This is a genomic window from Nocardia anaemiae NBRC 100462 (assembly GCF_001612725.1).
Taxonomy (GTDB): domain Bacteria; phylum Actinomycetota; class Actinomycetes; order Mycobacteriales; family Mycobacteriaceae; genus Nocardia; species Nocardia anaemiae.
Window position 1 is genome coordinate 170,841 of the sequence record NZ_BDAZ01000024.1, and the last position, 56,453, is coordinate 227,293.

57 protein-coding genes, 1 tRNA gene and 1 pseudogene (2 of these 59 cut by a window edge) are annotated in these 56,453 nt (G+C 66.1%); 25 read left to right on the forward strand and 34 right to left on the reverse strand.

Annotation, left to right across the window (positions count from 1 at the left end):
- Positions 1-377, reverse strand: the 5' portion of a protein-coding gene (locus NA5_RS15940) for a DUF8176 domain-containing protein (protein ID WP_245672252.1). The gene continues 79 nt to the left of window position 1, outside the view; 377 of the gene's 456 nt are visible here — the first part of the coding sequence; it begins with the start codon at positions 375-377; its stop codon lies beyond the left edge, outside the window.
- Between the two features lie 617 nt (positions 378-994).
- Between NA5_RS15940 and NA5_RS15945 the strand changes: the two genes are divergently transcribed.
- Positions 995-2,245, forward strand: a complete 1,251-nt coding sequence (locus tag NA5_RS15945; protein ID WP_062986638.1) for a KasA/KasB family beta-ketoacyl-ACP synthase — start codon at positions 995-997, stop codon at positions 2,243-2,245.
- Here NA5_RS15945 and NA5_RS15950 read toward each other — a convergent pair.
- On the reverse strand, positions 2,242-3,069 hold the full coding sequence (locus tag NA5_RS15950; RefSeq protein WP_371856428.1) for a GNAT family N-acetyltransferase: 828 nt from the start codon (positions 3,067-3,069) through the stop codon (positions 2,242-2,244). The two genes, NA5_RS15945 and NA5_RS15950, sit on opposite strands and share 4 nt — an antisense overlap.
- A 181-nt stretch (positions 3,070-3,250) precedes the next feature.
- On the opposite strand from NA5_RS15950, the gene NA5_RS15955 reads away from it, so the two are divergent.
- Positions 3,251-4,147 carry an alpha/beta fold hydrolase gene (locus NA5_RS15955; protein WP_062986643.1) on the forward strand — a complete coding sequence of 299 codons (897 nt, stop codon included), beginning with the start codon at positions 3,251-3,253 and terminating at the stop codon, positions 4,145-4,147.
- A gap of 29 nt (positions 4,148-4,176) precedes the next feature.
- Here the strand turns inward: NA5_RS15955 and NA5_RS15960 are convergent, their stop codons facing one another.
- The gene (locus NA5_RS15960; protein WP_062986492.1) at positions 4,177-4,494 is read right to left on the reverse strand and encodes a hypothetical protein; all 318 of its coding nucleotides are present in this window, start codon (positions 4,492-4,494) and stop codon (positions 4,177-4,179) included.
- A 245-nt stretch (positions 4,495-4,739) separates the two neighbouring features.
- On the opposite strand from NA5_RS15960, the gene NA5_RS15965 reads away from it, so the two are divergent.
- The 3 genes from NA5_RS15965 to NA5_RS15970 all read left to right on the forward strand — a co-directional run bounded on the left by NA5_RS15965 (position 4,740) and on the right by NA5_RS15970 (position 5,914).
- Positions 4,740-5,363, forward strand: coding sequence for an antibiotic biosynthesis monooxygenase (locus NA5_RS15965; RefSeq protein WP_062986494.1), 624 nt, complete (start codon positions 4,740-4,742; stop codon positions 5,361-5,363).
- 177 nt (positions 5,364-5,540) lie between these two features.
- Positions 5,541-5,678, forward strand: coding sequence for a hypothetical protein (locus NA5_RS40400; RefSeq protein ID WP_157110443.1), 138 nt, complete (start codon positions 5,541-5,543; stop codon positions 5,676-5,678).
- Positions 5,675-5,914 (forward strand): DUF8020 domain-containing protein, encoded by a 240-nt coding sequence (locus NA5_RS15970; RefSeq protein WP_062986496.1) that lies wholly within the window; start codon positions 5,675-5,677, stop codon positions 5,912-5,914. Before NA5_RS40400 ends, NA5_RS15970 begins: the two co-directional genes overlap by 4 nt.
- A gap of 10 nt (positions 5,915-5,924) precedes the next feature.
- Here NA5_RS15970 and NA5_RS15975 read toward each other — a convergent pair.
- From NA5_RS15975 to NA5_RS15995, 5 genes are all read right to left on the reverse strand, one after another.
- Positions 5,925-6,000: transfer RNA gene (locus NA5_RS15975), tRNA-Ala, on the reverse strand.
- Positions 6,001-6,085: 85 nt separating this feature from the next.
- Complete coding sequence (gene sepX, locus NA5_RS15980; protein ID WP_062986498.1) at positions 6,086-7,159, reverse strand: divisome protein SepX/GlpR; 1,074 nt, start codon at positions 7,157-7,159, stop codon at positions 6,086-6,088.
- A 326-nt stretch (positions 7,160-7,485) separates the two neighbouring features.
- Positions 7,486-8,136 (reverse strand): GNAT family N-acetyltransferase, encoded by a 651-nt coding sequence (locus NA5_RS15985; RefSeq protein ID WP_157110444.1) that lies wholly within the window; start codon positions 8,134-8,136, stop codon positions 7,486-7,488.
- Positions 8,137-8,148: 12 nt separating this feature from the next.
- The gene (gene glp / locus NA5_RS15990; protein ID WP_062986500.1) at positions 8,149-9,408 is read right to left on the reverse strand and encodes a molybdotransferase-like divisome protein Glp; all 1,260 of its coding nucleotides are present in this window, start codon (positions 9,406-9,408) and stop codon (positions 8,149-8,151) included.
- Positions 9,409-9,611: 203 nt separating this feature from the next.
- Positions 9,612-10,568, reverse strand: coding sequence for a UTP--glucose-1-phosphate uridylyltransferase (locus tag NA5_RS15995; RefSeq protein ID WP_062986502.1), 957 nt, complete (start codon positions 10,566-10,568; stop codon positions 9,612-9,614).
- 86 nt (positions 10,569-10,654) lie between these two features.
- Here NA5_RS15995 and NA5_RS16000 point away from each other — a divergent pair, with 86 nt between their 5' ends.
- The 4 genes from NA5_RS16000 to mscL all read left to right on the forward strand — a co-directional run bounded on the left by NA5_RS16000 (position 10,655) and on the right by mscL (position 12,934).
- Positions 10,655-11,242: a 5-formyltetrahydrofolate cyclo-ligase gene (locus NA5_RS16000; RefSeq protein WP_062986646.1), complete on the forward strand. Its 588-nt coding sequence runs from the start codon at positions 10,655-10,657 to the stop codon at positions 11,240-11,242.
- Positions 11,243-11,311: 69 nt separating this feature from the next.
- Entirely contained in the window at positions 11,312-11,608 is a 297-nt protein-coding gene (locus NA5_RS39290) for an FmdB family zinc ribbon protein (protein ID WP_084484170.1), read from the forward strand.
- Between the two features lie 110 nt (positions 11,609-11,718).
- Entirely contained in the window at positions 11,719-12,417 is a 699-nt protein-coding gene (locus NA5_RS16005; protein WP_062986504.1) for an SAF domain-containing protein, read from the forward strand.
- A 109-nt stretch (positions 12,418-12,526) separates the two neighbouring features.
- Positions 12,527-12,934, forward strand: a complete 408-nt coding sequence (gene mscL / locus NA5_RS16010; RefSeq protein WP_062986506.1) for a large conductance mechanosensitive channel protein MscL — start codon at positions 12,527-12,529, stop codon at positions 12,932-12,934.
- 132 nt (positions 12,935-13,066) lie between these two features.
- Here the strand turns inward: mscL and NA5_RS16015 are convergent, their stop codons facing one another.
- The 9 genes from NA5_RS16015 to NA5_RS16050 form a co-directional block, all read right to left on the reverse strand.
- A complete protein-coding gene (locus tag NA5_RS16015) occupies positions 13,067-13,738 on the reverse strand; it encodes an MspA family porin (RefSeq protein ID WP_062986508.1) in 672 nt (223 codons plus the stop codon).
- Positions 13,739-13,813: 75 nt separating this feature from the next.
- Complete coding sequence (locus tag NA5_RS16020) at positions 13,814-14,488, reverse strand: MspA family porin (RefSeq protein ID WP_062986510.1); 675 nt, start codon at positions 14,486-14,488, stop codon at positions 13,814-13,816.
- A 311-nt stretch (positions 14,489-14,799) separates the two neighbouring features.
- A complete protein-coding gene (locus NA5_RS16025) occupies positions 14,800-15,468 on the reverse strand; it encodes an MspA family porin (RefSeq protein WP_062986512.1) in 669 nt (222 codons plus the stop codon).
- Positions 15,469-15,530: 62 nt separating this feature from the next.
- Positions 15,531-16,205, reverse strand: coding sequence for an MspA family porin (locus NA5_RS16030; protein ID WP_062986514.1), 675 nt, complete (start codon positions 16,203-16,205; stop codon positions 15,531-15,533).
- 505 nt (positions 16,206-16,710) lie between these two features.
- Positions 16,711-16,896, reverse strand: coding sequence for a hypothetical protein (locus tag NA5_RS42215; protein WP_084484180.1), 186 nt, complete (start codon positions 16,894-16,896; stop codon positions 16,711-16,713).
- Positions 16,897-17,391, reverse strand: a complete 495-nt coding sequence (locus NA5_RS16035) for a MogA/MoaB family molybdenum cofactor biosynthesis protein (protein WP_157187336.1) — start codon at positions 17,389-17,391, stop codon at positions 16,897-16,899. It lies immediately after the preceding gene.
- An 80-nt stretch (positions 17,392-17,471) separates the two neighbouring features.
- Positions 17,472-18,935: a S1C family serine protease gene (locus NA5_RS16040; RefSeq protein WP_084484171.1), complete on the reverse strand. Its 1,464-nt coding sequence runs from the start codon at positions 18,933-18,935 to the stop codon at positions 17,472-17,474.
- Positions 18,936-19,051: 116 nt separating this feature from the next.
- Positions 19,052-20,455 carry a HAMP domain-containing sensor histidine kinase gene (locus NA5_RS16045; protein WP_245672257.1) on the reverse strand — a complete coding sequence of 468 codons (1,404 nt, stop codon included), beginning with the start codon at positions 20,453-20,455 and terminating at the stop codon, positions 19,052-19,054.
- An 84-nt stretch (positions 20,456-20,539) separates the two neighbouring features.
- Complete coding sequence (locus NA5_RS16050) at positions 20,540-21,226, reverse strand: response regulator transcription factor (protein WP_062986518.1); 687 nt, start codon at positions 21,224-21,226, stop codon at positions 20,540-20,542.
- A 358-nt stretch (positions 21,227-21,584) separates the two neighbouring features.
- Here NA5_RS16050 and NA5_RS16055 point away from each other — a divergent pair, with 358 nt between their 5' ends.
- The 5 genes from NA5_RS16055 to NA5_RS16075 all read left to right on the forward strand — a co-directional run bounded on the left by NA5_RS16055 (position 21,585) and on the right by NA5_RS16075 (position 26,530).
- Positions 21,585-24,269, forward strand: coding sequence for a sensor histidine kinase (locus NA5_RS16055; RefSeq protein ID WP_062986520.1), 2,685 nt, complete (start codon positions 21,585-21,587; stop codon positions 24,267-24,269).
- Positions 24,266-24,673 (forward strand): roadblock/LC7 domain-containing protein, encoded by a 408-nt coding sequence (locus NA5_RS16060; RefSeq protein ID WP_062986522.1) that lies wholly within the window; start codon positions 24,266-24,268, stop codon positions 24,671-24,673. Before NA5_RS16055 ends, NA5_RS16060 begins: the two co-directional genes overlap by 4 nt.
- A 7-nt stretch (positions 24,674-24,680) precedes the next feature.
- The gene (locus tag NA5_RS16065) at positions 24,681-25,055 is read left to right on the forward strand and encodes a DUF742 domain-containing protein (protein WP_040695427.1); all 375 of its coding nucleotides are present in this window, start codon (positions 24,681-24,683) and stop codon (positions 25,053-25,055) included.
- 88 nt (positions 25,056-25,143) lie between these two features.
- A complete protein-coding gene (locus NA5_RS16070; protein WP_062986652.1) occupies positions 25,144-25,701 on the forward strand; it encodes a GTP-binding protein in 558 nt (185 codons plus the stop codon).
- A complete protein-coding gene (locus tag NA5_RS16075; RefSeq protein ID WP_063813418.1) occupies positions 25,694-26,530 on the forward strand; it encodes an MHYT domain-containing protein in 837 nt (278 codons plus the stop codon). The genes NA5_RS16070 and NA5_RS16075 overlap by 8 nt, the downstream gene beginning before the upstream one ends.
- Before the next feature lie 19 nt (positions 26,531-26,549).
- Here the strand turns inward: NA5_RS16075 and NA5_RS16080 are convergent, their stop codons facing one another.
- Entirely contained in the window at positions 26,550-27,362 is an 813-nt protein-coding gene (locus NA5_RS16080; protein WP_062986524.1) for a VOC family protein, read from the reverse strand.
- 125 nt (positions 27,363-27,487) lie between these two features.
- Here NA5_RS16080 and NA5_RS16085 point away from each other — a divergent pair, with 125 nt between their 5' ends.
- Entirely contained in the window at positions 27,488-28,492 is a 1,005-nt protein-coding gene (locus NA5_RS16085; RefSeq protein ID WP_062986526.1) for a glycoside hydrolase domain-containing protein, read from the forward strand.
- Positions 28,493-28,937: 445 nt separating this feature from the next.
- Here the strand turns inward: NA5_RS16085 and rpmF are convergent, their stop codons facing one another.
- The 3 genes from rpmF to mrf are packed head-to-tail and all read right to left on the reverse strand — an operon-like array spanning position 28,938 to position 30,713.
- On the reverse strand, positions 28,938-29,111 hold the full coding sequence (rpmF, locus tag NA5_RS16090; protein WP_040695431.1) for a 50S ribosomal protein L32: 174 nt from the start codon (positions 29,109-29,111) through the stop codon (positions 28,938-28,940).
- A 1-nt stretch (position 29,112) separates the two neighbouring features.
- A complete protein-coding gene (locus tag NA5_RS16095; RefSeq protein ID WP_062986528.1) occupies positions 29,113-29,388 on the reverse strand; it encodes a type B 50S ribosomal protein L31 in 276 nt (91 codons plus the stop codon).
- Positions 29,385-30,713 carry a ribosome hibernation factor-recruiting GTPase MRF gene (gene mrf, locus NA5_RS16100; protein ID WP_062986531.1) on the reverse strand — a complete coding sequence of 443 codons (1,329 nt, stop codon included), beginning with the start codon at positions 30,711-30,713 and terminating at the stop codon, positions 29,385-29,387. The genes NA5_RS16095 and mrf overlap by 4 nt, the downstream gene beginning before the upstream one ends.
- A 177-nt stretch (positions 30,714-30,890) precedes the next feature.
- Here mrf and rpmB point away from each other — a divergent pair, with 177 nt between their 5' ends.
- The 4 genes from rpmB to rpsR are packed head-to-tail and all read left to right on the forward strand — an operon-like array spanning position 30,891 to position 31,899.
- Positions 30,891-31,127, forward strand: a complete 237-nt coding sequence (rpmB, locus tag NA5_RS16105; protein WP_062986533.1) for a 50S ribosomal protein L28 — start codon at positions 30,891-30,893, stop codon at positions 31,125-31,127.
- Between the two features lie 10 nt (positions 31,128-31,137).
- A complete protein-coding gene (gene rpmG / locus NA5_RS16110; RefSeq protein WP_062986535.1) occupies positions 31,138-31,308 on the forward strand; it encodes a 50S ribosomal protein L33 in 171 nt (56 codons plus the stop codon).
- Entirely contained in the window at positions 31,308-31,613 is a 306-nt protein-coding gene (gene rpsN / locus NA5_RS16115) for a 30S ribosomal protein S14 (protein WP_062986537.1), read from the forward strand. Before rpmG ends, rpsN begins: the two co-directional genes overlap by 1 nt.
- A 31-nt stretch (positions 31,614-31,644) precedes the next feature.
- The gene (gene rpsR, locus NA5_RS16120; RefSeq protein ID WP_040695439.1) at positions 31,645-31,899 is read left to right on the forward strand and encodes a 30S ribosomal protein S18; all 255 of its coding nucleotides are present in this window, start codon (positions 31,645-31,647) and stop codon (positions 31,897-31,899) included.
- 72 nt (positions 31,900-31,971) lie between these two features.
- On the opposite strand, the gene NA5_RS16125 is transcribed toward rpsR, so the two are convergent.
- On the reverse strand, positions 31,972-32,550 hold the full coding sequence (locus NA5_RS16125; protein WP_062986539.1) for a LysM peptidoglycan-binding domain-containing protein: 579 nt from the start codon (positions 32,548-32,550) through the stop codon (positions 31,972-31,974).
- 246 nt (positions 32,551-32,796) lie between these two features.
- On the opposite strand from NA5_RS16125, the gene NA5_RS16130 reads away from it, so the two are divergent.
- On the forward strand, positions 32,797-33,249 hold the full coding sequence (locus NA5_RS16130; RefSeq protein ID WP_307188884.1) for a hypothetical protein: 453 nt from the start codon (positions 32,797-32,799) through the stop codon (positions 33,247-33,249).
- Here NA5_RS16130 and NA5_RS42855 read toward each other — a convergent pair.
- The 7 genes from NA5_RS42855 to NA5_RS16160 form a co-directional block, all read right to left on the reverse strand.
- Positions 33,236-33,358, reverse strand: a complete 123-nt coding sequence (locus NA5_RS42855) for a hypothetical protein (RefSeq protein ID WP_281201717.1) — start codon at positions 33,356-33,358, stop codon at positions 33,236-33,238. The two genes, NA5_RS16130 and NA5_RS42855, sit on opposite strands and share 14 nt — an antisense overlap.
- Before the next feature lie 53 nt (positions 33,359-33,411).
- Positions 33,412-34,986: a bifunctional phosphoribosylaminoimidazolecarboxamide formyltransferase/IMP cyclohydrolase gene (purH, locus tag NA5_RS16135; RefSeq protein WP_062986542.1), complete on the reverse strand. Its 1,575-nt coding sequence runs from the start codon at positions 34,984-34,986 to the stop codon at positions 33,412-33,414.
- The gene (gene purN / locus NA5_RS16140) at positions 34,983-35,615 is read right to left on the reverse strand and encodes a phosphoribosylglycinamide formyltransferase (protein ID WP_062986544.1); all 633 of its coding nucleotides are present in this window, start codon (positions 35,613-35,615) and stop codon (positions 34,983-34,985) included. Before purN ends, purH begins: the two co-directional genes overlap by 4 nt.
- A gap of 83 nt (positions 35,616-35,698) precedes the next feature.
- A complete protein-coding gene (locus NA5_RS40405; protein WP_062986546.1) occupies positions 35,699-37,285 on the reverse strand; it encodes a cell division protein PerM in 1,587 nt (528 codons plus the stop codon).
- Positions 37,286-37,368: 83 nt separating this feature from the next.
- Entirely contained in the window at positions 37,369-38,460 is a 1,092-nt protein-coding gene (locus NA5_RS16150) for a DUF5336 domain-containing protein (RefSeq protein ID WP_062986548.1), read from the reverse strand.
- 250 nt (positions 38,461-38,710) lie between these two features.
- Positions 38,711-38,968, reverse strand: a complete 258-nt coding sequence (locus tag NA5_RS16155; RefSeq protein ID WP_062986550.1) for a hypothetical protein — start codon at positions 38,966-38,968, stop codon at positions 38,711-38,713.
- An 82-nt stretch (positions 38,969-39,050) separates the two neighbouring features.
- Positions 39,051-42,068, reverse strand: coding sequence for an AfsR/SARP family transcriptional regulator (locus NA5_RS16160; protein ID WP_062986552.1), 3,018 nt, complete (start codon positions 42,066-42,068; stop codon positions 39,051-39,053).
- Between the two features lie 224 nt (positions 42,069-42,292).
- Here NA5_RS16160 and NA5_RS16165 point away from each other — a divergent pair, with 224 nt between their 5' ends.
- Positions 42,293-43,234 carry an undecaprenyl-diphosphate phosphatase gene (locus NA5_RS16165; RefSeq protein WP_062986555.1) on the forward strand — a complete coding sequence of 314 codons (942 nt, stop codon included), beginning with the start codon at positions 42,293-42,295 and terminating at the stop codon, positions 43,232-43,234.
- Positions 43,235-43,288: 54 nt separating this feature from the next.
- Here the strand turns inward: NA5_RS16165 and sucD are convergent, their stop codons facing one another.
- Both sucD and sucC read right to left on the reverse strand, forming a co-directional pair.
- On the reverse strand, positions 43,289-44,203 hold the full coding sequence (gene sucD, locus NA5_RS16170) for a succinate--CoA ligase subunit alpha (RefSeq protein ID WP_062986557.1): 915 nt from the start codon (positions 44,201-44,203) through the stop codon (positions 43,289-43,291).
- Between the two features lie 11 nt (positions 44,204-44,214).
- Complete coding sequence (sucC, locus tag NA5_RS16175) at positions 44,215-45,381, reverse strand: ADP-forming succinate--CoA ligase subunit beta (protein WP_062986558.1); 1,167 nt, start codon at positions 45,379-45,381, stop codon at positions 44,215-44,217.
- A gap of 711 nt (positions 45,382-46,092) precedes the next feature.
- On the opposite strand from sucC, the gene NA5_RS43475 reads away from it, so the two are divergent.
- The gene (locus tag NA5_RS43475) at positions 46,093-47,199 is read left to right on the forward strand and encodes a M23 family metallopeptidase (protein WP_443093739.1); all 1,107 of its coding nucleotides are present in this window, start codon (positions 46,093-46,095) and stop codon (positions 47,197-47,199) included.
- Between the two features lie 1,265 nt (positions 47,200-48,464).
- Positions 48,465-49,247: pseudogene (locus NA5_RS43480) on the forward strand (M23 family metallopeptidase); the annotation flags it as partial.
- Positions 49,248-49,439: 192 nt separating this feature from the next.
- Here NA5_RS43480 and NA5_RS16190 read toward each other — a convergent pair.
- Together NA5_RS16190 and pcrA are read right to left on the reverse strand one after the other, a co-directional pair.
- The gene (locus tag NA5_RS16190) at positions 49,440-49,865 is read right to left on the reverse strand and encodes a hypothetical protein (protein WP_062986560.1); all 426 of its coding nucleotides are present in this window, start codon (positions 49,863-49,865) and stop codon (positions 49,440-49,442) included.
- Between the two features lie 44 nt (positions 49,866-49,909).
- Entirely contained in the window at positions 49,910-52,531 is a 2,622-nt protein-coding gene (gene pcrA, locus NA5_RS16195) for a DNA helicase PcrA (protein WP_062986561.1), read from the reverse strand.
- A gap of 379 nt (positions 52,532-52,910) precedes the next feature.
- On the opposite strand from pcrA, the gene NA5_RS16200 reads away from it, so the two are divergent.
- Complete coding sequence (locus NA5_RS16200) at positions 52,911-53,204, forward strand: chorismate mutase (protein WP_040695556.1); 294 nt, start codon at positions 52,911-52,913, stop codon at positions 53,202-53,204.
- Between the two features lie 118 nt (positions 53,205-53,322).
- On the opposite strand, the gene NA5_RS16205 is transcribed toward NA5_RS16200, so the two are convergent.
- The gene (locus tag NA5_RS16205) at positions 53,323-54,777 is read right to left on the reverse strand and encodes an NAD-dependent succinate-semialdehyde dehydrogenase (protein WP_062986562.1); all 1,455 of its coding nucleotides are present in this window, start codon (positions 54,775-54,777) and stop codon (positions 53,323-53,325) included.
- A 194-nt stretch (positions 54,778-54,971) separates the two neighbouring features.
- Between NA5_RS16205 and pgi the strand changes: the two genes are divergently transcribed.
- Positions 54,972-56,453 carry the 5' portion of a glucose-6-phosphate isomerase gene (gene pgi, locus NA5_RS16210; protein WP_062986564.1) on the forward strand. Its footprint extends 156 nt past the window's final position, so only the first 1,482 of its 1,638 coding nucleotides appear in the window; it begins with the start codon at positions 54,972-54,974; its stop codon lies beyond the right edge, outside the window.

Here is a 56,453-nt window from a genome sequence, read left to right on the forward strand (position 1 = left end):
ACCGTCGCATCCGATCGGAATTCGGTGATAACGACGTCGAAGCGACCGTCGAGCATCGGCGTGATCATGACGCAGTGCTGGGTGCCGGGCGGAATCGACTTGATGCCCGCATCGATCAACGCGACCGAGGACACCGCCGCATCCGCTGTGGTCAATGCGCGTGCGTCCCTGCCCGAGCGGGTCACGTAATAGGCGTATTGGAAGGCCAGGATCACATCGGGACCGGACGCGGTCGACCCGGTTCCGTTGCCGCGCACCAACTGTTCGGTGCGTATCGGCTCGCAGTTCGGTCCGCCGCCGAGCACCGGATCGGTGATCGTGGCCGTCGACTGCCGGGTATTGCTCGCCTCGGCCGTGTACACGAGCACCAATGCCACCGCCGCCAGCGTCCCGAAGATTGCGGCACTGCCGACCAGCCAGGGCCGACGCGGTGGACGCCGCTTCCGGCGATGTGGGCGCGTCGGGGGGAGGACACGTGGTGCGGGCCCGGACGGGAGCATGCCCGGCCACAGCGGATCGGCCGAGCCACTCCCGCGCACCATGATCTCGCCACACCCCTTCACCGAGCCGCTGGGGCGACCCTTTCAATGCCGTTGTGCAATAACAAGATTGCATAGATGCGTCGGCAAGGCGACCGAATGGGCCGGACAGAACCGGTCAATGGACCAGCACACTGCGCCCGAACCGCCCGCGGATGAGCGCGGTTCCTGCGAGTTTGGAGGTTTCCCACAACCGCCGGGCCGAAGGTTCGTAATGACGGGCATACCGTGATCAATCCGCGCCGGTATGCTCTTCCGGAAACGATGTCCAGCGGAAATACCAGCTCAGCAATGCATTTCGGTGCATTCGGCGGCATAGTAGAACGCCTGCGACGATGCCGCACGACAACGATGTCCGGCCGCCGTAGTCCGTCGAACGCCTGTCCAATTCGGATAAGGCTCTCGCCAGGACACCGAAAACTGCGTTATCGGAAGACAAACCAGGAGTGACTCTCGTGCGAAACCCCTTTGCCGCCGACGGGCGATTCCCGAATATCGTCGTGACGAGTCTCGCGGCGACCACATCGATCGCGGGTGATGTCGACGCGACGTGGAAGGGACTGCTCAACGGCGAGAGCGGAATCGACGTGCTGGAGGATCCCTTCGTCGAGGAGTACGACCTCCCGGTCCGCATCGGCGGTCACCTGAAGGTTCGCCCCGAGACCCTGCTGACCCGGGTCGAACAGCGTCGGATGGCCTATGTCGAACAGCTCGCGACGGTCCTCGGACGCGAGGTGTGGCGCAATGCGGGCAGTCCGGAGGTGGATCCCGAGCGGCTCGGTGTGGCGATCGGCACCGGGCTCGGCGGCGCCGATGCGATCACCGATGCGAACAACAAGCTGAAAAACGGTGGCTACCGCAAGATTTCGCCGCTGGCCGTGCAGATGATCATGCCGAATGGCCCGTCGGCGGTCGTCGGTCTGGAATTGAAGGCGAAGGCGGGCGTGATCACGCCGGTCTCGGCGTGCTCGTCCGGGTCCGAGGCGATTGTCAACGCGTGGCGGATGATTGCGATGGGCGACGCCGATATGGTCGTCACCGGCGGCGTCGAGGGATATATCGATGCCCTCCCGATCGCGTCCTTCACCATGATGCGCGCGATGAGCACCCGCAACGACGATCCGAAGGGCGCCTCGCGTCCATTCGACAAGGATCGCGACGGTTTCGTCTTCGGCGAGGCCGGTGCGCTGATGGTCCTGGAGACCGAGGAGCATGCCAAGGCTCGTGGCGCGACCATCCACGCGCGCCTGCTCGGTGCCGGAATCACCTCCGACGGTTACCATTTGGTCGCTCCCGCCCCCGATGGCGACGGCGCGGCCCGCGCGATGACCCGGGCTATGCAGATCGCAGGCCTGACCTCCAAGGACATCACCCACGTCAACGCGCACGCGACCGCGACCCCGATCGGCGACACCGCCGAGGCGAACGCGATCAACAAGGCCGTCGGTAACCACGCCTCGGTGTACGCGCCGAAATCCGCACTCGGGCATTCGATCGGCGCGGTGGGCGCACTGGAATCGATTCTGACCGTGCTCAGCATCCGCGACGGCATCGTGCCGCCCACCCTCAACCTGGACAACCAGGATCCGGAGATCGATCTGGATGTGGTGCACGGCGAGGCGCGCAACCAGGAGATCGAGTACGCGATCAACAACTCGTTCGGATTCGGCGGGCACAATGTCGCGCTGGCCTTCGGCCGGTACTAGCGGACGAGGATGGCCCGCGGGTAGAGCAGCTGGAAGCCGAGCTTCTGGACGTTCTGCTGGGACTTCGAACCCGGCAGCGTCGTAACCACCGCGAGGTCGCAGCCCGCGGCCGCCGCGGCGGCGAGGCGCATCGACAGCATTGCGCCCTGCACGCCACGGCGGCGGAATTCGGGAAGGGTTGCCGCACCGCATAATTGGGCTATACCGTCGCTGAGGCGCAGGCTGGCGCCGCCAGCGGGCTTGCCGTCGATCACGGCGAGCGAGCCGACGAAACCGCTCGTCGCGGTGAGGTCGCGCTCGGCGGTCTCGATGGCCTCGCGCGGGAATTCCTCGTGCGAGGCGACGCCCTGGGTGTCCGGGGTGGCGAAGCCGTCGACGACGACATTCACCCAGGTCTCGAATTCGTCGTGCCCCACATCGCGGATCTCGATGCCATCGGCCAGCTGAGCCCGCCGCCCCGACTCGAGCCGCAAGCCCAGCACATTCTCGAAGCCGAACAGCACATAACCGCGACGCGTGAGTCGTTCGACCACGGCCGGATCGGCCAGCGTGGAGACTTCGATCTGGACCGGCGCTTCCCGCTCGGCGAAGGCTTGTTCGACCGCGTCCAACTCGGCGTCATCGAAGGCAGCGCCGTTCATCCCGACGCCGACCACCTTGTCCAGCGGTGAACCCGGGCCCGCCCACACCGCGAGACCGCCGCCGATGGGGCGCACCAGCACTCGCTGCCGCGGGTCCCGGCGCGCGGCCGCCCGCGCGCCCTCCTCGATCAGCGTGCGTTCGGCGTGCTCGACCCGCGCGGCGAGGTCCTGTCCGGCGAACAAACCCGGAGCGAATTCAGTCGGCATGAGAAATTCCTACCTTGTCGGTAGCGACGGATTCACTTGGTTTTCAGCGCCGTGCGGATTCGGCATGTCGGCAGCGCGCTATCCGACCACGGGCGGTGGTGCGAATCCGACCGCGGAAGGTCGTTCGGCAGACGCCCGGCGAACTATCGTGGGTGCTATGCCTGTTACCGACGGTACCGCTGTCGCCGAACCACCAGTCATCCCCGGGGTGCGCCGGTCGTTCGTGACAGCTCGCGATGTCCGGTTCCACGTCACCGAGTCCGGGCCGCAGGACGGTCGCCCGGTGGTGCTGCTGCACGGCTGGCCACAGCATCACTACGCCTATCGGGATCTACTCGCGGAGCCGCCCGAAGGACTCCGGATCATCGCCCCGGACCTGCCCGGCTATGGCTGGTCGGGACCGGCGCCACACCGGTGGTCGAAGGAGGACGTCGCCTCCGATGTGTTCGCCCTCCTCGATGCCCTCGGCCTGGAACGGGTGCTACTCGTCGGCCACGACTGGGGCGGTTATATCGGCTATCGCATGGTGCTGCGCGAACCCGAGCGCTTCGACGGGTACCTCGTGCTGAATATGGCCCATCCGTGGGTACCGCCGACGACGGTCATGCGACAGATCTGGCGCTTTCTCGCCTACCAGCCCTTGGTCGCCACGGTGGGGGTATCGCTGCAGCAGCGCACCCCATTCCTCGAATGGCTCATCAGCGGGGCGATCACCGACCACAGCAGGGTCGGTCCCGAGGTGATCCGCATATTCGCCGACCGCTTCCGCGATCCGGTCTGCGCCCGCGCCGCCACCGACACCTACCGCACCTTCTGGCTGCGCGAAATCCCGGAGGCCGCACGTCATCCGGAACGCCGCCGCGCCACCATCCCGATCCGCGCCCTGTTCGGCGTAGACGACCCCGCCGTCCACCGCTCCCTGGCCGCGGCCGAAACCGCCCGCGCGGACGACTACACCTTCGAACCGGTAACCGGCTGTGGGCATTTCGTCGCCGACGAACGCCCCGAACTCGTCCGCGCCCGCCTGATCGAACTGGCGGCGGAGACGCAGTAGCCCTTGTCACTCGATCAACGCCGCGCCGGTCATCTGTGCCGTGATGTGCCCGGCTCTACCCTCGGTAGCGTCGAAGTCACCGCGATCACGGCCAGACCGGCATCGCGGATGATGCGGTCGAGGTCGTCGATGATGTCGCTTATCGCATCCCGCGTCCGATCCGCCCGCGCGGATGCGGCCGGCTCCCTGTCGAATTCGATACCGATCTTGTTGAGCTGCAGTCCGGTATCGAGCAGATTTCGCACCAAGTTGTCCGCGATCTCGGCGAAAGCAACTGTACTGGTGTCCCATTCACTGCTATCGATCTGCCGACGCGTGGCGCTGTGATCGAACCGATTGTCCCACATAATAATTCCTCTTCCCGGACTGGTCCGCCGACCGCCCGGCCACCGATGGCCCCGAATTCGTTCAGCGCCGGAAGTACCCCACATCAGCTGCCGCAAACTTCGGCGGCCGCGGCGGCAGTCTCCGCTCCCGAACATAAGTTGCGCGAAGTGTGCTGAGCCTATTGCCATGAGCGCCGCGGGGGGGGCAGTGTGAATATGTCGGTGGCGCCACCGGGGCGCTGCCCTGAACACCGAGGGAGTCGCTCGTGTACGCACGTTCTACGACTATTCAGGCGCAACCCTCCGCGATCGATGCCGGGATTGCGCACGTACGCAACGAGGTAATGCCAGCTGTAGAAGACATACCCGGCTGTGTCGGACTATCGTTGCTGGTCGATCGCCAGTCCGGCAGGTGCATCGTCACTACCTCATGGGAAACCGAGGAGGCGATGAACGACAGCGCCGACCGGGTTCGCCCCATTCGAGATCGTGCGGCGGCGGCGTTCGGCGACGGCGGCACCCAGATCGAGCAATGGGAAATCGCCGTCCTGCATCGTGATCACAGCGCACAGCAGGGCGCCTGCGCCCGCGTTGTCTGGATGAAGACCAACCCGGATCGGCAAGACGCGGCGATCGAGGCCTACAAATCCCAGGGCCTACCCGGCATGGAATCCCTGGAGGGATTCTGCAGCGCGAGCCTCTTGGTCGAGCGCGCATCCGGCCGCGGTGTCTCCTGCGTCACCTTCGACACCGCCGACGCCATGGAACGCAACCGCGAGGACGCGACCGCACTGCGCGAGCGAATCACCCGGCAAGCCGGTATGCAGGTCACCGACATGTGCGAGTGCGAGCTGGCCATCGCGCACCTCCGCGTCCCCGAATTGGTGTAAATCGCACGAATGCGGCTCCCGACCGGTTGATCGGTCGGGAGCCGTGAGCTGAATACCCACGAATCAAGCTCTAGGGCGCACAGAGGGAATTCAACATTATCCGATGATTGGACTCCCAATGATTATCAAGAAATTAGTGGAGACCGCTTTTTGGCCATCGCGTCAACGGGCATAGCCATGGCTACAGCGCACGGTGAGGGCATCCTGGCAAACCTCACCATGACCGGGGTGGACGGGCCGATCCCGTACACGACAACACTCGCGGCGGATCACAGCAGCGCTACTGGCGATCTGGCCTCGCGAAGTTCGAAGTGACACCCGATGCCGTCAACGTGATCGCCGACAACGGTGCGATCGTCGGCACGATCCCGACGACATTGCGTATGGAGACCGGCCAGAACTTCTCCCTCACGCCGTCACTCGGTGACACGGAGCGGACGCTGACGCTGAGATTGCAGAAATTTCAAGGTAAGGAGATGAGCGGGCGGCGGCAATCAGTTGGAGGTTCGGCCGCCACGAAGTGGGACCGGAAAGCAGAAAGCCCGGCCTGAGCCGGGCTTGTGGTGGAGCTAAGGGGAATCGAACCCCTGACCTTCTCGATGCGAACGAGACGCGCTACCAACTGCGCTATAGCCCCGTGCGGCTCCGGGGAACCGCGCTGTGACACTGTATCAGGCGATGTGGACAGACTCCGAATCGTGGCGTTGACCTGGATGGATGTGTCAGGCTCCGGCGGCGCGGCGGATGTCGCCGGTACCGCGGCGCAGGGCGCGGGCGGTGGCGGCGTCGAAGGTTTCCAGGTGTTCGAACATCGGATCTTCGTCGTCCACCTCGATAAGGGCGGAGCGGCGGCGCAGGGCACGGGCGGTGTCGCGGTCCATGACGCGCTGCGCGGCGCGCTGCTCGGCCTCACGTTCGGCCTCGATGTGCTCGCCGCGACTGCGGGCCAGGCGGGCGAGGCGACGGCGGCGGATTTCCTCCTCCATCCGGACTTGCTTGCGTAAGTACGCCAGGTAGGTCACCAGGACGAGCGCGGAGCCGCCGCAACCCCACCAGAACATGGGACTCAGCGCCACCGAAAGCCCGCCGCAGGCGAGGGCGGCCAGGACCAGGCCGAGTACCGCGCGCTGACGGAAGGTGTAGCGGGCCGCGCGCGCGATGGCATCGGCTTCCGGGTCGAAGCCGCCGCGGCCGCGCCGGGTCGGCACGAAATCCAAGTCGTCGGAGTCGGATTCGTCGAATCGAGCGGGCGCCGCCGTACGGGCCGGGGGGATTCGGGCACCGTTCGATTCGGTGTGCTCTAAAGCCACCCGGTCATCATCGGCGCTCGCCCGTTGCTTCGCAGCCGTTCGGGCCGTTGCGATTTCGGCATTATCGGAATGGACGGCGTCGAGTTCTTCGGCATCGTCGTCGAATTCACCAGCCGCGCCGTCGAATTCGGCATCGGTGGCGTCGATTTCGGCATCGAATTCCGCCGACCCGGCTTCGGGCGAGTTGTCCGCGGGATTATCTTCCTCGGTGACCTGCTCGTCGGCCGGTGGGGTCATCCGGTCCTCCGCATCATCGCTGTGGGAAAGCTTTCTCTGCACTCGGGTCGGTCGGTAATCCGGATCACTGTCGTGTCCGGCCGCCGGACCACTCTTGGTGCGCCGCTTGGAACCTCCGCGGTGCAATACGCGGGTCGCCAACGCCGCGTCGGTCGTCTGCCTGATCCTGGGGTGCCGGTCGGCGAGGATCGGGAACAGCACGAAGACCCAGAGCACGACCAAACCAATCCACAGGATCGAATTCGGCATCTCGCCTCTGCACCTCCGTCCCCGCCGCATCGTCCGCTCGGCCCTTCGACCGGGTCGCACCGCGCCCCGTCGCGGTGCGTTCGCTCGCCGCAAAACGCCTCGGACGGACGGACGTCCGGCCGCCGTGAGGTGTATTCGGCACTGCCTCACAGGCTGGTTGCCGGTGGCACGGGACGCACCACCGACGTCCGTAGGTTAATTCCGTGTCGCACCAAGTTCGGTCAGGCGCGCCGTGCACATACGCCACACCTGTCACAGTTCCACCATCTTCGCCGCGCGGCGAAGACGGCCGGGCGCGCCGAAAACAGTACGGACGTACAGATATTTCAGGGCAGCGTGGCCCGCCCATCGCGCACCAGTCGATCGACGACGGTCCCCGCCACCTCCTCGACGGTGATGCCGACCAGCAGGTGATCACGCCAGGCCCCATCCACATCGAGGTAGCGTTTCAGCAGACCCTCCTCGCGGAACCCCACGTTGCGCAGAACCGCTTGACTCGCCAGGTTTTCCGGCCGCACGGTCGCCTCGACCCGATGTAATCCGGCGGGCCCGAAGCAGTGGTCGAGCCCGAGCGCCAACGCGGCCGTAGCCACGCCCTTACCGCCCAAATCCTTGGCCACCCAATAACCGATCCACGCCGAACGCAGCGCGCCGCGCACGATATTGCCGATGGTCAGCTGCCCGCTGAACGCACCGTCGACCTCGATCACGAGCGGGATCATGGCACCGCGCCTGGCCTCGGCCTTCAGACTCGACCACAGCGACGGCCAGTTCGACACGTGGTTGCGCGCCTCCCAGGCACCGCGCCCGGTCGGTTCCCACGGCTCCAGATGCGCCCTGTCGCGCAACCGGATCCGGCTCCATGCCGCCGCATCGCGCAACCGCACCGGACGCAATGTCACCTCCCCGGCCGCGACCCGCACCGGTCCAAGATGCGCGGGCCAACCGGGATGCTGCGTGACCCGGAACACATTCATCGTCTCCACGCCTCAGCCACGCTGTGCGAGAAATGCGACACGGACCTCGTCACCGGTCCTGATCTCGGTGTCGTCCGGGTCGATCACGATCAGACTGTTCGCCTCGGCCAACGTGGCGAGCAGATGCGACGAACCGCCCGTGCCGCCGCCGAGCGGCTGCACCAGATAGTCGCCGGTGGCTTCGTCGCGCATGAGTTGCGCGCGCAGGTAACCCTTGCGTCCGGCCATCGAACTGATCGGCGTGATCGTTCTGGCGCGGATGATCCGACGCATAGGATGTCTGCGGCCCAAAGCGATTCGGATCAGCGGTCGTACCATGACTTCGAAAACAACAAGTGCGCCAACGGGATTCGACGGCAGCAGAAATGTCGGCACCTCATCGCGCCCGAGCCGCCCGAAACCCTGGACCGAACCGGGATGCATGGCGACCCTGGTGATTTCGAGTTCGCCGAGACCCTCGAGCGCCTCGCGTACCTGCTCCGAAGCCCAGCCGCCGATGGCCCCCGCGATCACCACGACCTCGGAGCGAACCAGCTGCCCCTCCACCACATCGCGCAGCCGCCGCGGATCCGAACTCACTATGCCGACTCGGTTCACATCCGCGCCCGCATCGCGCGCGGCCGCGGCCAGGGCATAGGAATTCACGTCGTAGACCTGTCCCGGCCCGGGCGTGCGATCGATATCGATCAACTCGCCGCCAACCGAAATCACCGACAGCCGCGGGCGCGGATGCACGAGCACCTTGTCCTGTCCGACCGCGGCGAGCAGACCGACCTGCGGCGCACCGATGATGGTGCCGGCACGCACCGCGACATCGCCGGGCTGCACATCGTCACCGATGCGCCGGACATAGTCACCGGATCGCACCGGCTCGTACACCTTGATCCTGGCCCGGCCGCCATCGGTGAAATCCAAGGGCAGCACGGCATCGGCCAGCGTCGGCAGTGGCGCCCCGGTATCGACCCGCACGGTCTGGCGCGGCTGCAATCGGATCGGCTGCTTGGAACCGGCGACCACCTCGCCGACCACCGGCAGCGTGAGATCGACCAATTCGCCGTCCTCGTCGCGGATGTCGGTGCCCGCGGCGGACACGTCGACGCTGCGCACCGCGTAACCGTCGATGGCGGCCTGATCGAATCCGGGCAGCGGCCTTTCGGTGACGACATCCTCGGCACACAGCAGGCCTTGCGCCTCGGAGATCGCGACCCGGACCGGCCGGGGCGCGACCGCCGCGGCCGTCACCTTGATCTGCTGATCCTCAACCGAGCGCATCCAGCCCTTCCCTGATCTCTGTCGCACCGACCCGATTCCGCCGCCGCGCAACCGAACCCGCACGACTCTGCCGATCCGCGGCGTTCCCGGGGCTCTGCGTGGTTACGCAAGCTGCCGCCTCCGAGCCCGTCGCTCACACCGCAGATGAACCATCATTCGTACCCGACGGTCCACTATCGGCGAAACCCCGACGCCCGCGCCTATCAGTCGTAGGTCGTCAGCTGTGGGTCCCAGTCCGCACTGAGCCGATGCTGCAGCCACTCCCGCAGGGCGGGGCCGTATTCCTCTCGTTCCAAAGCGAAATCGACCGCAGCACGAAGATAACCGCCCGGGTTGCCCAAATCGTGGCGCGACCCACGGTGGACCACCACATGGACCGGATGGCCTTCCTCGATGAGCAGAGCGATCGCGTCGGTGAGTTGTAGCTCGCCGCCGGTGCCCGGTTCGATCCGGCGCAGCGCGTCGAAGATGGCGCGGTCCAACAGGTATCGGCCCGCGGCCGCGTAGGTCGACGGCGCGTCCTCGAGCGCGGGCTTTTCCACCATTCCATTGACCCGCAATACATTCGGGTTCACCGCATCGGGCACCGGCGCGACGTCGAAGACGCCGTAGGCGCTGACCTGATCCTTGGGAACGTCGATGGCGCACAACACAGTTCCGCCGCGCTTGCGCCGGACCCGGCTCATCACGTCGAGCACTCCGCACGGCAGCACCAGGTCGTCGGGCAGCAGTACGGCGATGGCGTCCTCGTCGTCATCGAGGGCGCCCTCGGCCTGGGCGACGGCGTGGCCGAGGCCGAGCGGCTCGTCCTGGACCACCGAGGTGACATCCAGCAGCGCGGGCGCCTTGCGCACCTTCTCCAGCAGTTGGAACTTGCCGCGCTCGGCGAGCGTGCCCTCCAGCACCAAGTCCTCTACGAAGTGTGCGACCACGCCGTCTTTACCCGGCGAGGTCACGATGACCAGCCGCTCCGCACCGGAATCGGCGGCTTCCGTCGCGACCAGTTCGATGCCGGGAGTGTCCACCACCGGCAGCAACTCCTTGGGCACGGTCTTGGTCGCGGGCAGGAACCGCGTCCCGAGTCCGGCCGCGGGCACGACGGCCGTGCGGAAACACGACACGACCGTGCCATTCGCGGATTGTCCGGCCTTTGCTGTCATACGCCTACCCTATCCATCCGTCACCGGCCCGAAGCGGCCATCACGCCGACTCGGGTCCCGGTGAGCTTAAGGTGATCACTGTGGAGATGCCCGGCGAGCGCGACAAACATGCCTGGCGGGCCGAAATAACTGCTCGACGGGCCGCGATGACCAGGGCGGACCAGGAAACCGAGGCACGTGAGCTGTCCCACAGTGTCGCCGGACTCAATGTCCCCGAATGGGTGTGCGCGTATGTGCCGATGCACGACGAGCCCGGATCGACGGCGATGCTGACCGCACTGCGCGGGGCGGGTGCGCGGGTGTTGCTGCCGGTCACCGGACCGCCGGGACCACTGCGCTGGGCCGAGTTCACCAGCCCCGACAACCTGCGGCGGGCCAGATTCGGACTGCTGGAACCCGCGGGAGCGGTGCTCACCGATGCGATCACACTGGCGGAGCTGATCCTGGTCCCGGCGCTGGCGGTGGATCGTCGCGGCGTCCGACTCGGCCGGGGTGCCGGGTACTACGACTGGACGCTGCCCGCGGCTCGACCGACGGCGCGGCTGATCGCGGTGGTCCGCGACGACGAACTGCTCGACCGGCTCCCCGAGGAACCACACGATCGGCGCATGGGCTGGGCCCTCACCCCGCATGGCGGACTGCATCGATTGAGTGGCGGTGCGGCTGCGGAATGAAATGCCGATTGGCGGTGTTGGCACTGTCGCCTGTAGAGTGCCAGATTGACGAACCCTGCGGAGGATCCAGTGCCAACTTATTCATATGCGTGCACCCAGTGTGACAACCGCTTCGACATCGTTCAGTCCTTCACCGATGAGGCGCTGAGCGTCTGCTCGGAGTGCTCTGGCAAGCTGCGCAAGCTCTTCAACTCGGTCGGCATCGTGTTCAAGGGCAGCGGTTTCTACCGCACCGACAGCCGCGGCGGCTCTTCGACCGCCAGCGAGCCCGCGAAGACGGACAGCGGCGCGAGCAGCTCCGCGTCGAGTTCGGACTCCGGTTCGTCGAGCAGCGCCGCCGCCACCAGCACGGCCATCGCCAGCTGAGTTCCGCCTGGTAGAAGCAGCCGCGCGGGAGTTGTCCCCAGGGCTGTCGTTATCCACAGGGCATGCTCTTCTCGGGCGAGTCGCGGTGCTGGTGACCATAGGCTCCCGGCATGGCTTCCCTTGGCATCATTCCGTCGGGCAAGACCCGGTCCTTCGGCGATCTCGGCCGCGGTGACGCGCTGCGCTCGGCTCTCTGGAATAGGCCGCCATGGGCCGATGCGCTGCTCGCTCGACGGCTGCTCGCAGCGGCACTTGCCGCACTCGCGATCATTCTGTTCCTGCGCGGTGATCCCAGCAGTGCCCGCGCGCAGGTCGTGGTCGCCGGACGCGATCTACCGCCGGGCCATTTGCTCGAGGCAACGGATCTGCGCTCGACACATCTGGAATCCGCCGCACTGCCCGCGGGCGCGGTCGACGATACCGCCGTCCTGGTAGGCGCGACGCTGACGGGCGCTATGCGCACCGGGGAAGTATTCACCGATCTACGCATCGTCGGACCACGCCTGGCGGCGGTCGCCACGGGAGCGGACAATGCCCGGATCGTGCCCATTCGGCTGGCCGATACCGCGGTCGCGGAGATCCTGCGGGCTGGCGACCGAGTGGATGTCATCGGGGCCGAGGAACAGAGCGGTCCCGGCACCCGACCAGCCCGGCTGCTCGCGATCAATGCGGCGGTCGTGCTGGTATCCGGCCCCGGTGACCGGCGCGGCGCGCCGGAGCGGGTGGTACTGGTCGCGATGGACGCAGAACATGCCACCGCGGTGGCCGCGGCCTCGCTGCGCACCGCCCTGACCGTGGTTTTTCATTGAGTGAAGTTGCCAAGCATTTGCCATCAAGGTCAACTAGCATCGGTCGATACGGCAGCCCGAACCGCCGAGCACAACGAGTCAGCTCCCACCCGTAGAGGAGATATCGGCAATGCTCAAGGGTTTCAAGGATTTCCTACTCCGCGGAAACGTCGTCGACCTGGCAGTGGCCGTGGTGATCGGTACCGCGTTCGTCGCGATCGTCACCGCGTTCACCAATGGCATCATCAACCCGATTCTCGCCATGTTCGGCGAGCAGGACGACATCACCCTCGGTTTCCGGTTGGTTGCCGATAAACCGGCGACCTTTGTGCAGGTGGGTCCGCTCATCACCGCGGCCATCAACTTCCTTATCATCGCGGCGGTGCTGTACTTCGTGCTGGTGCTTCCCGCACTGCACGCGAAGAAGCGGTTCGGCACCACTCCGGATACCAAACTCAGCGATTCAGAGGTGCTGATCGAGATCCGCGACCTGCTCGCCGACAGTCAGCGCAGCGCTGGCGGACGTCACGAATTCTGAGCCGAATTTCCTGCCGACAACGTCGACCGGAATTCGACTACGCCACAACAACATACGGTAATTTCCTGCGCTATAACGCAAACGGGCCCGTCGCACATGCGACGGGCCCGTTCACCTATTCGAGCGGAATACTCAGCCGAGGCTGAAGGGCTGACCCCACAATGTCGTCCAGGTGATGACATTGTCGGTCTCCACCTCGACGCTGACAAAGGAGCGCGCCTGCGCGTAGCCGCCACAGCCGCTGAGACCGATGGTTTCATCGGCCCAGGTGACCGAGCCGCTGCCGTTCTTGAACTTATTGCGCTTCTTGTGCGCCTCATTGCCGAAGTCGTCGGCCTGCTCGAGGTCGAGCACGTAGAACGACTGCGCCTGGCCGGGACCGAGACTCAGGTTGGCGCCGCTGCTTGCGCTCACCTTCGGCTTGACGTTCTGGCTGTCGCTCCAGTCCAGACCGCCGGTGACGCCGCCCTCGGCACCGCCGCCGTCGATATTCACTTGGCAGGCAACGACATACCCCGGGAAGATCGCGCCGTTCCAGCCGTCGGTCACCTCGACTTGCGCGCTACCGGACACCCACGCATTGCGATGCACCGGTGTTGCGCCCATGGACGGATTGATATTGGCCGATTCGCCGACCAGCCGGATGGTGAGAACCGTTCCGTCGGAAAGCGTTTTGACGATTTGGCCGCCCGGTAGCGGAACGAAGGTGTCGGCATTCGCCGCACCGGTGGACAACAGTCCCAGTGCCAACGCGGCGGCGCCGCCGAGCCCGGCCACGCGCGCCACAAACTTACGATCGATCATGATTGGTACTACCCCTAGCGATTGAGTTCGATGAATTCGATTCGGCAAGTGGAGATTCGACAGATCCCACCACGGTCAGCCGATACTGAACGGCGCTCCGTACAGCGTGACCTTGGAGTAGTTGTCGCCGATGATCTCGACAACGGTGTAGGCACGCGCCTGGGCGTAGCCCGCGCAGCCCTGGATCTGGATCTCCGCATCCTGATATTCGACCGAGTAGCGACCCGGCTTCAGAATGTCCTTGTAATCGATCTGAACGAACTTGACATCGCCCGGGCCGAGGTTGAGGCCGATCGACCCACCGAGCGAACCGCCCGAGAGGTTGATGCCGCCGGAAACCCCGGCCGAGATCGCGTTATCGGCGATGCTGACCTGGCAGCCGACGATGTAGCCGGTGCTCAGCTGCGATGCGCCGTGCGTCGAGGAGTTATTGGTACCCGGCGCCCCGGAGGCGCCGTTGTTCGGGCCGATGGTGCCCTCGGGAGTGACGGACACATCGGCAATGGCGTTACCCGAGACCCACACGACTCGGCCCGCGCCATTGGCGGCCAAAGATGGTGAAATCAAGGCGTGTTCAGCCGTGCGGCTGACGGTCACGCCCGGGCCCAGTTTCTGGCCGTCCGGCAACGGCACAAAAACATCGGCGTTGGCAGCGCCGGTCGAAAGCAGGCCCATCCCAGCAGCGGAGGCGACAACGGCACCCGCGATGCGGACACCTCGACGCGGACCGCTGGTGCGGTTCTTGCTCATACTTCCCCTCATCGGATTCTAGCGGTCGCCCTCGGGGTACCGAGGCCGAAAACCCCTTTCATGCCGACACCGCTCGCTGGAAAGACATTGGCCATCAAGCGGTTTGCCGACAATCTCGTCGGTGGACGATCTTGGGTGCGGCCAATTTTAGTGGTTTGCGCCGAATTCCTGTGAGATTTCGCACATGTTACCGCTCGATCTGCTACGGTTCACGAATTCGCCTGGACGCAAAGGGATTTCACAACGAAAAACGGGCCCGCCGCGAATGCGACGAGCCCGCTTGGGTTTTCAGAGGGCGATGCCCCTGCCGATCAGCCGAGGCTGAACGGCTGACCCCACAGGGTGGTCCAGGTGATGACGTTGTCGGTCTCCACCTCGACGCTGACGAAGGCACGAGCCTGGGCGTAACCGGCGCAGCCGGTCAGACCGATGGTCTCATCGGCCCAGGTGACCGAGCCGCTGCCGTTCTTGAACTTATTGCGCTTCTTGTGCGCCTCATTGCCGAAGTCGTCGGCCTGCTCGAGGTCGAGCACGTAGAACGACTGCGACTGGCCGGGGCCAAGGGTGAGGTTGGCGCCACTGGTCGCGCCGACACCACCGGTAACGGTGTCGCCACTCCAGTCCGCGGTGCCCTCGACACCACCGGTGGCGCCGCCACCGGAGATGTTCACCTGGCAGCCGACGGTGTAGCCCGGGAAGATCGAGCCGCCGCCGTCACCGGATACGGAGACCTGAGCACTACCCGAAACCCACGCGTTGCGGTGCAGCGGGGTCGAGCCCATGGACGGGTTGATGTTGGCGGATTCGCCGGTCAGGCTGATGGTGACCACGGTGCCGTCGGACAGCGTCTTGGTGATCGAGCCACCCGGCAGCGGCACGAAGGTATCGGCGTTTGCGGCGCCGGTGGAGAACAGGCCAAGAGCGACAGTGGCAGCGGCGCCGACACCGGCCACCCGTGCCACGTTCTTACGGTTGATCATGCTAGTAATCCCTCGAGGGTTGATTCGCTTGAGCGAGAAGAATATTCGTGGTTTGACCGACGTCAGCCAATGCTGAACGGCTGCCCGTAGAGGGTGGTCTTCGAGTAGTGGTCACCGATGATCTCGACGACGGTGTAGGCACGCGCCTGGGCGTAGCCCGCGCAGCCCTGGATCTCGATCTCCGCATCCTGGTACTCGACCGAGTAGCGACCCGGCTTCAGGATGTCCTTGTAGTCGATCTGCACGAACTTGACTTCACCCGGACCGAGGTTGAGGCCGATCGAACCGCCGAGCGAACCGCCCGAAAGGTTGATACCGCCGGACAGACCGGCCGAGATGGCATCGCTGGCGATGCTGACCTGGCAGCCGACGATGTAGCCGGTGCTCAGCTGCGATGCGCCGTGCGTCGAGGAGTTGTTGGTACCCGGGGCGCCGGAGGCGCCGTTGTTCGGGCCGACCGTGCCTTCCGGCGTGACGTTCACATCGGCGATGGCGTTGCCCGAAACCCAGACCACACGGCCGGCACCGTTGGCCGCCAACGAAGGCGAAATCAGGGCGCGCTCACCAGTACGGGTGAGTGTCACATCGGGTCCGCTCTTCTGGCCGTCCGGCAACGGCACGAAGGTATCGGCATTGGCAGCACCGGTCGAAAGCAGGCCCATGGCCACGGCCGCGGCAGCGCCGACGCCCGCGATCCGGGCACCGCGGCGCAGACCGTTGGTGCGGTTCTCGCTCATACTTCCCCTCATCAGGTTCTAACAGTCAACCTCGACCATCGAGGCTGGACGTTGGTCCTCTCAGGCCCAGCTCAGTTTGTGCCCCGATTGTTGCCGACATGTAACCGGCTGTTATTTCGGCGCAACGGTCAGCGCTGGCATCGGAACCGAGCCGAGTTCCGCCGAGTCGACAAACGTACGTGCCGCACCCGGGCCCGCGAGGTCCAGCAGCGTGGGTGGCTCGTGGCGAGATTAAACCGACCAGTAACGGTCTGGCAACGTAAGTTTTCGTTAAGATCAATGTGATCTAGATCACACCACCTCAAATGCTCATATTGCTTGACGTGCATAAACAGGAAAGAAGCGCCACCCGAGGGACGCGCATAGGCGCCCACCGGCACAACGACGCCGTCGGTAACTACGGGTCAGCACCGTACTTCATGCTTCAGCAAACTTCCCCGTGAGGAGTTCGCGGTGCATGAAGGCACAGCGCCCAACGGTGATACGTGGCTAGACCGTAGATGGGTCAGGAGCCGTGATGTGGCGGGACCTGCGAGCGGAACCAGTCGTCCGATAACGATTCGGAATCGGCGCCGCGCTCGTCACTGGTCGTCTCCGGGAGGACGTCACCGAAAATTTTTGCCAGACGCGCCGCGTCCCTCGCCCGGCGTGTCGCCGGACGAGGGTCGTCGGAGGAGTCCGCGGCGGTAATTTATTCCGCCAATCCGGACAGCTCGCCGATCACTCGGCTGGCGAGCGGACCGAGGGTTGCCATGCCGTCGCGGACCGCGGCCCGGCTGCCCGGCAGGTTTACCACCAATGTGCTGCCGGAGATACCGGCCAGCCCGCGCGAGAGACCGGCGTCGAGCGAACCGGCGACGCGACCCGAGGAGCGCAGCGCCTCGCTGATTCCGGGCAGTTCCCGGTCGAGCACCTGCGAGGTGGCCTCCGGGGTGACATCGCGCGGGGACATGCCGGTGCCGCCGACGGAGATCACCAGATCGACACCGCCGATCACCGCGGTGTTGAGCGCATTGCGGATCTCCACCTCATCGGCCTGCACCGATACCGAAGCGTCCACCAGGAAACCCGCCTCGGTGAGCAGCTCGGTGACCAGCGGCCCGAGCGAGTCCACACCTCCATGCGCCGTTCGATCGTCGACGACCACCACCAGAGCACGCCCCGCGACAGGAGCATCGATTTCCATGGTGGTAACCGTAGCGTCCAGATCGACGAGGTGGGCGTCGGCTCCCGGTCGTGCCGACAATCCGCCGGGCAGCACCCGCATCATCGGCCGCCGTCCGCGGCCGCACCGGAGAGCGTCACATCGACGGTCTTGGGGTTGTTGCCTTGTTCATCGGTGTAGGTGATCTTCACCTTGTCTCCTGGCTGATGGGAACGAATCGCGGCGATCAGTGCGTCGCCCGAGTCGATGGTCCGGCTGTCCACCTTGGTGATGACGGCACCGGCCGGAATGCCCGCCTTGGCGGCGGGACCGTCCGGGGTCGCCTCGAGTACCCGCGCGGCGGTGTCCTGCGGGCGCAGTTTGATGCCGATCTGGGCGTAGGTGGCGTGACCGGTCTTGATGAGTTCGTCGGCGACCCGGCGGGCCTGATCGACCGGGATGGCGAAGCCGAGGCCGATGGAACCGCTCTGCTGACCGCTCGCCTCGCTGCCGCCGAGGCTGGCGATGGCGGTATTGATGCCGATGAGCTTGCCGCTGGCATCGACCAGCGCGCCACCGGAGTTGCCCGGGTTGATCGCGGCATCGGTCTGGATCGCGTCGATGACTGGCTGCACCTGGCTCGGGGTGCCCTCGCCGTTGGTGGAGACCGGACGGTTTAGTGCCGAGACGATGCCGGTGGTCACCGTGCCCGCCAGCCCGAGCGGCGAGCCGATGGCGATGACCGGCTGGCCGACCGCGAGATTCGAGGAGGTACCGAGTTCGATCGGGGTCAGCCCGTCCTTGCCCTGCACCTTGATGACGGCCAGATCGGAGACCGGATCGGCGCCGACCAGCGTGGCCGGTGCGGTGCTGCCATCGGCGAAGGCGACCTCCATCTTGGCGTTGGCGCCACCGCCGGAGGCGACATGGTTATTGGTGAGGATCAGACCGTCGGAGGACAGCACCACACCGGAGCCCTCGCCCTGGGCGCGATTGCTGGCGACCTTGATCATCACCACGCTCGGCAGCACCTTCTGCGCCACCGCCTGGGTGGAGCCGGCCGGTGCGTTGGCGACATTGCTGACATTGGGCTTGGGCGCGTCCAGGGCATTGGTCACCGTGGCGTGTCCGTTGTCGGAGCGGGTGACCAGCGAGCCGACCGCGCCACCGACACCACCGCTGACGAGAGCGAGCGCGACCGCGCCGACGACGAGGCCGGTGCGCACCGGGCGGCGTGCGGGTTCGGGCTGCGGCTCGGCACTGAACATCGCGCCGGGATACGGCCCGCCGGGCGGGGTGGGCGGGGCGTAGGACGACCGCGCGTTTTCCGGGCCCGCCTCGGGACCCGGGAATTGCTGAGCGTATTCCGGACCCGCTTCGGGACCGGGGAATTGCTGAGTCGGGTTGGGCGGCACGCGTTGCTGCCAGATCGTTGGACGCTTTGTCGGTTCCTGATGCCCGTATCCGGCTTGCGCGTAGGGCTGGCCCGGTGGTGCGACCGGGATCTCCTGGGTCGGATGCGGACCGGGCGCGCTGTCGGCGTTATCCGGCTGTGGCGTCACGCCTTCCTTGGAATCCTCGGTCATTTTTCTCCTTACGTCTTCGACCAGCTTGGCGACGACGACTGAGAGCGAACTGAGACCCTGCTTTCAGTTTTCCGAGATATCACGGAGCCCCGCCATCACCTTAGTCTCGAACGGCGTCAATCGGTTACGGAGTCGGCCGCACCGTCGAGCATGGTCGCCGCACCCGGCAGCACGATCCGGATCAAGGCGCCGCCACGCTCGGAAGTCTCGATGGTGATCGTGCCGCCGTGCTTGGTCACCACCTGTTTGACAATCGCAAGCCCGAGCCCCGAACCCGGCATGGAACGCGAGGCCGTGGTCCGATAGAAACGATCGAACACCAGCTCGCGCTCGGCGACCGGAATACCGGGTCCGGCGTCGTCCACATCGAGCTCGAGTAGGCCGCGACCGGTTTCGCGCATAGTGACCTTCACCTGCGCGCCCGCCGGACTCCATTTGGCGGCATTGTCGAGAACATTCAGAATCGCGCGCTCCAGGCCGGCCTCGTGGCCGTATACGAACCAGGGCTGCAACTGCGCGGCGAACTCGATGGAACCGCGGCGGCGCCGGGCCCGCTCCAGCGCGCGCTCGGCGACTTCGCCGAGATCGACTCGCTCGTAGACGGTTTCGGGCGCGTCCTCGCGGGCCAGATCGACCAGATCGCCGACCAGAGTCGACAGTTCCTCGATCTGAGCCATCACATCGGCACGCAGTTCGGCCATATCCTGCTCCGGAATCCGCGGTGCGCCAGGGCGACTGGAGGCGATAAGCAATTCCATATTGGTGCGCAGCGAGGTCAACGGCGTACGCAATTCGTGTCCGGCGTCGGCGACCAAACGACGTTGCCGTTCGCGCGATTCCGCGAGCGCGCGCAACATTGCGTTGAAACTCTCGGTGAGCCTTGCGAGTTCATCGTCACCGGTTACCGGAATAGGGGTCAGATCGTCGGTGCGGGCGACCCGTTCGGTCGCCGCGGTGAGCCGTCCGATCGGGCGCAGCCCGGTGCGGCCGACCGCGGTTCCGGCCGCCGCCGCCAGCACAACGCCGCAACCGCCGACAACGAACAACAACCAGGCCAGCCGGTCCAGTACCTCGCGGGTCGGTTGCAATCGCTGCGAGACGACCAGCGTCGCACCGGAATGGGTCGGCATCGCGAGAACCCGCTGATTACTCACGGTGCGCAGCGACGAGGGCAACTCACCGTTGGCGACCGCGAGTTCCTGCGTGCCGACCGGCGGAATCGTTTGCTGCGGCGGCATATACGCCTTGTCTTTCGCGTATATCAGCGCCACTCCGACATCATTCGAGTACAGGCCCGCCAGCACGATCGACTGAAAACCCAAACTGTCGAAATTATTGTTGATCATGGTGTTCGCGCGCGCCTTCAGCTGAGCGTCCACATCGGCGTTCAGTGCGCGGGCCACCATGGCATAGGCGGCGATGGAGGTGACGGCCACGGCGATGGCCACCACCGAAGCGGCGAGCAGCGTTACCCGCCAGCGCAGCGAGACCGATCTGGTCAGGGGCATGGGTGGGCGCATATCCGGCGCGTCCGCGGGATATGCGCCGAGCGCCGCGACCACCGGTCGCTTGGGATTGGTTCTGGCCATGGGGCGCCGACTCGCCTACGGGGGTGTTTCGCGCAGCACGTAGCCGACACCGCGCACGGTGTGGATGAGCCGAGCCTCGCCTTCGGCCTCGGTCTTGCGGCGCAGGTAGCCGATATAGACCTCGAGCGCATTGCCGGAGGTCGGGAAGTCGTAGCCCCAGACCTCCTCGAGGATGCGGCTGCGGGTCAGCACTCGGCGCGGATTCGCCATCAGCATTTCCAGCAGTGCGAACTCGGTGCGGGTGAGGCTGATCGATCGGTCGCCGCGGGTCACCTCACGGGTCACCGGATCCAGCGACAGATCGGCGAACGTCATGGCCTCGGAAACCTCGCCGGGATCGGCGGCCCGGCGGCGCAGCAACGCGCGCAATCGGGCCAGCAATTCCTCTAGCGCGAATGGTTTCGGTAAATAGTCATCGGCACCGGCATCGAGTCCGGCTACTCGTTCGGAAACCGAATCCCGCGCGGTCAATACCAGAATCGGCAGATCGTCTCCGGTGCTGCGCAAGCGTCGGCAAACTTCGAGCCCATCCATCCGGGGCATCATCACATCGAGTACGAGTGCATCCGGTCGCTGCCCGGTTGCTTTCTCCAGCGCGTCCACACCGTCGACGGCGAGGTCGACGGAGTAGCCGTTGAAGGTCAGTGACCGGCGCAGCGATTCCCGGACGGCACGATCGTCGTCGACTACCAGAATGCGCATGACCCCAGTTTGACCGCATCGACTGAGAGTCGACTGAGAGGGCGCGGCCCGACACGCCGCGCCAGCATCGATGCCGCCCACTAGGGGCTGGACGAGCGACCAGCACGTTTGTGATCACGTACAGATCTCGACGGAAACCGGCAAGCGTTTTGGGCGACGAAACCCGTTCTGAGTAGCCATATTCGAGTGAATTACAGAGTGACTGCCCCAGATTGCCGTTAGTCACTCTGCGCGGTATGTTCCCTGCGGTAAAAAGAAGACCTCTAGTTGGTTCTCAGCGGGTTGAATCAAAACCGAACAGCCACGCGCCATCCGGGGGCACACGTGCAAGCTCGTGAAGCGGAGGCAACGGAAGCGGATGGAAGCTGCACCGCGGTCCTGGCAATTCAGTCTGTCCAACTGGTCGGTCACTCGCAAGGTTGGCATCGTGCTTGTCCTGCCCGTGCTGCTGGCCACTGTCTTCGCCGTGCTCCGCATCAACAACGAACTGCGCACCATGTCCCAGTTGGATGCGGCGACCGAACAGGTCATCATCATTCGCCCGATCGTCAAGTTCGGAACGGCCACCGAACAACTCGCTGTCGCGGCAACCGCCTCCTGGGGTAACACCGCGGATCCGGCGACCGACGCGGCATTGACGAAATTCGATCAGGCACTCGCCGATCTCGAGGCCGGAATGCGCACGACCAAGGTGAGCACCCGGGTCACCTCCGAATTGGCCTCGGCCGTGGCCACCGGCACCACCATGCGCAATAGCCTGCGCAACGGATCACCGATGATGGTCGGTGAGCAGGCCGATGAGATCGCGGTTCGCATCGGCAACGCCTACGCCCTATCGCCTTCGGTCGAGGACCTCGTCATCCAGCGCTACTTCCTGCAGATCGGCGCGCTCCAGAACGCCCGACGCGTGCTCACCCAGCAGCGCATGATGATCGGCTCCCCCGATGCCGCCCGCAATCCGAGCGTGCGCGCGAAGGTGCTCACCTCCGCCGGTGCCGAGATGACCATGATCAATACCTACGGCATCATCCTGCCGGACAATGCGCCGAATATGCGGCCGCTGCTGGACGCGGTCGGCATCCGCCTCGGCGCATTCAGTCAGAACAGCGGAGATCCGACATCCAATCCGGCCGTATTGGATTCACTTCAGGTCAGCGCGGACACCTACGAGAAGACCACCAATTCCCTCGCCGACACCATCGATAAGGCACTGGCGCATCGGACCACCGAGGCGCAGACCGGCGCGCTGCGCGAGACCACGATCGTCATCGGCATGCTGCTGGCCGGTCTGGCGTTGGCCCTCGCCGTCGCGCGCACCCTGGTCGTCCCGGTGCGCAGGCTGCGTCGCGACGCACTCGAGGTAGCGCACGTCAAACTGCCCGACGAACTCGCGGTGGTGCGCAGCGGTGGTGCCACCCCGGAGATCACCCCGGTCGGCGTGCACACCACCGACGAGGTCGGCCAGCTGGCGCGCGCCGTCGACGAGATCCACGAGCAGGCACTCAATCTCGCCGCCGATCAGGCCCGACTGCGACTGCAGATCGGGAATATGTTCGAAACCCTTTCCCGCCGTAGCCAATCCCTCGTCGAACAGCAGCTGTCGCTGATCGAGGATCTGGAACACGACGAGGACAACGCCGAACGGCTACAAAGCCTGTTCCGCCTCGACCACCTCGCCACCCGCATGCGCCGCAACGGCGACAACCTGCTGGTGCTCGCCGGTACCGCGCTGCGCCGCGGTCAGCTACATCCGGTGCCGCTATCGGACATGCTCTGGAGCGCGGTCTCCCAGGTGGAGGACTACCAGCGGGTCGAAATCGGCGCGGTGCCCGACGGGATCGTCGCCGGTGAGCCCGCGGTCGATATCGAACATCTACTGGCCGAACTGATCGATAACGCGCTGCGCTACTCCCCGCCGACCACACCGGTCGCGGTGATGGTGGCGCGCGCGGTCGACGGCGGCTACCTGATCGAGATCACCGACCGCGGCCTCGGCATGTCGCTGGAGGATCTGCAGCTCACCAACGACCGGCTGGCCTCCGGTGGTGAGGTTACCGTCGAAACCGCCCGCCGCATGGGCCTTTTCGTCGTCGGCCGCCTCGCCAAGCGGCACACCATCACGGTGAGCCTGCGCCGCACCTCGACCATGGCACAGCAGCCCGGCATCACGGCGAGCGTGCACCTGCCCGGCGCACTGGTCGCGCCGCCGCTCGATGCGACCGATCCGAACCAGCGGGCCATTCTCGAGGCGCAGACCATGGCCGCACTGCCCGCTCCCTCGCAACAGCAGCCGCCGCGCACGCTGGTGCCGGTGCCGAGCCTGCCGCAGCGTGAGCCGTCCCGGTTCGCGGTCACCAGTTCCGGTCTGCCGCAACGTCGTCCGACCATGCGCGTCGCCGACGCGCCTGAGGTACCGATACCCGGCGACGATCACACCGAAACCTCGGTCGATGTATTCGCGGAGAATCCGAGCGGCCGCCGCGGCGAGGACGACCGGTCCCACATCGCCCCGTTCGGACCACCGACCCCGACGGATGAACCTGCCACCGGACCGAATTCGGTCGTCGAGCCGGAACCGCAGGCGCCACTGGGCGCGGTCACCGATCTGTGGGCCGAACAGTCCGACGAACCCGAGCCGACCTCGACGCGACTACAGCCGGTCTCGGCCGACGCCGCGACCAACACCTCGACCCGACTACAGCCCGTACAGGGCGAAACACCCACGCCGATCTATCAGCGGATGGTCTCGGAGTGGTTGGTCGAACCCGCGACGGCGCAATCCTCGCCGTCGGCATGGAGCTCCCCCGCCGATGCGGGCTGGACGGCCGCCGAACAGGCCAGCCATCCGACCGCCGAGGCCCGTACCGTCGGCGGACTGCCGATCCGCAGGCCCGGAGCGCAATTGGTGCCCGGCGGCCTCGCGCCGGTCGAGGAACCCGGCATACGCGATCCGGAGGAGATCCGGAACAACCTGACCAGGCATCTCAGTGGGGTCCGCAGCGGGCGGGCCGAAGCGCAGTACAACGACGGAGGGCTTGTATGACCAACCCGAACAGCACCACGGACGAGAACCTCAACTGGCTGGTTGCCCGCTTCACCAAGGATGTGCCCGGGGTGTCGCATGCGGTGCTGGTGACGGCGGACGGTCTGCTGCAGGCGACCAGTCCGAATCTACCCTCGGACCGCGCCGAACAACTCTCCGCGGTCACCGCGGGTCTGGCCAGCCTCGCCACCGGAGCGGCATCGCTGTTCGACGGCGGCAAGGTGATGCAGTCGATTGTGGAGATGCAGCGCGGCTACCTATTGGTGATGAGCGTCGGCAACGGGTCGCACCTGGCCGTGCTCGCCAACAAGTCGCACGATATCGGCCGGATCGGCTACGAGATGGCCCTGCTCGTGGACCGGGTGGGCACGGTGGTCACGGCCACCGCCCGGACAGCCGTCTGATCCAACGATGTCGAGTCCATTCGGCCACGGACCGAACCGGCCGACCACCCGCGTCAGACCGTACGCCCTGACCTCCGGGCGTACCGAACCCGCGGTCGACCTACCGCTCGAAGCGGTTATCGAAACCCTGTCGTACACTGCGCATCTCGATTGGCCGGCGGGCGATCTGCGCACCGAGATCCTGCGGCTGGGCACGCACCGGCTGTCGGTCGCCGAGATCGCCGCCCACCTGGATCGACCGCTCGGCATGGTCCGGGTCATGGTCGGTGACCTCGTCGTCGACGGCGCGCTGCGCGTGCATTCGACACTGACCGACGAGGCGAGCTTCGACGAGCGCCGTTCCCTTATGGAGAGGACTTTGCGTGGACTCCGTGCCCTATAGGCAAGGCGGAAATTACGGGCAGCCCGGCAACTCCGGATCCGGCAACACCGGACCCGCCGAGGCCGACACTCGCGTCGCCTCGACCAAGATCGTGGTCGCGGGCGGCTTCGGCGCGGGTAAGACAACCTTCGTCGGCGCGGTATCGGAGATCGTCCCACTACGCACCGAAGCCATGGTGACCCACTTCTCCGACGGTATCGACGATCTGGCCGATACCCCGGACAAGGAAACCACCACGGTCGCCATGGATTTCGGCCGCATCATCCTGCCGGGCAACCTGGTGCTATACCTGTTCGGCACGCCCGGCCAGCGCCGCTTCTGGTTCATGTGGGACGACCTGATCCGCGGCGCCATCGGCGCGGTGGTGCTCATCGACACCCGACGACTCGAGGACAGCTTCGCCGCGGTCGATTTCTTCGAGGCGCGCAAGCTGCCGTTCCTGATCGCAGTCAACCGGTTCCCGGACGCGCCGCGCTTCCCGATCGCCGAACTGCGCGAGGCGCTTTCGGTGCGCGAGGGGGTGCCCATCGTGGATATCGACGCGCGCAATGCCATGGAGGTCCGCCAGGCGCTGGCGGCCGTCACCGAATACGCGATCGCCCAATTGAAGGCGCTCGAATTGGAAGGAACCGCCCGACATGCATGACGTCCGGTTGTTCGCCGCGGCGAACGACGGCGCTGCGGTGGATCAGTTCTCGATGGGGTACTGGGTCGCCGGACTCTCCTTCGGTGTTTCGGTGGTCGGCGCCGTGGTCGGGCTGGCCTGCGTGCTGCACGCGGCGCGCTCGTCTCGGTTCCGGTTGGTGTGGGTGACCTCGGCCGCGGTGGCGCTCGGCGGGGTCGGGGCCTGGCTTTCGACCTCGGTCGCGCTGCTCGGCCTCGATATTTCGGGTACCGCGGCGCGTTTCGACGGCGGCAAGATGGTCGCGGCCATGGTGACCTCGTTCGTCGCGGTATTCGTCGCGCTGATCGTCATCGGCCGTCGGCTGCACCTGGCCCGGCTCATCCCGGGCGGTCTGGTCATGGGTTTCGGGATCGGTCTCACCCTGTATCTGGGGCTCGGGTCCATCCGCATCCAGGGTTCGGTCGATATCTCCCCGTGGCTCGCGGGGGTCGCAATGGTGATCGCGCTGATCACCGGTGTCGGCACGCTGTGGTCGTTCCAGGCGCTGCACGGGCTGCTCGCGCGGGCGGTGACGGTGCTGCTGTTCGCCGTCGGTGTGGCTGGCATGTACTACGCCGGGGTCGCGGCCATCGATCCGAATATCGACACCATGGCGAAGGCGCCGGAGGGGCTCACACTGTTCGAGTTCGTCTTCCCGATGTTCGTCATCGGCTCGCTGGCGCTGACGATCCCGATCAGCGCGGTGCTCATCGCACCCGACCGGCGCGAGACCGCCGCGGCGGTCGAGGCCAAGCGCCGGTCCGAGCTGCGGTCGGACCGGCTCCGGTCCGAGCTCCAGTCGGTCCGCTGAGCCGACTGGAGCTCGCTGGTCAGGCCTTCGGTGCGGGCATCTCACCGACGGTCTTACTCGGATCGATGATGCCGATCGCCTCGCCCTGCGGACCGGCGATGACGGCCGAGCGTCCGGCGGGTGAATCCGCGATCGCCTGCAGTACCCGCCCGCCTAATTCCGTGGTCTTGGCGACACCGGCGTCCACATCGTCGTGCTGGAACCACACCAGCCAATACGAGGGCATGCCGTCGGCGGGCTTACCGGATTCGTCGGCGATGCCACCGACGCCCTCGGTTCTGGTCGGCGGGGTGAACACCACGTACTCGGCGTCGCCGAAGTCGAATTCGGTGTAGCTGAAGCCGAATACGTCGCGGTAGAACTTCTTGGCCGCCTCGATATCGCGGGTGTGCAGTTCATTCCAGCCGTAGGCGCCGTGCTCGTTGTAGACGGCCGCGCCGTTGTGTCCGGTCGCCTGCCATACCGCGAAGACCGCGCCGACCGGATCGGTCGCGACGAACATCCGGCCGAACTCCATGACATCGAAGGTCGGCGCGATCAGTTCACCACCCGCCTGCTGCACCTTCGCCGCGGTGGCATCGGCGTCGTCGACCGCGAAGTAGGTGGTCCAAGCCGATGGCATGCTCGGCATCGACCCCGGTTTCGGACCGATTCCGGCCACCGGCGCACCGGCCTTCAATGCCATCAGATAGCCGCCCGAATCCGGGCCGCCGTCCTGGATCTCCCAGCCGAACAGACCCTCGTAGAACTGTGCGGCCTTACCCGGATCGTCGACCTGACAGTCGATCCAGGCCGGGGTTCCCTCGGGCCATGCCTCATTGCGTATGGGCATCGGTCATCTCCGTTTCTAGTGAATAGGCACCTCCACGAACCCAGTCAACCACCGGCCATCGACAGTTTTGGCGGGTTCGGCAATGCCGCCGATTTCGGCCGCCGACACCCCCTACAGTGAGAGATATGCGTTTGGGGCTGGACTACGCAGCAGGCCGTCCCGGCGGCGCGGCCATCCGAGCGGCCGGTTTCGATTTCGTCGTGCGCTACCTGTCCGAGGGCGGTGCGACCCTGCCCGGCAAGCAGTTGACCCGGGCCGAGGCCGATGACCTGCGGGCCAACGGCATCTCCATCGTGTCGAACTGGGAGACGACCGCGGCCAGGATGCTGGACGGTTACGGCGCCGGAATCGTCGATGCCCGTGCGGGTTTGGCGCAGGTGCTGCGCTGTGGCGGACGGTCGGATCGGCCGATCTATTTTTCCGCGGATTTCGATTCGACGCCACAGGACCAGGTGGCGATCAATGCCTATCTCGAAGGTGCGGCCACCGTGCTCGGCGCCGCGAATGTGGGCATTTACGGTGGGTTCTGGTCGATCAGCCGAGCGCTGGACGCGGGCGTGGCGGCCTGGTCGTGGCAGACCGATGCCTGGTCGGGCAGCAATGTGGAGGGCAGACGCAATATCCGTCAGACGTTGCGGCAGGTGGTTGTCGGCGGCGTGCTCTGCGATGTAAACGAAGCCGAGACAATCGATTTCGGTCAGTGGGACTTCGTACAGGAGGAACCGGACGTGACGCCGGAACAAGAGGCAGTGCTGCGCGATATCCAGATCCAGCTGCGCGGTCCGGAGTTGTCCGGTTGGCCGCAACTCGGCATCGAGGCGGAGGGCCGCTATCGCACGCTGGTGGACGGTGTGGCGGCGGCGCTGCAGCGGATCAAGGAGCTGGAGGACGAATCCGCCGGTCTGCGTATGCAAATCGGCGAATTGCGCACGGAGATCAGCGAACTCGAAGCCACCACCGCGGAGCTGGTCGAGGAGGTCAAGCGGTTGGACGGACCGCATTGGCCGTGGCCGCTCTCACTGATCGAGGGTCCGGCCGACTTCGTGGGTGAGCAACTGGCCCGACTGGAGTCGCTATTGCCGGACTTGCCAGGTCGGCCGGGTAACCGGGAAGTGGGGAAATCGGCGTAGCGGCCGGAAGTTTGGCGATGAGCGGGTTCTCGGAGATCCGGCGAACCGGGGTTCCGAGAACCCGCCCTCCCGGATGAGGGTACCGGCGAAAGAGCACGAAATCATCACTGCGCCAGGACTTTTACGGACACGAAAAACCAACTCTCAGTACGTAATTGACCGGCGAGCTACCGCATCGCAATCGCGGGACCTGGAAAATTGCCATGTGACATGAGCCACATGGGTAGCTATGAGATTGCCCCATCCTCGAGCAATTCCGATCCGTGAACGCCATCGAACCATTCCATCAACCCACCCCATTCGGCCCCATGCCAGCAGCGCTCGAGTTACCGCCGGTTCGCACATACCGGTTCGTACAACGGAGTTCGCACAGCCGCAACTGAGGTGCTCGACTTACGGCGGCCCGACAGAACTTCCACCGGACCGCCGTTCGTTCGAGGGCCTATCAGATCCGTTCCGGATCGATGAGCCCGCGCCGCACCGCCCGCACCAGACGGCGCGGCACCTTGTGTACGACACCACCGACACTGACCGGCACCAGGTCCGGCGGGGTCGCCTTCCACTGCGAGCGGCGGCTGCGGGTATTCGACCGCGACATCCTGCGCTTGGGCACCGCCATATCAGCCTTCCCCTCGTGAAGGCCGGGACGGGGCCCGCTTGCCGTATTTGCGCTCGAACTTCTCCACCCGGCCCTGGGTATCCAGCACGCGGTGCGCGCCGGTCCAGAATGGGTGCGAATCGGAGGTGACGTCCACGACCAGCAGCGGGTAGGTATTGCCGTCTTCCCACTCGACGGTGCGTGCGCTGGTGGCGGTGGATCGGGTCAGGAACCGCTTTCCGGTGCTCGAATCCTCGAACACCACCGGATGGTAATCCGGATGTATGCCAGTTTTCATTTCGCCTCTCCTCTAGGGCTTTTCGCCTGGCCGTCGATCGGCAGGCCGGTGGGTTCGCCGGATTCGCAGGGGTCGGCATGCCATTCGCCGAAGGGGTCCTCCCACTGCGCGACCCGCTCGGGTGCGCGTTCCACCAGGCGCAGTTCGTCGTCCTCGACCAGCGCCCAGTGCAGTGCCTGCCGGATCTCGGCCGGGTCCGCGTCATGGGCCAGGATGACCAGCGAAGTATCGCGGTCGCCGAACTGCTCGTCCCAGCGCAGCGCGGCCATAGCCCGGCGCGTGGGATCGGCCTGTTCCAACTCGCTCGGGCTCATCGCGGCCAGCCACGGTCCGGCCCCGCCGACACGCAATCCGCCGCCCGCCGATTCCAACCACACCACCTCGTTCGGCTGGGTGGCCAGCCACATCCGGCCGCGCGCGGTCACGACGCCGTCGAAGAGCACATCGAGCGCCTCGTGCAGGCGGGCCGGATGGAACGGGCGGCTCGCGGCGAATTCGACCAGGGCGACACCGTATTCGGCACCGAGCGGTGGCTCGCCACGCAGCAGTGGCGCATGGGCATCGAAGACGCGTCCGCGCCGCGAATGGGCCGGGATGCGCGCGAGCAAGGCCTCGACATCGGCCGAATCGAACAGCTCGATATCGTCGATCCAGGCCACCGGCGCCTCGGGGACCAGCCGGGAAAGCACCGCGCCGAGTCGCGCCTGATCGATGGGATCGTCGATATCACCGTGTGCCACAACGGCATCCGCGAAGTCGACCTGCCCGACCGCCACCTGTGCCACGGTCCGGTCGTCATCAGCGCTCGCCAGTCCGCGCTCGGCGAGGGTATCCTCGCCGGTGGCATCGGCCAACCAGGTTCGCGCGTCCACACAGGTGAGCACCGCCTCCACCCGCACGTCGCGACCGGCCGGACGGTCGACGCGACCGACCACACCGGTGACGGCGATATTCTGGATCGCCTGGCATACCGCTTCCGCCTCGAAGGCCGGATCCAGTTCCAGCACAATGCGATCCACCGAATCGCGGGCCGCGAGCACACACAGCAGCGGCAGCAGATCGATGCGCAGGGTGCAGGAGACGCAGCCGTGCGCCAATTCGAGCACGGTCGCGGTCTCCTGCTCACCGATGCGCACCGTGCGATGCACGATGCCCTCGCCGAGTCCGCTCAGGTCGTGGCGGATGGTGACGGTGCCAGGCTTCTCGCGCAGCACGGCGGCCAGTCGCGCCACACCCGCCGCGGCCGCTCCGGAGCATCCGGCGAGCACCACGACGGGCGTTCTCCGGTCGGACTGCCTCCCCGGTGGGAGTAGGGCGGGTTCCACGCAGCACCCCTTTCGGTATCCAATTCGGCATGAGCGGAGGCCCGCGTGGTTACGCAGGCCGCCTCCTCCGGGCCTGAGCCGCTCATACCGGAAACGATTTTCATTTACTGTCCGGCAACGGTACATTGTCCAACAGCCGTTGTCGAAAATGATTGTCAATTACTGGAAGGAGTCCGCATGTCGGCCCACTGCCAGGTCACCGGACGCAAGCCGGGATTCGGCAAGTCCGTATCGCACTCGCACAAGCGGACAAGCCGACGCTGGAATCCCAATATCCAGCGCAAGACCTATTACCTGCCCAGCGAGGACCGGCGCATCACGCTGAACGTCTCCGCCAAGGGCATCAAAACCATCGACCGGGACGGGATCGAGGCCGTGGTTGCCCGCATCCGCGCCCGCGGCGACAAGATCTGACAGGAGCGCCATGGCCTCGAAATCGACCGAGATCCGGCCGATCACCAAGCTGAAATCCACTGCCGGAACGGGATATACGTACGTCACGCGGAAGAACCGGCGCAACGATCCGGACCGCATGGTGTTGCGCAAATACGATCCGGTGGTGCGCAGGCACGTCGAGTTCCGCGAGGAGCGCTGATGGCCAAGAAGTCGAAGATCGCCCGCAATGAGCAGCGCAAGGAGATCGTCGCCCGTCATGCGGCGCGGCGCGCGGAGCTCAAGGAGTTGATCCGCAAACCGACCACCTCCGAGGAAGTCCGCGCGGCGGCACAGTCAGCGCTACAGCGGCTGCCCCGCGATGCCAGTCCGGTACGATTGCGCAATCGGGACGCCGCGGACGGACGACCGCGCGGTCATCTCCGGAAGTTCGGACTCTCCCGCGTACGTGTACGCGAGATGGCCCATCGGGGTGAGCTCCCCGGTGTGCACAAATCGAGCTGGTAGACAACCACTGATCTCGAGAAGGAACCGTCATATGGCAGTCAAGCGAGCACCCTCGAAGAAGGTTCGCGCCGAGCAGGCCCGTCGCCCGAAGAAGAACCCGCTGATCGCGGCGGGCGTCGAGACGGTCGACTACAAGGACGTCAACCTGCTGCGCACCTTCATCTCCGATCGCGGCAAGATCCGCAGCCGCCGGGTCACCGGGCTCACCCCGCAGCAGCAGCGCCAGGTCGCCGTCGCGGTGAAGAACGCCCGCGAGATGGCACTTTTGCCGTTCACCAGCCGGTAGGCACCAACGCGGAAGGGCCCCGAAGCTGAATCAGCCTCGGGGCCCTTCGTCGTCAGAACGTCACGGTGCTTGTCACGGGATGGTCAGTACCTGGCCGGGGTTGATGGCATCCGGGTTGTCGACGCCGCTGGCGTTCGCGATCTCCTGATAGCGGTTGCCGTCGCCGTAGAAGCGCTCGGCGATCGCCCACAGGGTGTCGCCCGGCTCGACCGTGTAGGTCTGGGCGGGCGGTGGCGGGGGCGGAACCTCTTCGGCGGCCGGTGCGGCGGCCTGCTCGACGACCAGCTCGGGCTCCGGTTCCGGGGCGGGCAGCGGGTTGTCGGTCTGGGTGTCCGACGCCCACAGCGCGCTGCCGTCCTTGCCGTACAGCACCACATTGCGGTCGGCCTGCACGGTCAGCCGGTCCGCTTCCCGGCCATTGGTTTCGGTGGCCCAGGCGGCGCCCTCACCCTTGTAGAGCACGAAGTTGCCGTCCTCCTGCAGGACGGCCCGCTCGACGCCCTGATCGTGAGTCAGGGTGGACCACACGACATTTCCGTCCGGTTCCGACAGCACCAGATTGCCATCGGGCTGCAGGGTCAGGGTGTACGCACCGCCGACCAGAGTCTGGCCGAGCCCGAGTTCTTCACCAACGCGCAGCGTGTCGCCCACGTTCTTCCTTTCAAAGGTTTTACTGTGCCGAGCATTCCCACTCGATGCGCGCAGCTCGGCGCGCATCGGCCCCCGAATCTACTGGGCGGGTGGGCGGTGCGGAGGCATTACGCGCAGGCTTAGCCGAATGTTCACTGTATGGGCTGTATGGCTCTATCATCTTGTCGCACAAACCGACCGACAATTCTCCTGGTTTGCTGGGGCGACCCATCTCGAAGCGGCGGCGCGTCGTTTAGAGTGGTCGGTATGTATCGGATGTCGCGAGTTCGGCCCGCCGCAGTCGCCGTCGCATTGTTCGTCGGCCTCGCCGTCACCGCCTGCGGTGGCTCCGATAACGATGGGACACAACAGAAGACGACCACCAGCGCGAAGAGTACGCCGACCGAGGGTACACCCGCCGACGCGGGCCGGATGTTCGTCGCCGATCCGACAATCGTTGGCGCGCATCCTATTCCGTTCACATCGTGGTCGCGGGTTGCCGATGATCGGATCGCCGTCAACTTCGAGACCGGGTCCCCGGAGTGCTACGGCGTGGACGCCGGCGTGACCGAGACCGACTCGACGGTCACCGTGGAACTCCGATCGGGCACGCGCGCCGACGCGGTCGGCCGAATGTGCACCATGATCGCGGTTTTCGGGACTCTCGAGGTGCCGCTGAAGGCACCCGTCGGCAGCCGACAGGTCCTCAGCGCCGTCTAGGGGGTTCGGCGATCGCCTCCGAGATCTCGACCTGATAGCCCACCGCGTACTCGATCAGATCGCGGATGTCCTGCTTCGAATAGTGTTCCGGCGCAGTGTTTGTTGGCATATGACACACGAAGACGGCGGGAACCGTTGGCTCCCGCCGTCTTCCGAGGTAACTCAGTGCGCGAAGTGGCGGGAACCCGTCAGGTAGAGGGTGACGCCAGCTTCGCGGGCCAGGTCGATGGTGTCTTGGTCGCGGACCGAGCCGCCGGGCTGCACGATGGCCCGGATACCGGCCTGGATGAGGTGCTGCGGACCGTCGGAGAACGGGAAGAACGCATCCGATGCGGCGACCGAACCCTTGGCGCGGTCACCGGCGCGCTGCACCGCGAGACCGACCGCATCGACCCGGTTGACCTGGCCCATGCCGACGCCGACCGAGGCGCCGTCGTGGGCGAGCAGGATGGCATTGGACTTCACGGCACGGCAGGCGCGCCACGCGAATTCGAGGTCGGCGAGGGTTTCCGCATCGGCCGCCTCACCCGCCACCAGGGTCCAGTTCTCCGGGTTGTCGCCAGGGGCGTCGAGGATATCGCGGCTCTGCAGCAGGGCACCGCCGCTGATCGGACGCAACTCCGCACCGGCGCGCCGCGGCGGCTCGGCGACCAGGATGCGCACATTCTTCTTTCGCTGCAACACCTCGACCGCGCCGTCGGCATAGGACGGTGCGACGATCACCTCGGTGAAAATCTCGGCGACCTGTTCGGCCATCTCCACGGTGATCTCGCCATTGGCCGCGATCACGCCGCCGTAGGCGCTCACCGGATCGCATGCGTGCGCCTTACGGTGCGCCTCGGCGAGATCCGCGCCGATCGCGATGCCACAGGGGTTGGCGTGCTTGATGATCGCGACCGCGGGCGCGGCATGGTCATAGGCGGCGCGCCAGGCGGCATCGGCATCGGTGTAGTTGTTGTACGACATTTCCTTGCCGTGCAACTGCTTTGCCTGCGCCAGGCCCCGGCTGCCGTCGTTCTGGGTGTACAGCGCGGCGGACTGATGCGGGTTCTCGCCGTAGCGCAGCACCGAGGCGCGGTCCCAGGAGCCGCCGATCCAGTTCGGAAATTGCTGCGCGGCAGCCTCATTCGACTCGGATGCCGGAGCGAGCACGCTGGTCATCCAGCTCGCGACCGCGACGTCATAGCTCGCGGTGTGCTGGAAAGCCTTGGCCGCCAACGCGGTCCGCTGGGCCAGGGTGAAACCGCCCGCCCGCACCGCGGCGAGTACATCGTCGTAGTCGCCGCTGTCGACGACCACCGCGACCGACGGATGGTTCTTGGCGGCCGCGCGCACCATGGACGGGCCGCCGATATCGATCTGCTCGACGCATTCGTCATTGCTCGCACCGCTGGCCACGGTCTGGGTGAACGGGTACAGATTCACCACCACGAGTTGAAATGCCTCGACACCGAGTTCGACCAGCTGGTCGACGTGTTCGGCCTTGCGGGTATCGGCGAGGATGCCCGCGTGCACCCGCGGGTGCAGGGTCTTGACCCGACCGTCCAGGGTCTCCGGGAATCCGGTCAGATCCTCGACCTTGGTCACCGGAATGCCCGCTTCGGCGATCTTGCCCGCGGTCGAACCGGTCGAGACCAACTCGACACCGGCGGCGTGCAACCCGCTGGCCAGCTCGATGAGCCCCGACTTGTCGTAGACGCTTACCAGCGCCCTGCGAATCCCCTTACGCTCACTCACCGAAGTACCCGCTCATCTGGAATTACTGCCTTTCGTCCGTCGGAGACAATGCCTCTGGTGGCGACGGCGGCGACAACCTCCGCCAGCAACCGTCGCTCGACAACCTTGATGCGCTCGTGCAGCGTGGCCTCGTCGTCATCGTCGAGTACCGGTACCGCCTCCTGCGCCAGGATCGGTCCGGTATCGATGCCGGAATCGACCAGGTGCACGGTCGAACCGGTGACCTTCACCCCGTAGGCGAGTGCGTCGCGGACCCCGTGCGCGCCCGGGAATGCGGGCAGCAGCGCGGGGTGGGTATTGATGATCCGACCGCCGTAGCGGGCCAGGAAGACCGGGCCGAGGATCTTCATGAATCCGGCCGAGACCACCAGATCGGGTTCGTAGGCGGCGACCGCATCGGTCAGCGCGACATCCCAGGCGGCGCGGTCGGGAAAGTCCTGCACTGCCATCCGGAAAGCCGGAATCCCCGCGGCGGCCGCATGCTCGGTGGCCTGGCAGACGCGGTCGACGCCGACGGCGACGACGGTCGCCGGATATTCCGCAGCGGCGGCGGCCTCGATGAGGGCGCGCAGCAGAGAACCGGTGCCAGAGGCCAGCACGACGACGGTTGCCGGGGTCGCGGATGGCACCCACGGGGCATTCGATGACGTCAGCGGTCCACTCCTGCGGTTCGGTCGAATGACGAAGGCGGTGCTGCACCGCCAGGTAGAGCCTAACGACCGTCCACCCGGTCACTTTCCGGCAGGTCCGCCTCGACCACTTCGGCATCGACGATGTCGGGCACGGTGTTGCCGGCCGCGGCGCCCGAGGTGGCGATGGCGGTCTGCTCCTCGACCAGTTCACCGTCGAGTTCCACCTCGAAGTCGGGACCGACGTAGTCCTCGTATTTTTCGTCGTAGTCGTCGTATTCGTCGTAGTGATCGTCCTCGTAATGATCGTCGTAGTGATCACTGTGGTCGTCGTAGTGATCACTGTGGTCGTCGTAGTAGTCGTCTTCGTAGTAGTCGTCGTCATACTCGGCGTACTCGTCGTCGTACCCTGTCACGGGTGCGCTGATTGGAACGACGATCCAGCGTGCGAACACCAGACCGACATAGCCGGATACGGCCAACCAGCCGAAGGTCACGACCGCGAAGATCGGCAGGTCGAGCCCGAACTGCCTGAACGTCCCGAGGTCACCGCCCGCCACCGCGCCGAGCAGCACCAACATCACGGTCGCCACACCGGCCGAGGTCAGAGTGGCCCACGGCGCGGTCGCGCGGTCGTGCGAAGTCCGTCCGATATCGAGCCCGCCGAGCACACCCACCGCGGCCGGAATCAACAGCAGCACCGGCCACCAGCCTTCGGCTGGTCCGGTCGGCACCGCCGCCATCAGCGGAACGGCCGGAATCGGGCCGCCGACAACGGAAAACACGCTGATCGACGCGTCCCCGAACTGCGCGCTCGAGCCGACGAGCACACCGACCGTCGCGACCACCACATTCGGCAGATAGGCCAGCGAGAGCAGGATCAGCCCGAGCACACCCGCCGCATTGCCCGCGGCGTGAAAGGTGTCACCGATGCGCGACCAGTGCGCGAAGAAGGACACGATGACGACGGCGGCGGCGCAGGCCAGCAGGCGCAGCACCGTTCGTCCGGCGCCGAAGGTTCCCGCGACCGCCCAGTCCGGCAGCCGGAGCAGGCCGAACAGTCGACGTCGGTTGCGGCTCGCGATGCCACCGGCCGCGCCGACCAGATGTACGCTGCCGACCCACCCGAAGGCGGCGAGCGTATTCGGCGGCTGCAATGCGACGACACCGGAGGCGTCCTCGGCGACCGCCAGACAGACGGCCGTGACCAGCAGCGGTCCGGCCAGCGCCGCGCCGACGAGCCAGCCGAGATCCGCGCGCGAACTGTCCGGTTCGACCGCGCGGGCACAATCGCGACCGGTCAGCCAGACCAACAGTCCGGTGGGCAGCAGCGGTAGGAGTTCGAGTGAGGTTTTGCCGATCACCAGCGGAACCTGGTGTGCCGCAAGCCAACCCGCGGCGATCGCACCCGAGGTACCGGCCAGGTTGCTACCGGAGGACAGCAGGGCGGCCAGCATGAGGACAACGACCGCGACGAGCGCGTAGGTCGTCGGCCGGGCCGCGACCAAGAGCAGCACGCGGGCGCGCTCGGGGGTCAGCGATAGAAATCCGGCCTCGTCGAAAACATCCGCGGATGTGCGCGGCGTCGATCGGTCGCTCCGCGCCGAATGTTCCGGCGCGCCGCGGGACTCGGCGGTCCGGCGAACCAGAGAAGATCTCGAGGAGCTCATGGAAATTCAGCGTGGCAGCTCCCCCGGCGCGAGCGGGTCAGGCGCGCCGACCCGGTCTGCGGCGCGCCGGGAGAGCCGACGAATTACTTGTTCTCGTCCGGGCGGAATGCGTGGGTGGCGTCCGAGGACGGGTCCGAACCGGTTTCACCGCCGAACGGCTGGTTCTGCTGGCCTTGTTGCCCCTGCTGGCCTTGTTGGCCCTGCTGGCCTTGTTGGCCCTGCTGGCCTTGTTGGCCCTGGCCGAAACCCGGTGTGCCGTACTGCTGTCCGGACTGCGGAGTCCCGAAGTGCTGGGTGGCGCTCTCATCCGGGCGCGGCTGCGCGGTAGGCGAGGAACCGTAGGGCGAACCCTGCTGTGCGGCACCGTATCCGGGCTGCTGACCATAGGCGGGCGGCTGCTGACCATACGGCTGCTGCTGGCCCTGACCGTAGGTCGGCTGGCTCGGCTGGCTCTGTCCGTAGGGCTGCTGCGACTGGTACTGCGGGCCGCCCTGGCCGAACTGGCCCTGGCCGAACTGACCCGGCTGGCCCTGACCGTACTGGCTCGGCTGCCCCTGACCGAAAGCCGAAGGCTGGCCTTGTCCGAACGCACCCTGCTGTCCGTAAGCGCCGGAGCCGAAACCGCTCGGCGGGCCCTGCGGGGTGGCGGGCTTCGGCGCGGGCGGGGTCAGGATGCCGGTTTCGAACAGCACCGCGACGACCGCGACGGCCGTCTGCACGAGAGCCAGGAATAGCAATACGTACGCGCCCCACTTCAGCTCGACGGTGTCGGGCGCGGTGAAGGACAGGAACAACGTGCCGAGGAAACCGGCGGCCGATGCCGCGGCCGCGGCGCCGGTCCAATTCTGCTTGGGCAGCAGCGAAAGTCCGGCGAGCAGACCGCCGAGCAGCAGCAGCGCGAGCAGGGCCGCCGAACCGAAATACTGGAAGAGGCTGAGCGTGTCGTTACCTTCGACCGTGACACCTCTGCCCAGATCCCGCGGCTTCTCACCGAAGAACGGGAGGAAGCCGAGCAGAAAGTTGATCACACCGAGCGCGGCGACGCCGACCACCAGGAAGTACGGCAGGCCCTTTGCGGTGGACTCGGCGCCGGAACCAGCCGATTGGCCGGAGCTGGAAGGTGCGGGTGGCGTCGCGGGTGCGTTGTACCCGGAGCCCCCGGTCGGGTATGACATGGTTGTCGTCTCCTAGGTCGAGTCGTACGTAGTCTGAACGGCTGGATCTGTCTCTGACGCTACTGCACTCGCTGGCCCAGGTCACCCTCGAACCAACTGGCCGGGCGACCGAAAACTCGCGTCTACGCTGGTCTTGTGTGAATCTGCGCCGACCGATAACAATTCGGCGCTACCACCTCTAATGGGAACGCACTTCGGCCCGAAGCGGGCTGCTCAGGGCCGAATCCACTCCTGTGCGCGCCTCGAGCGACTAGCGCGGCACGACGTACCAAGCGCCGTAGCTGCCGACGCAGTCGAAGTCCTGCCATTCGCCGGTCCGGATGCCCTCGTTGCCGCGCGCCAGGCATTGGTGTTCGTATTCGAATGGGCCGAGATCACCCGGCTGGGCCTGGGCCGATCCGGTGCCGAACGGGCCGGCGACAGCGGGCGCGATGCCGCCGATGAATCCGGCGACGGTGAGCACGGCGATGGCCGCGATGCGGGCGGGGCGGATGCGGGTGATGGTCATTGTCTGCGCCTTTTCTCGGGTGGGTTCCTTTGGCGATGACCAGCGTCCAGTGCGGCCGTCTCAGCCCGATTTCATTCACATTTCACGAGGTAGTGCCCGATTCTTCGAGTCTGTTGAGATAGCGCTGCCAGCCGAAGCCACTGGTCCGGTAGGCGGAACGGGTGCGCTCGACCAACTCCTCGTCCGAGTCGCCTCTGGCCTGGCGCAGCGCGATCTCGATCGCCCGAGCCGCCAGTGCGGGGACACCGCCGGGAGCCGCCGCGTCGTGGTCCGCGAGCAGTGCCGCGGCCTCGTCGAGCTCACCCTTGGCGATGAGGACGTCGGCGAGTTCGAGCCGGGCCAGACCGGCCTCCTCCTCGTGTGCGAGGGCGGAGCGGCAATAGGATTCGGCGGCGTCGAATTGTCCGGCGGCCAATGCGACCGCGGCGCGGGTGAGGTCGTTGAGCGGCAGGATCTGGCGATCGTCGAGGCGGCGGGCGTAGCGGTCGGATTCTTCGACCATTGCCAGTGCCTCCTCGACGCGGCCCAGATCGAGCAGCGCCTTGGCCTGATTGCTCAGGCCGCGGGACAGGCTGTGCTCATCGTCATTGGCGCGATCCACCTCGGTGGAACGCTGATATGCGGCGAGAGCGCCCGCCGCGTCGCCCGAATACAGCAGTGCGGTGCCGAGTGCGTCCGCGAAGGACGAGGCCTGCGTGACGCGCACCGCCAGCCGCTCTCCCTCGCACAGCCGCTCGACCGCCGCCGGGAGCCTGGCCCGTTCGATATCGACGATGCCCTGGTAGTAGCGCACCGTCTGGGCGAGTTCGATATCGTCCAGCGGTGCGGCGAGTTCACTGGCCCTGGCCAATTGTGCTGCAGCGGAATCGAATTCGCCGGTCATGAGGGTATGGAAGCCGTGATGACTCAGCGCCTGCGCCAATTCGGCGGGCGATACCGCATGGTCGGCGGACAGCGACTCGATCAGTGCGCCGTAGTGGCGGCGCGCCTCGCGGAACCAGGCCCTGGCCAGCCAGGGGACGTGCATTGCGGTGGCGAGGCGTAAACCGGCCGCGGCTCGCGGTGTTCCCGGGGCGTGTTCGAGTGCGGCGAGGATATTCGGCCATTCGGTGAAGACGGCCGCCACGGCTTCGGCCGTCGCGAAATCGTCGGGCTCGCCGATGCTTCGCACCAGATCCAGACACCAGTCCACGTGCCGGGCACGCAGGGAATCGGTTTCGTGGGTGTGCGTCAGCTGTGCGAGTGCGTAGTCCCGCACTGTCTCCAAGAGTACGAATCGCCTTGTCGCACCGTAGTTCTGGACGGTTACCAGGCTTCGGTTCACCAGGTCCGCGAGTGCGGGGGCGATCTCGCCTCTTGCGAGATCCGCGCCCGGCGTGACAGCTTCGGCCGCTTCCAGTGTGCAGCCGCCCGCGAATACCGCGAGCCTGCGCAGGACCGCCCGCTCCCGCTCGGCCAACAGTTCGTAACTCCAGTCCAGGGCCACTCGCAGGCTCGTATGCCGCCCACCGCCCGCATCCCGCGCACCGCCGACCAACAGCCGCACCCGATCGTCGATGCGCTGCGCGAGTTGGGAAATCGTCAGCGTGCGAGTGAGACCGGCGGCCAACTCGATACCCAATGGCAGCCAATCCACTGCCGCGCAGATCCGGACCAGTTCCTCCCGTTCACCGACGGTGACAAGTCCGCGCAATCCGGCACGCTCGGTGAACAGCGCGACGCCATTGCCACGTTCCAGCGGGCCCAGCGGATAGACGGACTCGCCCGCCACTCCCAACGCTCGCTGCGAAGTGACCAGAAGACTGGAACCGGCTGCCGCAGTAGCTAGTTCGACAACCGGCTCGATCAGATGCTCGGCGTTGTCGAGGACCAGCAAGACCGAGTTCCGCGGGCGGTCGTCGCCCGAACCAGCCACGGCTGCCGGATCACCTGGCGCGCCGGAGGCCGCGCGCGCACGGGAATCATCTGGTACTACCGAAGCACCCAGCGCCGCAGCGATTCCCGGCAATAGGTCATCGGGCTCGATCGGGATGTCTTCCGTCAGGCCATTCGTCTCTAGTACCGCGAGCACTGCGGGTAGTACATCCTCGGCTCGGCCCAGGGGTGCCAGTTCGACGAAGGCGACCCGACGGCCCGAGTTGGCGGCAGCGCGGGCGAGTTCGGCTGCGAGGCGCGACTTTCCGCTGCCCGCGACGCCGACCACGGTGACCAGGCCAGATTTCGCGAGCCGAGCGCCGAGGGTGTCGAATTCGCGGCCGCGACCGATGAAGCTGGTGGCCGGGGCCGAGACGACCGGGTCGGGGTGGGGTGCGGCGGCTGGTTCGGTATCAATGGCGATTGCGGCGTTCGGCGTGGGGTTCGCGGGACGCAGGGTCGGATCGTGGTCGAGAATGCGCAGTTCCAGCGCGGCCGTCTCCGGTGCCGGGTCGACACCGAGTTCCTCGGCGAGATTGCGGCGCAGGCGGGCGAGCCGGTCGAGTGCATCCGCTTGTCGCCCAGTGCGATACAGCGCCAAGGCCAGCAGACCCGCGAGCGGTTCGTGCAGTGGATACCGCGCAACCAGGCCGGTCAATTCGGTGAGGACCTCCCCAGCCGCTCCCAATTCCAGATTGGCCTCCAGCCCCGCCACGGTCAACGAAAGCCGCCAATCGTCGAGCCGGTCCCCCTCGGCCGCCGCATACGGAAGACTGCGCAGATCGGCCAGCGCGGCCCCGCGCCACAACGCCAGTGCCTCCCTAGCGGCCGCCGCGGCCATGGCGTGGTCACCAGCCCGACGCGCCGCATACAGCCGCTGCGCCGCCGCCTCCGCCGTCGACAAATCCGCTGCCGTCACACTCGCGTGATATCCGGCGGGTGTGCGCCCGATGACCGCCGCATGCGCTCCGAGCGCCGCCCGCAACCGCGAAACCACCACCCGCAACCGCTGCACCGGCCGCTCGACATCGGCTCCCCACAGATCCTCGGCCAGCCGCCCATCCGGAACAGGCACCCCGCCCGCCAACGCCAACCGCACCAGCACGGCCCGCTCCAACGGCCGATCGATGCCGACACTCTTCTCGCCCGCCCACAACTGCACTGGGCCCAGCACCAGCACGTCCACGCCTCACAGCATGGCACCGCACGGTGGTCGACGCCCATCGACCCGACCGACAACCACCGGCATCGTCGGCCAAGAAGCGCCATTTCCGCTCGTATCGATCTCGATGCCCTGGTAGGGCCGCGTCGCCCGGACTGAAACCCGCTCTGCGACAAGCATTCCAAAACGGACACAGGTCTGTTTCAGGGCGGTCTCGCGGCGGGTTCGACGTGCCAAGCTGTCAGGCGATGCTCACCTACACCCAAGCCGTTGTGATCGGCGCACTGCAAGGCATAACCGAACTGTTCCCGATTTCCAGCCTGGGTCATTCCGTTTTGGTGCCCGCATGGCTGGGTGGGTCCTGGAGCGAGCTGGTCACCCAGGGCGATTCCGATTCCGGCACACCGTATCTCGCCTTTGTCGTCGGACTGCATGTGGCGACCGCGATCGCACTGCTGGTGTTCTATTGGCGCGACTGGGTGGAGATCGTGGTCGGCTTGTTCACCACATTGCGCACCCGCCGGATCGAAACGTCGAGTCAGCGCTTGGGTTGGCTGGTGCTCCTGGCGACCGTGCCGGTCGGTGTGCTCGGGTTGCTGCTGGAACATCCGCTGCGCACCTTGTTCGCGAAACCCTTTGCGGCAGGCCTGTTTCTGACGTTGAACGGAGTCGTGCTCGTCACCGGTGAGGTGATGCGTCGGCGCAGCCAGCCGACGCTGTCCGATTACGGCCGCCGCTTCGCCGAGGCCGAGGCGCGGGCCAAGGCCATCGAAGAGGGATATTTCGTCGCGACGGCGGAGGAGCCGACCAGTCTCGGCGACCTATCGATCAAGGACGCCTTGATCATCGGCGTCTCGCAGGCGGGTGCGTTGTTCGCGGGCATCAGCCGCTCCGGCATGACAATGGTCGGCGGCCTGCTGCGTGGTTTGGACCATGAGGACGCGGCGAAATTCGCCTTCCTGCTCGCCACTCCGGTCATTCTCGCCGCGGGGGTGCTCAAACTGCCGACGCTGGCCGGTCCGCAAGGCGACGGCATCCTCGGTCAGGTACTGGTCGGATCGATCGTCGCGGGTGGCGCGGCGTATCTCGCGGTCCGCTTCCTGGAGCGCTATTTCAAATCGAATTCGCTGCTGCCGTTCGCGGTGTACAGCCTCGTCTTCGGGATCGCTTCGGTTGTCCACTTCTTCTGAACACACGAAGGCCGCCATCCGATCGAGATGGCGGCCTTCGTGTGAATCCGCGAATCAGGCGGTGACGCTTGCCTTCTCCAGGATCTCCCGCGCCAGCGCGGCGGTCTCGGACGGCGTCTTGCCGACCTTCACACCGGCGGCCTCGAGCGCATCCTTCTTCGCCTGGGCGGTACCGGCCGAACCGGACACGATCGCGCCCGCGTGGCCCATGGTCTTGCCCTCGGGGGCGGTGAAGCCAGCGACGTAGCCGACGACCGGCTTGGTGACATTGGCCTTGATGTAGGCCGCGGCCCGCTCCTCGGCGTCGCCGCCGATCTCACCGATCATCACGATCAGCTTGGTCTCGGGGTCCTGCTCGAACGCCTCGATGGCGTCGATGTGAGTGGTGCCGATGACCGGGTCGCCGCCGATGCCGATGGCCGTGGAGAAGCCGAAATCACGCAGCTCGTACATCATCTGGTAGGTGAGGGTGCCGGACTTCGACACCAGGCCGACCGGGCCCTTGCCGGTGATGTTGGCCGGGGTGATGCCGACCAGCGATTCGCCGGGGGTGATGATGCCCGGGCAGTTCGGGCCGATGATTCGGGTCTTGTTGCCCTTCTCCACGTTGTAGGCCCACGCGTAGGCGGTGTCCTGCACCGGGATGCCCTCGGTGATGACCACGAGCAGCGGGATCTCCGCGTCGATGGCCTCGATGATGGCGTCCTTGGAGAACTTCGGTGGCACGAAGGCGATGGACACATCGGCGCCGGTCGCCTTGATGGCCTCTTCGACGGTGCCGAAGACCGGCAGCTCGATCGCGTTGCCGTCCTTGTCGGTGTGCGCGACGGTAGTGCCCGCCTTGCGCGCGTTGACACCGCCCACGACCTGGGTGCCGGCCTTCAGCATCAGCGCGGTGTGCTTGGTGCCCTCACCGCCGGTGATGCCCTGGACGATGACCTTGGAATCCTTGTTGAGGAAGATAGACATTTCCGGTTTCCTTACTTGGCCGCTGCCAGTTCGGCGGCCTTGTCGGCGCCTTCGTCCATTGTCTGCGCAAGTGTGATCAGCGGATGCGCGGCATCGACGAGAATCTTGCGACCCTCGTCCACCTTGTTGCCGTCGAGACGGACGACCAGCGGCTTATTCGCCTCGGCGCCAAGGATTTCCAGCGCCTTCACGATGCCGTTGGCGACCGCGTCACAGGCGGTGATGCCACCGAAGACATTGACGAACACGCTCTTGACCTGGGCATCACCCAGGATGACATCGAGCCCGGCGGCCATGACCTCGGCCGAGGCGCCACCACCGATGTCGAGGAAGTTGGCGGGCTTGACACCGCCGTGGTTCTCACCCGCGTAGGCGACCACGTCGAGGGTGGACATGACCAGACCCGCACCGTTGCCGATGATGCCGACCTCACCGTCGAGCTTGACGTAGTTGAGGTCGTTGTCCTTGGCCTTGAGCTCGAGGGGATCGGTCGCGTCCTTGTCCGCGAAGGCCGCGTGACCGGGCTGCCGGAACTCGGCGTTCTCGTCCAGGGTCACCTTGCCGTCGAGCGCGAGGATCTCGTTGTCGGGGGTGCGGACCAGCGGGTTGACCTCCACCAGGGTGGCGTCCTCGCCGATGAACACCTCCCAGAGCTTCTGAATGGTCACGGCCGCGGCGTCGAGCACGTCGGCGGGCAGGTGGCCCTGCTCGGCGATCGAGCGGGCGAACGCGAGGTCGACACCCTTGACGGCGTCGACCGGCACCTTGGCGAGGCGCTCGGGCTTGGTCGCGGCGACCTCTTCGATCTCCATACCGCCTTCGACCGAGCACATGGCCAGGTAGGTGCGGTTGGAGCGGTCGAGCAGGAAGGAGATGTAGTACTCCTCCGCAATGTCCTTGGCTTCGGCGACAAGGATCTTCTTGGTGATGTGGCCCTTGATATCCAGGCCGATGATGTTCTGCGCGTGCGTGAACGCGTCGTCCGGGGTGGCGGCGAACTTGACGCCACCCGCCTTGCCGCGGCCACCGGCCTTCACCTGGGCCTTGATCATCACCGGCTTGCCGATTTCGGCCGCGATGGCGCGGGCGTCCTCGGCCGTGTCCGTGACGCGGCCCTCGGACGAAGGCACTCCGTGCTTAACGAAGAGCTCCTTCGCCTGATATTCGAAGAGATCCATGTACTCACCGTCTCGTCTGCGTTGTGATGACAACGTCTTTGTTGGCGGCCCGACGTCGGAAGCGGGTCGGGTCGGACTTTAACCAGTCACATGGAGGGCCAAACGGCCACATTCATCCTAAGTGGCGCAGGTCACGGGCTGTTGCCCAGGGCGGGAAAACGCCAGGCCAAGGCTACTCGCCAGTAGGTTGCTGACGGCGCGCCAGGTAGAGCCGCCGAACCGGTTCGCCGACGGCCTTCTACTACGCTTCGTCGTCGCCGAGTCTCACCCGCATGCCCCGATCACAGTGAGTTATTCCGGTGCGTTACCGTGATCAATCTCACATGTTTGGATTGATCGCACGTAGCGCTTGCGGACCTCGCAATCGTTTCGTTACCGTCATTGCGGTCGATGTCACAACACGGTCACGACTAGGAGGACGGCAAGCTTGACGCAGCACAGCGCTCCGCAGACGGAGAGCCGTTCCTTAGCGCCTCTGATCAGGCAGTTCGATTCCGTGATCTCTCGCTCGATGATGTGGCACCACCGATGAACCATCGCTCGACCTTCGCAACCGAAAATCGCGCTCGCTCCGGACATCGTTACCGGTCCGATGACGACGAGTCGTTCGGTGGCCATTCCAGTGCTGCGGTAGACCCGTTCGGGACTTCGTCGCGGCATGCCGGTGGGCATCGGTACGCGGCGGGTGGACACGAATACGGGGGCAGCGCGTTGGGCGCGAACGATTCTTGGGCACAGTCCGATTCCGCTTGGGAACAGTCGCGGGCCGATTCGTGGGCACAGCCGCAGGCCGACTCACAAGTTGATTCGTGGGGACAGTCGCAGGATTGGACGCAAGGCGACTCCTGGTCCGATGGCGGTGCGTGGGCTTCCGACGATTCTTGGACTCCTGAGAGCGATGAGACTTGGAACGCCGACTCCGAGGCGTCCTGGACGCCAGAGACGGACGGGTCATGGGACGGCGAGGAGTCGTCCTGGGATGGCGACGAATCGTGGGATGGTCAGTGCTCTCCCTGGGAGCCCGAGGCTCCGGAAGGCCCCGCCCGGCCCACTGTGATCCCGGGCCGCCGCGCGAACCGCGGTCATGGTGGCGCGCATCGGATGTCCGCACCCCCTGCTTCGCTCAAGGGCCGCGCCGCGGTCGTCGCCGTTGCCGCGGGTGCGGTGGTCGCCGCCGGACAGGCCGCCTTCGCCTCGCCCGAACAGCCTTCGCAGGCCGTCGATTACGAGGCCGCCGGACAGATTCACGAAATCGCCGCGCAGTCGGTCAGCGTGGCCGATCCGAATACTTCGCCGGATTCGCCACAGGTGCTCAATGTTTCGGCCCCGACGAATCTCGGTCAGTTCGGCGACATGCTGCAAAAGGGGCAGAAGTTCGCCGACGATTTGGCGGCGCAGGAGGCCTCGAAGCTGCGCCCGCTGTTCACCAAATTCGCGTCGGGCAATTTCACCTCCGGATTCGGCGCCCGCTGGGGCGTACAGCATCTCGGCATCGATATCGCGGGCCCGATCGGCACTCCGATCTACGCCGTCGCCGACGCCACCGTGATCGAAGCGGGTCCGGCATCCGGTTTCGGTATGTGGGTGCGTCTGCTGCACGATGACGGCACCGTCACCATCTATGGCCACATCGATACCGCGACAGTGTCGGCGGGTCAGCGCGTGTTGGCCGGTGATCAGATCGCCACCATCGGCAACCGCGGTTTCTCCACCGGTCCGCACTGCCATTTCGAGGTGTGGTTGAACGGGGTCGACAAGATCGATCCGCTGCCGTGGTTAGCGACGCGCGGTATCAGCTTGGGTCCGCAGCGCGACTGAGTTCCCACTTTCCTCGGGGGCGGGGAGGGATTCATCGCAAGCACTAAGCTGCGATACGGGCACGGATGCGTCGCGCCTGGACGTTCGTGGCATGTGGGTCGCTGTTCGCTTCGGCGCTTCCGCTCCAAATTCAAAGTGCAGCAGTGGGATTCATTGGACGCGACTGGTTGCGGGACCGCTATCGATCCGTTACCGTCGACGGATCCGTTCCCCTTCAGTAGTTGCGACCGGAGGATGAAAATCTCGATGCCCGTTGCGAGAACCCCGAGCGCCGTCCACGACACGCGAAGACCAGGAACATTCGAACTTTTCTCGCATTCAGGACAATTCGGGCGCGGTAGTGGTGTACAGCGATGAAGCACGAGCGGTTATCGGTCTCCGATTGGCGGGACGTGCCGGTTCAGCGTTATCCAGATAACTCTTGGCAATCTTCAGGGCAGTCCAACGGCGCTGAATCCTGGCAGCTGAACAATCAATGGGCGCAAGTCGATGCAGGATTCGACGGTGGTGGTGTTCAAGGCGAGGACCGGGATTTCGCCGCGTGGCAGGACCACGCATGGCAGAGCTACGGCGACAGCCAGGGTTACGGCACAAGCCAGACTTACCTACCGGGCCACGATCAAGGCGCTGGCCAGATCTACGACGCAAGCCGAGAATATGGCGACAGCGTGGGCAACGGAAGCTGGCACGGTTTCGGCGGCGACTCCGATGAGAGCCTGGACTGGAACGGCGGCGCTAGCCAGGAATATGGCGAAGGCTCGGATTATGCCGCGGGACATGGCTACAACGCGGGCCTGGATTACGGCGACAGCCTGATCTACAGCACGAGCAATGCCGACTGGCACGGGTTATCGGACGACCGCGATCAGGGTCCGGGCTGGAATGGCGGCGCTACCCAGGAATACCACGCATGCCTGGGTCACGGCACAAGCCAGGAGCACGCGCACCCGGGCCATGCCGCAAGCTGGAACAACGGCGAAGGCACGGGTTTCGGCGCAAGCCCGAACTACAACGCCCGGCCGAACCACGACGCAAGCCTGCGGCACGACACAGGCCAGGAGCGCGACACGCAGCCCGGGCAGGTCTACGGCGTAGGCGAGGATTACAGCGGGGGCAACGGCGGCTGGCGCGGATTCGGTGACGGCCGTGATGGGGACACAGGCTGGGATGGCATTGCGTCGCAACGTCGCGATGCTGCTCGGCGCGACGACGAGTTGCGCCTTTGGTGTGCGGCTCGGGGTAGCGGTGCTCGCGATATCGAGGGGACGGCGGGGGCAGTTCAGGTAGGTACTCCTGGCGATTCGGCGGACCGGCAGGGTCGGCGGAAGAGGCCGGGTGGTGCGCATCGAGTGCCTGCGCCGCCGCGGGCGTTGAAGGGGCGGGTCGCGGTTATCGCGGTGGCGGCGGGCGCGATCGTTGCCGCAGGGCAGAATTTTGCGGCGGGTAGTGAGAAGTCGCCGCAGACAGCCGAATTGCAGGCCGTTGGGCAGCAGCGGGCGTTGGAACCGGTGAGCGATGAGCTGCCGACGACACCGGAGTTGCTCGATACCGCGACACCGACGAGTCTCGGCCAGTTCTCCGATGTGCTGGAGAACGGCGATAAGTTCGCGCAGGATCTGGCGGCGGAAGCGGAGTCGAAGCTGCGGCCGCTGTTCACGAAATTCGCCTCGGGCGCTTTCACTTCCGGATACGGCGAGCGCTGGGGCGTCCTGCATCCCGGTGTCGACGTCGCCGCCCCCATCGGCACACCGATCTACGCCGTCGAGGACGGCACCGTCATCGACGCCGGACCGGCCGCCGGTTTCGGCATGTGGGTACGCATGCGCGGCGACGACGGCACCGTCACGGTGTACGGCCACATCAATACCGCGCTGGTCTCGGTAGGCCAGCACGTCCTCGCGGGCGACGAGATCGCCACCGTCGGAAACCGCGGCGAATCCACCGGCCCGCACTGCCATTTCGAGGTCTGGCTCAACGGCACCGACCGCATCGACCCCCTCCCCTGGCTCGCCACCCGCGGCATCAGCCTCGGCTCCCAACGCGACTGACCCGCAAAGCATTGGTCAGATGCTCACCATGCGCTGGCGGCATCGGTCTCCGGCAACTCGCCGAGCGTAGTGATATGGCGGTCGAATTCGCCGTGGGCGACCACCATTTGACTACGTTCGACGGAACTGCGGCCCTCGCGGCGACACCGCCAATTGTCTGCGCGACCTAGCGCGCGCGCACTGAAGCCGGGGCTACGGTGCGGCGGCGATCGCTAGTCCGAGCAAGCTCACGGCCTTGAACACTTCCAAGGCCACGTACCAGTAGTGCGCATGCGAGCGCGGCGATTCCGCGCCCGCGAGCACGCGGTCCGAGCGGCGAGTCAGCAGTGGCCGGACCGCGAGGAGTTGGATGGCGAGGATGGCAACGGCGACGCCTAGCCAGACCCGAACGGCACCGCTGGGCGCGACGACCAGGATCGCCACGATCAACAAGGCGGCGAGGATGGTCTCCGCGATATTCAGCGCACGGAATACCAGCCGTCCGATGCCGAGGCCGAGCGGCAGGGTGATCCCCGGCGCTCGGAACTTCAGCGGTGCCTCCAGGAACGAGATGGCCAGCACCATGCCCAGCCACAGCATCGGAAGCAACCACAGCAGGTATTGCGCGACGGTTTCCATGTCGCGCACGCTACCGGCGATAGATCAGGGCCCCGAAGGTCCTATCAGAGCTTGACCAGGGTGCGGCTGTATTGCGGGATGAGCCGGATCTTGCCCGCGGTGCCGAAGTCGATGGTGACGGTGGCCAGGGGCCCGAAGCCTTCGGCGGCTACCACACGGCCGAGGCCGTATTTGTCATCGCTGACTCGATCGCCGACAGCCAGTACCAGATTGGCATTATTGCGGCTCGCGCCGCCGGGCGCGGGGCGGCGCGGACCGCGATCGTTGACGCCCGGCCGCTGATTCCAGCCGTCTCGGGTCCAGTCGTGTTCCAGGCCATCGTCGTCGCCGCGTCGGCGGATGCCGCGAGTGAGCGGCGAACCCTTCGGCTCCAACCGTTTCCAGTCGACGAGGTGGGCCGGAATCTCCTGGAGGAATCGGGATTCCGGATTCGAGACCGGCTGTCCCCAGCCGGAGCGCACCACCGCTCGGGTGACGTAGAGCCGCTGCCGTGCCCGGGTGATGCCGACGTAGGCGAGGCGGCGTTCCTCGGCCAGCTCGGTCGGATCGCCGAGTGCGCGCATATGCGGGAACTGCCCGTCCTCCCAGCCGGTCACGAAGACCACCGGGAATTCCAGCCCCTTGGCGGTGTGCAGCGTCATCATGGTGACCACGCCGGAGCCCTCCTCGGGCAGCTGGTCACTATCGGCCACCAGTGAGACGCGTTCCAGGAAGGCGGCGAGTGAACCCGGATCGGGTTCGCCCTCGGCCACCTCCGGCACCAACCCTTCTTCTCGGGCGGCCTCGGCATTGTTGTATGCCTCGGAGCTGAATTCCCGCGCGACGCTCACCAATTCGTTCAGGTTGTCCAGCCGCGCGCCGTCCTGCGGATCGTCGGAGCCCTCCAACTCGGCCCGGTAGCCGGTGCGGTCGAGCACCGCTTCGACCATATTGCCGAGGTCGGGAAAGTCCTGATCCGCCTGCGCACCCGCCGCCCTTACCTCTTCGAGCAGGTCGAGGAATCCGGCGATCGCGCGTTGCGCCCGCGTATTCAACAGCGCCACTTTGCCATCGGCGGCATCGCGCAGTGCCTCGGCGAAACCGATACCGCGCTGTTCGGCGTGCACCGCGACACAGGCCTCGGCCCGGTCGCCGATGCCGCGACGCGGGGTGTTGAGGACGCGGCGCAGGCTCACCGTGTCCTCCGGATTGTCGAGCACGCGCAGGTACGCGACGATATCGCGCACCTCCTTGCGCTCGTAGAAGCGCACGCCGCCGACCACCTTGTAGGGCAGTCCCATGCGAATGAAGATTTCTTCCAGCGCACGGGAATTGTTGTTGGTGCGGTAGAAGACCGCGACATCGCTGTAGTTGGCGTCGCCCGCGTCAACAAGCCGGTCGATCTCGCGGGCCACGAACGAGGCCTCGTCGTGCTCATTGTCGGCGACGTAGCCGGTGATCAGATCGCCCTCACCGGAATCGGTCCACAGCCGCTTGTCCCTGCGCTTCTCATTGCGCGATATCACCGCGTTCGCGGCGGACAGAATGTTCTGGGTGGAGCGGTAATTCTGTTCCAACAAAATGGTTTCCGCATCCGGGAAGTCGCGTTCGAATTCCTCGATATTGCGGATGGTCGCGCCGCGGAAGGCGTAGATGGACTGGTCCGCATCACCGACGACGCACAGTTCGCTCGGCGCGACCGCGTCTTCGGCCTGCTCCTGCGCATGATGTCCGACCAGCTCGCGGACCAGGATGTACTGGGCGTGGTTGGTGTCCTGGTACTCGTCGACCAGCACATGCCGGAACCGGCGGCGATAGTATTCGGCGACCTGCGGATGGTTCTGCAGCAGGGCCACCGTTTCGCCGATCAGATCGTCGAAGTCCAGGGCATTTGCCGAGCGCAACCGGCGCTGGTATTCGGTGTACACGCGGGCGACGAGTCCGGGCAGTTCGGTTTCATCGGTTTCGGCATCGGCGGTGGCCTGCTCCGGGCCGATGAGCTCGTTCTTCAAATTCGAGATGGCGGTGGCCAGCAGTCGCGCCGAATATTTCTTGACGTCGATATCGAAGTCGCGGCTGATCATGGTGAGCAACCGCCGGGAATCGTCGGCGTCGTAGATGGAGAAATTCGAATTCAGACCGGGCAGCAGCGCGGCCTGCATGCGCAGGATTCGGACGCAGCTGGAGTGGAAGGTCGAGACCCACATGTTGTTCGCGCGCGGACCGACCAGCCCGCTCACCCGCTCACGCATTTCGGCGGCGGCCTTATTGGTGAAGGTGATGGCCAGGACCTGGCCGGGAGTCACCCCGCGGGCGGCCAGCAAATAGGCGATGCGCCTGGTGAGCACGGCGGTCTTGCCCGAACCCGCGCCCGCGACGATCAGCAGCGGCGCACCGGTGTGCACCACGGCGGCGCGCTGCTGCGGGTTGAGGCCGTCGAGCAGTCGCTCGGCCTCCTCGGCGCGACGTTGCTCACGTTCGGCGCGGCGCTTTTCTTGTTCGACACGGTGCTTGTCGTCCACGACACGCCGCGCATCATCGACGGACGGATCCGGGACCACCGCCGCGGCAGGCACGGCAGAGTCACCCATCTCCTCGATGCGAGCAGCGTCGACCTGCGGTTTCTGGGCTGAATCCTGGTGCCGAGTCCGCCCGGCCTGCGTCTTGGGAGCCACCGTGATGTCCATCGTCCATCCACGCTACCGGCGGGCACCGACAGAGATGAAGTCCCGGCCGCCATCGGTGTCCATTCGGCGAACGGCGGATGAACCGCCCCGGGTCGACACGAGCGTCGCAACGTGCAAGCCTTCTCAGGAGATTCACAAAACGAAGTGTTTTGCATTGCTTCGGCCCCGTGGCAGACTGGCCAACATGACCTGCGCGACGGCCGCGAATCATCCGATTCGGCTAACAGCCGGATATCGTGATCGCGGACTTTGTACCTGAGCGCGCTGCCTGGGGGGAGGATTGCAAGACCTACCAGGTTTGCTTTGCACGGTGAAAGAACCGATCGGTAACGAGCTCGGCTCACCGGCCGATCCATGTTCTGACACGAGGAGATGAATGATGAGCACCCCCGCCACGACGACCGGGTCCGATTCGGCTCTGCCCCACACCGAGGCCGAGATCGACAAGCTCCGCAAGGAGATCGACCAGCTCGACGCGGAAATTCTGGCCGCCATCAAGCGCCGCACCGAGGTCTCGCGGATCATCGGTCGCACGCGCATGGCCTCCGGCGGCCCCCGCCTCGTACACAGTCGTGAGATGAAGGTGCTCGAGCGCTTCAGCGAACTCGGCCAGGAGGGCCACACCCTCGCCATGCTGTTGCTGCGCCTCGGTCGCGGCCGACTCGGCCACTGACCTTCTCCTGCCGCCACCAGCGGACCGATTGAACCACGCGACGCTCGCAAGATCGCCGCATTCCACAAGGCCGCCCCGGGTGTATTTCACCCCGGGGCGGTCGTTTCGCGTCTGCGGGTCAGGTGAGGGCGATGTACTTGGTGGACAGGTACTCCTCGATGCCCTCGATACCGCCTTCGCGGCCGAAGCCGGAGGCCTTGACACCACCGAAAGGTGCTGCCGGGTCGGAGATTACGCCGCGGTTGATGCCGACCATGCCGGACTCGATGCCCTCGGCAATGCGAAGGGCGCGGTCGAGGTCTCGGGTGTAGACGTAGCTGACCAGGCCGAATTCGGTGTTGTTCGCGGCGGCGAGGCCCTCTTCCTCGGTTTCGAAGCCCACGACGGGTGCGACGGGGCCGAAGACCTCCTCACGCAGGATCCGAGCATTCGCCGGTACCTCGCTGAGGACGGTCGCGGGATAGAACCAGCCGGGGCCGCCGGGCGCCTTGCCGCCGAGGCGGACCTGCGCGCCGACCGCCACCGCGTCATCGACCAATTCGCTGACGGTATTGAGCTGTTCTTCGTTGATCAGCGGGCCGAGCGTGGTATTCGGATCGGTGCCCGGTCCGAGGGTGACGGTATTCGACATCGCCTCCACGAGTTTGGTGGTGAACTCCTCCAGCACACCGTTCTGCACGTGGAAGCGGTTGGCCGCGGTACACGCCTCACCGCCATTGCGCAGTTTGGCGAGCATCGCGCCCTGTACGGCGGCGTCGATATCGGCATCGTCGAAGACCACGAACGGTGCGTTGCCGCCGAGCTCCATCGAGGTTCGCAACAGTCCGTTCGCCGACTTCTCCACCAGTTTCTTGCCGACCTCGGTGGATCCGGTGAAGGTGAGCTTGCGCAGGCGCGGATCGTCGAGCAGCGGCGCGGTGACGGCGCCGGAACGGCTGGAGGTGATCACCGAGAGCACCCCGTCCGGCAGACCCGCCTCGCTGCACAACTTCGCCAGCGCCAACATGGTCAGTGGGGTGGCCGATGCTGGCTTGACGATCATCGTGCAACCAGCGGCCAGCGCCGGTCCGATCTTGCGGGTGCCCATGGCCAGCGGGAAGTTCCAGGGCGTGATGGCCAGACACGGCCCGACGGGCTGCTTGTGCACCATGATCCGCCCGGTGCCGGACGGCGCGTGCAGATAGCGTCCGTGCGCCCGCACCGCCTCCTCGCTGAACCAGCGGAAGAATTCGGCGCCGTAGCGCACCTCGTTGCGGCTTTCCGGCAGCGCCTTGCCCATCTCCAGCGTCATCAGCAGTGCGAATTCCTCGGCGCGCGCGGTCAGCTGTTCGAAGACCCGGCGCAGGATCTCGCCGCGTTCGCGCGACGGTGTCGCCGCCCATTCGGCCTGCACCGCCGCGGCCGCATCCAGCGCGCGCACGGCGTCTTCCGGCGTGGCATCGGCGACCTGGGCCAGCACCTGACCGTCGGCCGGATTGTGCACCGCGAAGGTGCCGCCCCCGGTGGCGTCGACGGGACCACCGATCCACAGCTGCGTCGGTACGGATTGGAGTACTTCGCGTTCGGACACCATGTACCCCAGCCTAAGCCGCGCGCTCGCACATCACCCTCGACTCATCGATCCGAAATCACCGAGCTTTCCGAGCGGGCGCACACGCGGTTCGAGCGACACGCGAATGACCGACGCGGGTAGCCGTCAGGGCAACATGGGCGAAAGTATGCGGTCCTTGCCTGCGCGCCCGAACGAGTGCTTGTAACCTCGCGGACGTGAGCAGCGACATCACCGCATCGGCGGCCTGGCGGAAACTGCACGAGCACCACAGCGCCGTCGCCGGACGACACCTGCGTGAATTCTTCGCCGAGGATCCCGACCGCGGCCGCGAGTTGATCGTCCAGGTCGGCGACCTGCACATCGACTACAGCAAGCACCGTGTCACCCGGGAAACCCTGCATCTGCTGGTCGAATTGGCGCATGAGGCCGGGGTGGCGCAACGGCGGGACGCGATGTACCGCGGCGACCACATCAACACCTCGGAGGACCGCGCGGTGGAACATATCGCGCTGCGTCTGCCCGAGGGCGAATCGGTCATCGTGGACGGTGCGGACGCGGGCGCCGAGGTGCACGAGGTGCTGCGGCGAATGGGCGAATTCACCGACGCGGTGCGCTCGGGTGCGTGGCGCGGCGCGACCGGCGAACGCATCAAGACGGTGGTGAATATCGGCATCGGCGGTTCGGATCTCGGCCCGGATATGGTGTACCGCGCGCTACGGCATTATGCCGATGCCGGGATCGCCGCCCGGTTCGTCTCGAATGTCGACCCGGCCGATCTGCTCGCGAAGCTCGACGGACTCGATCCGGCCAGCACGCTGTTCATCGTTGCCTCCAAGACGTTTTCGACGCTGGAGACGCTGACCAATGCCACCGCCGCCCGGCGCTGGCTGGTCGCCGCGCTCGGCGAGGACGCCGTGGCAAAGCATTTCGTGGCCGTCTCGACGAATGCCGAGCGGGTCGCCGATTTCGGCATCGATACCGCGAATATGTTCGGCTTCTGGGATTGGGTCGGCGGCCGCTATTCGGTGGATTCGGCTATCGGCCTCTCGGTGATGGCGACCATCGGCAAGGAGCGCTTCGCCGAATTCCTGGCCGGAATGCACGTCGTCGACCGACATTTCGCGACCGAACCGCTGGACCGGAACGGCCCGGTACTGCTCGGCCTGCTCGGCATCTGGTACTCGAACTTCTTCGGCGCGGAATCGCGTGCGGTGCTGCCCTATTCGAACGATCTGGCGCGCTTCCCGGCCTATCTGCAGCAGCTGACCATGGAGTCCAACGGCAAGTCGGTGCGTGCCGACGGGACCCCGGTGACCACCTCGACCGGTGAGATCTTCTGGGGCGAACCGGGAACCAACGGCCAGCACGCCTTCTATCAGCTGCTGCATCAGGGCACCCGACTGATTCCGGCCGATTTCATCGGATTCGCCCGTCCCACCGCCGATCTGCCCACCATCGACGGCAGCGGCAGCATGCACGACATCCTGATGAGCAACCTGTTCGCGCAGACCAAGGTGCTCGCCTTCGGCAAGACGGCCGAGGAGATCGCCGCGGAGGGCACCGATCCGAAGGTGGTGCCGCACAAGGTGATGCCGGGCAATCGGCCGAGCACGACCATTCTCGCGCCACAGCTGACACCGTCGGTGGTCGGGCAGTTGATCGCGCTCTACGAACATCAGGTATTCGTCGAGGGCACC

Coding starts and splice junctions, on each gene's coding strand:
- NA5_RS15995 (WP_062986502.1), bottom strand. CDS start 10,568: ATGACAGCAAAGGCCGGACAATCCGCGAATGGCACGGTCGTGTCGTGT.
- NA5_RS16000 (WP_062986646.1), top strand. CDS start 10,655: ATGCCCGGCGAGCGCGACAAACATGCCTGGCGGGCCGAAATAACTGCT.
- NA5_RS16030 (WP_062986514.1), bottom strand. CDS start 16,205: ATGAGCGAGAACCGCACCAACGGTCTGCGCCGCGGTGCCCGGATCGCG.
- rpmF (WP_040695431.1), bottom strand. CDS start 29,111: ATGGCGGTGCCCAAGCGCAGGATGTCGCGGTCGAATACCCGCAGCCGC.
- sucC (WP_062986558.1), bottom strand. CDS start 45,381: ATGGATCTCTTCGAATATCAGGCGAAGGAGCTCTTCGTTAAGCACGGA.
- NA5_RS40400 (WP_157110443.1), top strand. CDS start 5,541: ATGGCTACAGCGCACGGTGAGGGCATCCTGGCAAACCTCACCATGACC.
- NA5_RS15985 (WP_157110444.1), bottom strand. CDS start 8,136: ATGAATGTGTTCCGGGTCACGCAGCATCCCGGTTGGCCCGCGCATCTT.
- NA5_RS40405 (WP_062986546.1), bottom strand. CDS start 37,285: ATGAGCTCCTCGAGATCTTCTCTGGTTCGCCGGACCGCCGAGTCCCGC.
- NA5_RS16080 (WP_062986524.1), bottom strand. CDS start 27,362: ATGCCCATACGCAATGAGGCATGGCCCGAGGGAACCCCGGCCTGGATC.
- NA5_RS16005 (WP_062986504.1), top strand. CDS start 11,719: ATGGCTTCCCTTGGCATCATTCCGTCGGGCAAGACCCGGTCCTTCGGC.
- mscL (WP_062986506.1), top strand. CDS start 12,527: ATGCTCAAGGGTTTCAAGGATTTCCTACTCCGCGGAAACGTCGTCGAC.
- NA5_RS16045 (WP_245672257.1), bottom strand. CDS start 20,455: ATGCGCCCACCCATGCCCCTGACCAGATCGGTCTCGCTGCGCTGGCGG.
- NA5_RS16190 (WP_062986560.1), bottom strand. CDS start 49,865: ATGGAAACCGTCGCGCAATACCTGCTGTGGTTGCTTCCGATGCTGTGG.
- rpsR (WP_040695439.1), top strand. CDS start 31,645: ATGGCAGTCAAGCGAGCACCCTCGAAGAAGGTTCGCGCCGAGCAGGCC.
- NA5_RS16015 (WP_062986508.1), bottom strand. CDS start 13,738: ATGATCGATCGTAAGTTTGTGGCGCGCGTGGCCGGGCTCGGCGGCGCC.
- NA5_RS16085 (WP_062986526.1), top strand. CDS start 27,488: ATGCGTTTGGGGCTGGACTACGCAGCAGGCCGTCCCGGCGGCGCGGCC.
- NA5_RS16055 (WP_062986520.1), top strand. CDS start 21,585: ATGGAAGCTGCACCGCGGTCCTGGCAATTCAGTCTGTCCAACTGGTCG.
- NA5_RS16155 (WP_062986550.1), bottom strand. CDS start 38,968: ATGACCATCACCCGCATCCGCCCCGCCCGCATCGCGGCCATCGCCGTG.
- NA5_RS16130 (WP_307188884.1), top strand. CDS start 32,797: ATGTATCGGATGTCGCGAGTTCGGCCCGCCGCAGTCGCCGTCGCATTG.
- NA5_RS16205 (WP_062986562.1), bottom strand. CDS start 54,777: ATGGTGTCCGAACGCGAAGTACTCCAATCCGTACCGACGCAGCTGTGG.
- NA5_RS16060 (WP_062986522.1), top strand. CDS start 24,266: ATGACCAACCCGAACAGCACCACGGACGAGAACCTCAACTGGCTGGTT.
- rpsN (WP_062986537.1), top strand. CDS start 31,308: ATGGCCAAGAAGTCGAAGATCGCCCGCAATGAGCAGCGCAAGGAGATC.
- glp (WP_062986500.1), bottom strand. CDS start 9,408: ATGCGCTCGGTTGAGGATCAGCAGATCAAGGTGACGGCCGCGGCGGTC.
- NA5_RS16095 (WP_062986528.1), bottom strand. CDS start 29,388: ATGAAAACTGGCATACATCCGGATTACCATCCGGTGGTGTTCGAGGAT.
- sucD (WP_062986557.1), bottom strand. CDS start 44,203: ATGTCTATCTTCCTCAACAAGGATTCCAAGGTCATCGTCCAGGGCATC.
- NA5_RS16020 (WP_062986510.1), bottom strand. CDS start 14,488: ATGAGCAAGAACCGCACCAGCGGTCCGCGTCGAGGTGTCCGCATCGCG.
- NA5_RS16025 (WP_062986512.1), bottom strand. CDS start 15,468: ATGATCAACCGTAAGAACGTGGCACGGGTGGCCGGTGTCGGCGCCGCT.
- NA5_RS16165 (WP_062986555.1), top strand. CDS start 42,293: ATGCTCACCTACACCCAAGCCGTTGTGATCGGCGCACTGCAAGGCATA.
- NA5_RS15960 (WP_062986492.1), bottom strand. CDS start 4,494: ATGTGGGACAATCGGTTCGATCACAGCGCCACGCGTCGGCAGATCGAT.
- NA5_RS16035 (WP_157187336.1), bottom strand. CDS start 17,391: ATGGAAATCGATGCTCCTGTCGCGGGGCGTGCTCTGGTGGTGGTCGTC.
- pcrA (WP_062986561.1), bottom strand. CDS start 52,531: ATGGACATCACGGTGGCTCCCAAGACGCAGGCCGGGCGGACTCGGCAC.
- NA5_RS42855 (WP_281201717.1), bottom strand. CDS start 33,358: ATGCCAACAAACACTGCGCCGGAACACTATTCGAAGCAGGACATCCGC.
- NA5_RS16200 (WP_040695556.1), top strand. CDS start 52,911: ATGAGCACCCCCGCCACGACGACCGGGTCCGATTCGGCTCTGCCCCAC.
- sepX (WP_062986498.1), bottom strand. CDS start 7,159: ATGCCGAATTCGATCCTGTGGATTGGTTTGGTCGTGCTCTGGGTCTTC.
- NA5_RS16075 (WP_063813418.1), top strand. CDS start 25,694: ATGCATGACGTCCGGTTGTTCGCCGCGGCGAACGACGGCGCTGCGGTG.
- NA5_RS15955 (WP_062986643.1), top strand. CDS start 3,251: ATGCCTGTTACCGACGGTACCGCTGTCGCCGAACCACCAGTCATCCCC.
- NA5_RS16040 (WP_084484171.1), bottom strand. CDS start 18,935: ATGACCGAGGATTCCAAGGAAGGCGTGACGCCACAGCCGGATAACGCC.
- rpmB (WP_062986533.1), top strand. CDS start 30,891: ATGTCGGCCCACTGCCAGGTCACCGGACGCAAGCCGGGATTCGGCAAG.
- NA5_RS16150 (WP_062986548.1), bottom strand. CDS start 38,460: ATGTCATACCCGACCGGGGGCTCCGGGTACAACGCACCCGCGACGCCA.
- rpmG (WP_062986535.1), top strand. CDS start 31,138: ATGGCCTCGAAATCGACCGAGATCCGGCCGATCACCAAGCTGAAATCC.
- NA5_RS16065 (WP_040695427.1), top strand. CDS start 24,681: ATGTCGAGTCCATTCGGCCACGGACCGAACCGGCCGACCACCCGCGTC.
- NA5_RS16050 (WP_062986518.1), bottom strand. CDS start 21,226: ATGCGCATTCTGGTAGTCGACGACGATCGTGCCGTCCGGGAATCGCTG.